Source organism: Halosimplex amylolyticum, assembly GCF_051414035.1.
GTDB lineage: Archaea > Halobacteriota > Halobacteria > Halobacteriales > Haloarculaceae > Halosimplex > Halosimplex amylolyticum.
Map to the genome: position 1 here is coordinate 169,901 of NZ_JBLKNW010000005.1, position 56,666 is coordinate 226,566.

Below are 56,666 nucleotides of genomic sequence, written 5' to 3' on the forward strand. Positions count from 1 at the left end.
TGACTGCTCTAAGTCAACTATTCTGCCAATCGGTAGACTTAGATGGGGGCGAAGCGAAGGCTGCGTCAGGATGGACCCCGAGGACTTCGCGGGCGGGCCGGGGACGATCGACGACTACGAGGGGTTGCCCTGCTATCGGCCGGGCAGCCTCCCGCCGGAGATCGAGTACACCGACGACCTGCTGGCCGTGTACGGCGACGCCCAGTACGCGCTCGGCCGGCTCGCGACCCTCCACCGCTCGGTGGACAACGAGAACCTCCTCATCGCCCCGTTCGTGGTCCGCGAGGCGGCGATGAGCTCGCAGATCGAGGGGACGAACGTCACCGTCTCGGACATCATCCGCCACGAGGTCGACAGCCCGCCCGAGCGCGCCGCCGCCGACTCGCGCGACGTCCGCGAGGCGTACAACTACGTCGACGCTGTCAGGCAGGGCTTCGCCCGGCTGTCCGGGAGCGGGGGAGACGGCGACAGCGAGGGCATCTCCGTCGAGCTGATCTGCGACCTCCACGAGGTGCTGCTCAGCGACGTCCGCGGCGTCGACCTGAACCCAGGCGAGTTCCGCGAGGTGCCGGTCTACATCGGCTCGCCCGACGGCTCGGCGGAGGGCGCGCGGTTCGTCCCGGCGAGCCCCGACACGGTCGACCTCCTGATGGACCAGCTCGTCGCCTACGTCAACCGCGGCTCGTACCCGCCGCTGATCGACGTGGCGATCACCCACTACCAGTTCGAGACGATCCACCCGTTCCAGGACGGGAACGGCCGGCTCGGCCGCCTGCTGATGATGCTCCAGCTCTACGACGCGGGGCTGTTGCCGGAGCCGTACCTCTACCTCAGCGCGTACTTCAACCGCTATCGCCGCCAGTACCTGGACTACCTGCTGGAGGTGAGCCGCGACGGCGCCTGGGAACAGTGGATCACGTTCGTCCTCAACGCCATCGCCGAGCAGGCCATCGACGCCTACGACTGCGGCGTCGAACTCCAGTCGCTCCGTGACGACTACTACTCGCGGTTCCCCAATCGCCCGGCCGTCAGGGACGTGATCGAGTACGTCTTCGAGGAGCCGTACCTGACCGCACCGCGGGCGATCGACGCCACCGGCCGTTCCCGACAGGCCGTCTACGACGCCATCGACGCGCTCCAGGGCGAGGGGATCGTCGAGGAGATCTCCGGGTCGGAACGCTACCGCGTGTACGAAGCGCCGGCCGTGCTGGACATCGTCGGCTCTCCGTGACGGGGTCGCGACGGACGGACGATGCGGTTGGGTTCCACACCCCCACCAGTCCGGTCGACAGGCGGCCCGTTTCGGCGGGACCGCGCTTCGGAGGGGACCTCAGGCGGTCGAGAGCCCCAGCGCCACGACGCCGGCGGCGGCGATCCAGGCGAGGAACACCGCCCCGATAGCGGCGAGTGCCCGCTCTCGCGGGAGGTCGTGCGTTTCGCGGACGCCGGCGTAGGTCACCCACCCGATCAGGAGCAGTACCGGGACCGACGCGACGAGTGACGAGACGACCGGACTGGCGACGAAGAAGATGTCGTACCCGAGCAACACGATGGGGATCGCGAAGAGCGGGGCCGGAGCCATCCCGTAACAGACGCTGGCGAGGGTGTCCTCGTAGTCGCCGGGGCTGTCGAAGACCTGCGTCGTCACCTCGACGGCGGCGGCCGCGAGGAGCGTCAACACCATCAGGAAGACGTACACCTGCGCGACCGTCTCGGGCCAGCCGCCGAGGAGGAACAGTTTGAACTGCCCGACGTCGAGGCCGATCGCCGAAGCGACTGCGGGGTTCCCCAGCACGCCGGCGACGAAGTTGGTCGCGACGGCGGCGACGCCGATGGTCAACATCAGGAAGCCGAACGTGTCGTCGGTCGTCTTCTGCTCGGCCCGGGTCCGGAAGAACTCGCGCGGCGACGCGAGCAGGTTCCGTAGCGGTTCGGCGTACCACGACACCAGCAGGTCGTAGCTGAATCCCTTCAGGATGGCGTCGAGGCCGATGGCGGCGATGATGAACCCGCCGGTGATCACGCCCTGCCAGCCGCTGACGTTCAGGCCGGCGAGCGCGAGCACGTTGTTCGCCGTCGCGAGGACGAGCGACCCGAAGAGGACGCCGACCATCGACCCTTCGCCGCCGGTGAGTTTCGTCCCACCGAGGACGACGGCGGCGATGACGACGAGCGCGAGGCCGTTGCCGCTGCCCGACGAGACCGAGCCGAACCGGCCGAGGAAGGCGAGGCCGGCGAAGGCGGCCGTCAGCGAACAGAGGGCGAAACAGCCGAGTTTGACGATCTCCGGGTCGATGCCGGTCGTCTCGACGGAGTCGATGTTGTCGCCGGTCGCGCGTGCGTGGAGGCCGAAGCGGGTGTAGTGGAGGACGTAGTGGAACACGCCGAGGAGGACGAAGATCCAGACGATCAGGATCGAGAACTGTCCGAAGGTCTTCGTCTCGGCGTGGAGGAAGGGGATCTGATACAGGATGGGGCCGCTCATGAACGGCAGGTCCGCGATGATGATCGGGCCGCCGAGCCACTTCAGCAGGCCGACGTTGCCCGCCGACGCGGTGGTGCCGCCGAGCAGGATCCGGTGGACGCCCCGCAGGAGCGTCAGCGTGCCGATGGTGACGATGAGCGACGGGAGTTCGAGCTTCGTCACCACGAGCCCCTGCGTGATCCCGAAGACGACGGAGAACGCGAGGACGACGAGGACCGCGAACAGGGGGTCGAAGCCGAACGCGTTCCCGCCGATGAGGATCGCGCCCATCCCAGCCGAAACGCCGTACATCGACCCGACCGAGAGGTCGAACTCGGCGGTGACCATCAGCAGGGCGACGCCGTAGCCGATGATGGCGGTCGTCGCGGCCGACCGGAGGATTCGCGCCATGTTGTCGAGCAGGAGGAACCGGGAGGCGTCGATGTAGACGCCGACGAGGAAGATGGCGATGAGGCCGACGAGGACGCTCCCCTCCCGTCGGTCGAACACCGACGCGGCCGTCGAACTGACGCGCGTCCGGACGCTCGGTGATTCGGTCGCCACGGCGATCAGCGCTCCCGCTCCCGGTGCATCCGCTCGACGATGTCCATCCGCTCGACGTCGTCGCGCCCGGTGTGGAGCACGTCGACGATCTCACCGTCGCGCATGACGGCGATCCGGTCGGCCACGTCGACGACCACGTCGATCTTGTGCGAGATGAGGATCACCGACTTCTCGCCGTCCGGGATCCGCCGTACGAGGTCGATGATCTTGTCCGTCCCGGTGGTCGAGACCTCCGAGGTCGGTTCGTCGAGGATGATGATCGGCGGGTCCCTGATGAGGGCGCGCGCGACGGCGACGGCCTGTTTCTGGCCGCCCGAGAGTTCGTTGACCGGCGAGCGCGGGTCGAAGTCGAACCCGATGTCGTTCAGCAGCGACCGGCTCTCGCTGACCATGGTCTCGCGGTCGACGCGGCGGAGCAGCCACCCCGCGGGGCCGGGCTCCAGGGGTTCCATCCCGAGGAAGATGTTGCTCGCGGCGCTGGCGTTCGGGCTGAGGTGCTGTTCCTGGTAGACGGTGGCGATGCCGGCGTCCATCGCGTCCTTCGACGAGGAGAAGTACTGCTCGACGAGGCGGCCGTCCTTGCGGAGGTAGATCTCCCCGCGCGTCGGCCGGAGGACGCCCGAGAGCATCTTGATGAGTGTCGTCTTGCCCGCGCCGTTGTCGCCGGCGATGGCGAGGACCTCGTCGGCGTTGACGTCGATACTCACGTTCCTGACGGCCTCGATAGCGCCGAAGAACTTCGTCAGGTCCCGCGTCCGGAGGACGACGTCCTCGTCGGCGTCGTCGTCGGTCGCGACAGGCCGCTCTCCGTTTCCGGGTGTTCCCGTCTCCGATTCCGAGTCTGGTTCTGTCTGTGACATGGCTTGCTCCGTGGACGGCGCGAATGCGGATGCGTTCGGTCGGGCGACACCGGCCGCAGCGGGCGACCCCGTCACTGCAGGAAGTCGTAGTTCTCCTCCTGCCACTGCAGGAGCCCGCCGTCGCCGGCCCACGACCGACGTTCCAGCGCGAAGTCGACGTTGTCCTCGTCCCAGACCGACACGCCCCACTCGAGGTCTTTCATCTCGATACCGCGTTCGAGGTACATCCACGCCAGCGGGACGTTCTGGAATCCCTGGCTGTAGGGGTCCTGTCCGACGGTGAAGTCGACGTTCCCCGCCTCGATCTGGTCGAGCAGCGGTCGCAGGAGGTCGAACCCACAGACGACCATCGGCCCGTCCAGTTCGCCGGATTCGAGCGCCTGGCCAGCGCCGACCGCGCCCCAGAACGCCGAGCAGACGACGCCGTCCACGTCGGCGCCCGAGATCGTGTCGATGATCTCCGTCTGCGCGTCGGCGATGTTCGGCGGCGGGTTGATGATCTGGTCGTTGTAGAGACTCACCGACGGGTTACTCTGCGCCTCGAAGTACCGCTGGGCGGTCCCGAGGTCGGCAGCGTCCGCATTGACCCGACGGGTGACCGACGGGTTGTCGGGCAGTTCGTTGGTGACCAGGACCGTGTACTCGTCCTTGTCGGGGATCTCCTGCTGGAGGCGGTCGTAGGCTTCGGCGGCCATCGCCGCGCCGCCGCGGGCGTCCCGGATGCCAACGTGGGGAACGATCATCGGTTCCCCCCGGTACTCGAACCCGACGTCGTCCATCATGTAGTCGTAGTTCCAGTCCCGCGTGGCCGGCGTCGAGTGGCCGTTGACGACCGCGATGTCGTTGTCGAACGCGTTCTGGATGGCCTCGTTGTACGCCTCGTTGTTGAGGACCGTCGTCACCAGCACGTCGCCGGCCTCCATGTTCGAGACGTTCTGCTCGATGAGGCTCACCTGGTCCGGGATGCCGCCGTCGGCGGGCGGTCCGGTCACCTGACCGTCCCACCCGAAGATGTTGAGCGCGTCGTGGAACCCGCAGGTCATCGGGATGAAGAAGGGGTTGTCGATGTTCTGCAGGACGAACACGGCCGTCCGCTCGTTCTGTCCCGATCCCTCGCGCGTCTTCGAGGCGTCCCAGCCCGGCGGCGCGACCGCCGGATGCCGCGAGAACTCGAAGTCGCCACTCTGTGCCGCGCCGTCGCCGCCGTCACCATCGCCGTCACCGTCGCCGTCGCCGTCACCGTCGCCGTCACCGTCGCCATCGCTCGTCTGACACCCGGCCAGTCCCAGAGCGGCGCTCGCCGCGCCGATCTGTTTCATCACGCCGCGCCGACTGATGCTCGTCCCCACGTCGATCGAGATCGAACCGTCCGCTTCCACACCATCTTGCGATCCCATACCGTGGCAAAATTCCACACGGAATATAGTAAGGAGGCGCCTACGGCGGTCGTAATCCTGACACGAATCGGCCGAGTGCGTCGTGGCCGACCGTCCCGCCGGCCGCTCGGCGGGGCGGCGCTGACGACCGGCCGGCGTCGGACTCCCGTCCGAGTCCGCTCAATCGTCCGCCTCTGCGCCCATCGCGTCCATCTCGACGAACCGCTCGCGCACCTCGGGCGTCGGGATCATACACTGGGCCTTCTTCCCGAAGACGGCGTAGCGGTGGCTCGCCACGGTGTCGTAGACGGCGTCCCTGAGCGGGCGCGGGATCACCCGTAGCGCCCCGGCGAGCGACCACGGCAACGGCAGTTCGCTCGCGACCCGGAGCGCGGCCTCGGACTTCGTGTAGTAGTCGTCGCCCTCGACGAGGACGAACGTGTCGAAGTCGTAGTCCTCGAAGCCCACCTCCGAGAGCATCGCCTCGGCGGCGTCGGACTGCAGCGGCGCGAAGCGGAACACGCCGTCGGGGTCGTGGTCGATGACGAACTGGATCGACCCGTTACAGAGGTTGCAGACGCCGTCGAACAGGAGGACCGGCCCGTCCCGCGCGTTCGCTGTCGTCATCGACCCGAACTACGCGGCCCGGACACTTGAAGGGCCGCTCGGCGGCCGCGCCGATACCCGGATACTCCGCGGGACACTGGTCTCCGAACGGGCCCTCGTCGTCCTCCCGCAGTCGCGCGCTCGCGGACGGCGGGTCGGTCTCGGCGCGAGCGTCGTCGAACCGCGGATCCGGGCGAGCGTTTATGTCGCGGGGCGGAGACGGACCGGTCGATGCGAGAAGTCACGGTCGAGGACTTCGTGGCGGCCACGCCGGCCGAAGTCGAGCGAGCGCTCGCTCCGGACGTCGTCGTCGAGTACGAGGGGAGCTTCGAGGTGCTCGAGGTCGACGAACGCGACGGGGCGACCTTCGTGACCGCGGGCGCCCGCGGCGTCGGCGTCTCGCTCCGGTTCGAACGCCGCGACGGCGGGCTGCGCTACGAGCAGGTCGGCGACGCCGGCCCCTTCGAGGAGATGTGGACCGACCTCTCCTGGGAACCGGAGAACGAGGGCACCCGCGTCGTCGCTCGCTCCGGCGTGGCCCTCGGCCTCCCGCTTTCGGCGCTCACCGACCGCGTCGCCGCCTGGAAGCGCCGTGGCGAACTCGACCGGGCGCTCGACCGACTCGCGACCGACCTCGAATAGCGACGGCCCGCGCTCGACGGGCGAACCGCCGCTGCTGGCGACGGGGATGCCCGCCCGACGGGCGAACCGCCGCTGCCGACGGCCGGAGCGCTCGCGGGACGACCGAGCTGTCGCTATAGACTGTCGAGGTGCTGTAAACGCCGGCCGAGACGCCGGAAGCGCCGGTCTCCGGCGGCCGTGCGAACGCTTCGCACGACCGGGCAGGTATTTATAGTCCCGCCGGCCGCAGACCGACACGCCCATGGGTGTGCTCACCACAGTCAAGGAGATGTTCGCGGCCTCGACCCAGAACCCGAACCGAGGCGAGGATCCCACCCGCGAATCCGAGGGCGCCTACTGGTGCCACGACTGCGGCGAGCGCGTACTCGACCTCGACGTCGACGGCGACGACGCCCCCGAGTGTTCGTCCTGCGGGGAGGAGATGACGTTCGAACGCTCGGTCGGCTCGACCGGCTGTGCCTGTTGAACGGGCGCGCCAGCGGCGTTTCGGGGCCGGCGAGACCGATCTCTACGTCCGCCGTCGTCGGCTCCGGGAGCCCGCTGACACCTTTAAGTTCGGTCGTGCGTAACGAACTATCATGACAGACGACGACCGGCAGCTCCACCGACGCATCGAGTCGTTCCGCGAGTGGGTCCACGAGTGGCTGCACGGGCTCTATCACGGGATGATCGAACACCCGTCGTTCGAGAAGATCGAGAAGGAGGCCGAGGACGTCGAAGACGAGTTCTTCTTCGCCTGTTTCGCCGACGCCTTCGGCATCCCGAGTCCGGTGTCGTACTACACGGTCGAACTCCTGCCGTACCTGACCGAGGAGTTCGAGCAGTGGGAGCGCCGGATGTGGGACCGCGAGTCGCTGCTCGAACGCAAAGGCCAGCAGTACCACTTCCACTGATGACTCGTTTCGTCTTCTTCGGTGGGAAGGGCGGCGTCGGGAAGACGACCGTCTCCAGCGCCTACGGGCTGAAGTGCGCGAACGCGGGGTTGAAGACGCTGGTCGTCTCGACGGACCCGGCCCACAGCACCTCCGACGTCTTCGACCAGCAGTTCGACGACGACCCCGCACAGGTCGAGGGTCACGAGAACCTGTGGGCGATGGAGATCGACCCCGAGGAGGAGGTCGAGGCGCACATGATGGAGATAAAGCGGCGGATGGGCGACCAGGTGAGTCCGGCGATCGTCAACGAGATCGACCGGCAGATCGAACTCGCCCACCAGACGCCCGGCGCGTACGAGGCCGCGCTGTTCGACCGGTTCATCGAGGTGATGCGGCAGGCGTCGCCGGGCAGCGCGGAGCGCGCGAGCGGGGAGAGCGAGGCGTCAAGCGCCTCGACGGCGAGCGGGGATGACCGACCCGCGAGCGACGCCGACGATTTCGACCGCGTCGTGTTCGACACCTCCCCGACCGGGGGGACGCTCCGCCTGCTGTCGTTGCCCGACTACCTCGATCGGTGGATCGACCGGCTGATCGACAAGCGCTCGAAGAGCCTCGACCTCTTCGAGAAGGCCGCTGTCGGGAAACAGGAGGCCCGGAAGAAACTGGAGTCCGACCCCATCATCGCGCACCTCCAGCACCGCAAGGAGAAGTTCGAGTTCGCCGCGGAGACGCTCCGGGAGGACGCCGCGTTCTATCTCGTCCTGAACCCCGACGAGCTCTCGATCCGCGAGACGGAGCGGGCCATCGAACAGCTCTCGGAGTACGGGCTGAGCGTCGACGGCCTGGTCCTGAACAAGGTGACGCCCTCCCCCGACGACGACGAGACGGGGCGCGGCGCGACCTACCTGCGCGACCGGGTCGCGACGGAGCGCGAGCGCATCGAAGCCGTCCGAGCGTTCGACTGCCCCCTCGTCGCACTCATCGAGAGCCGCGTCGAAGAGGTGAAAGGCGACCTCCTCTCGGAGGTCGCCGACGAACTCGCGATCGACGTGCGGTCGGAAGCGGCCGCCTGAGCGGCCGGACCGAGCGCACTGCCGGTACGGGTTCGAAGTAGCCCCGGCTCCCGCTGGCCGGGCGCCCGCAGGTGGGTCTGTCCGCCGACCGCGTCGACTCAGATCAGGAAGCCGAGCGCGAGGACCAGCAGGGTCACCAGGACGAGCATCGCCGCGAACGCGAGCAGCCGCTGTCGGACCGTGAACCGCTCCTCGTCGGCGTCTGCGGTGCTCATATTCCCGTGAACATATCGCTCGCGATCGTGGTAAGTATTGGCAGACTTCCGGGGGAGACGCGCTTCGGAAACCAGGGATTTCCGAATAGCACGGCCGGACTGCCGGTCGACGGGCCGGGCGGGTGTGAGGTCCGGTCGCACAACCGGCGGAGACGTTTTCGAGTCGCCCGGAGAACGCTCGGCTATGCGACGCCTATCGCTGCTGGCGGCCGTCGCGGTGGTGGTCGTCGTCGCGGGGTGTAGCGGCGCGGGGCCCGGCGATCGGACGCCGCAGTCGATCGAGGCAGACGCGGCGCGGTCGACTGTCGACGACGCGGCGCTGTCCGAGACGGGGTTCGCGGAGGCGAGCGTCGGGCAGGTGGCGGTCAACCGCTCGGGAACCCTCCGGATCTCGGGAGACGTGCAGATGACCCTCCGCTATCGGGTGAACGGCTCAGGGTGGCGCGCGGTCTACCAGTCGTCCGGCGGGCAGGGCGTCTTCGCGCTCTACACGGTGCCACGGGCGAAACCTGACAACGTCGCCGCGACCATCGACCCGCTCGGCGACCGCTCGCTTGCGGCCGTCGTCGACGGCGCGCAGGACACCTACAGCGACACGGGCGAACTCGAACACGTCCGGAATCGCACGGCGACCGTCCTCGGCAGCGAGGCCACGGTCCGACAGTACGCGGGGTCGGCGACCGCGGGCGGCGAGCCGGCGGACGTGACCGTCTACGTCGCGACCGTCGACCACGACGGGGACGTCGTTCGCGCCGTGGCCGTCGTCCCGACGGACGGAGACGACTGGAGCACCGTTCGACCGATGTTCGAGGGCATCGAGCGCTGAGTGGCGCGATCAGTACTTCGACTACCAGAACGCTACGGCCGGAGTTCGATCGGGATACGCGGTTGTGTTTACGTGGCGCACGATCGCGTCAGTCCACCGATAGCCGCCGCTCCCAGCGGCCCGTGGTGTAGCCACCGCACTCCTGTTTCCCACATGAAAATTCGTGCGCGTTAGCTGTAATCTTTAAGTATCTTTTGGTATATTAGTGTAGTGGGGTACGATACCATGGTTCAGGCGATCTGGCTGGTAGTGTTCGTTCTCGCCACGTTCTCGGCGGGCTACATCGGGTACTCGAAGTACCTGTCACGGTTCGTCGAACTGGACGAGGACAGGGAGACGCCAGCTCACAAGTACGAAGATGGACAGGAGTACGTGCCGTCGAAAAAGCCGGTACTGCTGGGGCATCACTATTCGAGTATTGCCGGCGGGGCGCCCGTGGTCGGTCCCATCACGGCGGCGATGTGGTGGGGCTGGGTGCCCGCGTTCCTCTGGATCGCGATCGGCAACCCGCTGTTCGGCAGCGTCCACGACTTCATGTCGCTGTCGTCGTCGATCCGCCACGACGGCAAGTCGATCGGGTACATAATCGGCGAGTACGTCGGGGAGCGCGGCAAGAACATGATCCTGTGGTTCGCGTTCCTGACGATCATCCTCGTGATCGCGGTGTTCGCGCTGGTCGTGGCGCTCGTGTTCAACGCCTATCCCGAGTCGGCGACGGCGAGCGGGATCTTCATCGGCCTGGCGCTTTTGTTCGGCTGGTATCTCTACCAGCTGGACGGTCCGTTCGTGCCCGGGGCGGTGGCGTTCATCGCCATGATCTTCGCGGGGGTCTGGGTCGGTATCCAGTACCCCGTCGCGATGGTGCCCGGCGAGTACGCCCGCGGCGCGACGGTCATCTTCGGGGGCGGGCTCCCGTTCCCGCCGGTGCTCGGGAGTGCGAACATCGCGGCGTGGATCCCGGTCGTGATCCTGTACGCGTTCGTCGCGAGCGTACTGCCGGTGTGGGTGCTCCTGCAGCCGCGTGACTTCCTCACGTCGAGCATCCTCTACACCGGCGTCGGCGGGACGCTGCTGGCCGTGATCGTCGGCACGATCCTCGGCACGGCGTCCCAGCCGCTGGTGATCAACCTCGAAGCCTTCCACGGCTTCTTCGGGAACCCGCAGTTCTCGTTCGCGCCGCTGTTCCCGTTGCTGTTCGTGACGATCGCCTGTGGGACGATCAGCGGGTTCCACTCGCTGGTGTCCTCGGGGACGACGGCCAAGCAACTCGACAAGGAGACCGACGCCCGCCTCATCGGGTACGGCGGTATGCTCGGCGAGGGCCTGCTCGCGTCGGTCGCGCTGATCACCGTCGCCGTCTACGCGCAAGCCCCCGCGGGCAGCGGTATCGGGCTCGCGCTCCCGAACTTCGCGACCGGCGGCGGCATCATCCTGACGAGCTTCGGGCTCGCCCAGATCACCGGCGCGACGTTCATGGGCCTCGTGCTCGTGAGCTTCCTGCTGACGAGCACCGACACGGCGATGCGCCTCGGTCGCTACATGTTAGAGGAGCTCGTCGGCACGCCCGAGTCCTCGATCCAGGAGTTCGCGGCCAACCGCTACGTCAACGCGGGACTGCAGGCGTTCCCCGCGTACGTGCTGGTCGCGTCCGGCCGCTGGGCCGACCTGTGGCCGCTGTTCGGCGGCGCCAACCAGACGCTCGCCGCGCTGGCCCTGCTGGTCGCGACGGTGTGGCTCGCCAGCTGGGACAATACGAAGCAGCTGCTGTCGACCGGCGTCCCGATGGCCATCATGTTCAGCGTCACCGTGAGCGCGCTGCTGTACCTCGCGCTGTACCAGAACCTCTACCAGAAGTTCGTCCAGGGTAACTGGGCCGACGGGGCGACGCTCACCGCGCAGGCGTCGGCCGCGGTACAGATCGTGATCGCGCTCGTGTTAGTGTATCTGGCGCTGTCTATCCTGCGGATGGGATACAAGAGCGTCAAGGAAGAACGCGGGCGGTTCTTCGACACCGGGTCGGAGGCGCCGCCGGCCGAACCGAGCGACGACTGACCTGCGGGGTCACACCTGCAGTCGCTGCCGCAAGCGGGCGAGGAACCCACTCTCGCCCCCTTCGATGCGCTCCCACAGTCGAAACGCCGTGTCGAGGTCCGTGATCTCGCTCGCGACGACGTCCTCCTCGTCGGGCGCGACGACGACGAAGTTGATCTCGTAGTGGCCGTAGTACCCCTTCTTGAGCATCGTCCGCTCACGGAACCCGTCGACGAACTCGCGGACGTCCTCGGGGATCGAGTCGGTGACCACGGCGAAGGTGAACTCCGTCGCGTAGTGTTCCTCGTCGGCCTCGATCCAGTCGTCGGCGATCTCGTGACCCAGCGAGACGAGCGACTCGAGGTCCGCGACGGTCACGGCGTCGATTCGCGTGGCGAAGACGTGGTCGTAGGTGTCGTGGTGGGCGAACGACAGCGCCGGGTGTAGGAAGTGCTTCTGGTGGTGCATCTGCATCTTCCCGTAGAGGGTGAACGTCCGTCCGGCGACCGGCCGGTCTTTCTCCAGGTCGTAGTTGAACATCAACCGGTCGCTCACCCGGTCGACGTACTCGTCGTCCCAGTCCGGCACGTTCGGGTCTTCCTCCGCCGGTTCCAGCGAGTCGTAGGGGTCGTCGGTGCTCATCTCACTCGTCCGCCTCCTCGGGATCGTAGGCGTGCACGTCGTCGACGGCCGGTGCCCCGATCACCAGCGCGACCGCCGCTTCGTCCGCGCTCTCGGGCACGTGGGCCCGCTGTGGACTGTCCGGTTCAACGACGAAGGCCTCGTCGGCACCCACCTCGTACGTCCCCTCGGGCGTCTCGACCGCGAGCGTCCCCGAGAGCACGTAGAAGACCTCCTCCTGGTGGTCGTGGTAGTGATAGGCGAGCGGGATCGCTTCGCCGGGGGCGACCTCGTAGCGGTTGACCGCCGCGTTCTCCAGCCCCACCGCGTCGGATATCGACCGCTGGACGCTCGGCCGGTCCGGCGTGGGGTCGACCTCGCCGACGTCCACGTGGTGGTATCCCATATCACGGGCGAACGGGCCCGGACGGTAAAAACGTCTCCCCGGTTCAGATGTTTGTCTTTAGTCTGTCTGCGTATTGACCACTGAGAGTTCTCCAGCTCGACGAGGTCATCGGACATCCGTGCGAGATTCGGGGCACATTTACAGCAGAACCACGTCGGTCCCCTCGGCGTTGCTCAGGCGATACTAGGCGGTCAGAATGCTTTTTGAACTCTTCCAGGTTCCGATCTCGACCAACAGTTCAACGGGGTGGCCGGCCTCCCGAAGTCGTGGTTGGATCTGTTCACTCGCCTGGCAGGCTCGCGATAATCGATTCGGTGAGCGCCGGCTCTAGTCCAGTGTCCCGGTACCCCGCTGCGAGGTTGACGTCGACAGCCCAATACTGGCCGTCGTCATCCTTGACCAGATCGACCCCGACACCCCGGAGGTCGAACCGTGCAACGAGTTCTCGGAGCGACGCTGCAAGCGCTGGTCTGATCTGTATCTGGTCGAGGAACTGCTTCTCCCCATAGAGCTTCGAGGTGACGCGCCTCCCCGCGACGTGTATTCGTGATCCGTCGTTGACGGCATAGTACTTGTAATCGACTGGTTCCGTCGGGATCAGTTCCTGATAAAAATCTCCCTCGCCGTTGAGCGTGGGTTCGTCATTCCAGATGTAGTAGCCTTTTGCGACGTACTCGCCTTCCGGTTTCTCGAAGGCGACTTCGGGCGTGAGAAATCCCATCTCCGAGAGTGCGCGAAGACCGACAAGCCGTGAACTGAACAGAATCGTCGCCTGAAGGTTGTTCCACAGCGCTGTCCCCGTCCGTCGAGCATGCCTGAGAGCTGGGAGTGCGCTCGGGAGTGTCTGCTTGTTAACGATCAACGAGAGATCGGCGATGTGATCCGGTGAGAGGGTGGATCGAGGATGGAAGAATCGAACCTGAAAGCCCGCGATCCGAAGACGCCTGGCTACTTCGCTAAACACTGGCTTGTTCTTCTGGCACAGGATACCGATACCGCGATCACCTCCCATCGGGGTCTACTGTAGTGTTCGAACGGGAATCTGAATAGCATTCGGGTACGTGGTTGAACGAGTTCAGTACCGGGTGTCGCAGAGGGTAGGGATGGCCCGACAGGTGTGCCGCACCCTGAACAGCCCCAATTACTCAATCCGGCGGGAGCATTTATCGGTGTAGGCTATGTAATATTTCCTGTATGCCTGAAGAAGTCCTGTTCAAATCGGAGAGCGGCCAGAGTCGAGCGGAGATCGCATCGTACCTCCGGAAAGTCGCGGACAATCTCGACAGCGGAAACGCCATCAACCTGAAAGCAGGCTCCGAGTCTCTAACACTGAATCCCCCTGCTCGACCGACCTTCGAGGTCAAAGCTGAACGCGAAGGCCCGGCTGGCAATATGACTGAATTGAGTGTCGAGTTCGAACTCGAATGGGACGAGAACGCTAGTGGGGAGAGCAGCGGAAGTGGCCAGTTAGAAATCGAGTAGCCACTCCGCGAGTTCACCGAACGAGAAAATTGCCTGTCTTGCGACGAACAAAACGCGATCGTTGTGCCGGATAGACGCTCTATACCTCGCACGTCGTTCTTGACAGATCCCGATTCTGACGACCCACTGGCTGATCTCGGACCCCCTATACTGAGCATCGTGCCGAACGCCGGAAGAGCAAGCGCTTCTGAGCCCTCGTTCGTTCCGCTCACGGGGACGCAGTGAGGCGCGACTCTTCCGCGAGCGCCGCATACGTTCGCGGCCCTCTTCACCACCGGAAGACGGTTCTACTCGTTTGCTTCACTCACCGCGTAGACTGCGACTCCCGAGTTTTGCCTCGCTCCGCTCGGCGAGACCCTGTTTTTGGCTAGCGAGGGGCCGAAGGTCCCGCGGTCCATGCGAACGGGGCTGCGAGGCAACTGCACCGCCTCGATGGAGACGGTTGCGTCCTCTCCCGTCGCCCGTGAGCAGATGCGGGGTCGCCTGCGGCGACCCCCAGGGAAAAAGATGGAGGTGTAAGCTTTAACGTCGCCGAGAGCGAACAGGGGGTTGAATCGATGGCTCCGAAAGACACAGAGACGTGCGGTCGTTGCAGCATGACCAGCGTCGTCGAGGCGACCAGCGGGGACGACGACGCGGGCGACGGCCGCGACCCGTTCGAGGGTGCGCGCATCGAGGTCCCGGAGGGGGAGATGCGCACGGTCGCGAAACCACAGATCCTGCTTGGCCGCGCCAAGCGAAAGCTAAACCAGGTTGCGACCAGGCTCACCTACGGACGATAATGGAAGAGAGCGTCTCAGGGTTCAAGACCCGCGGCGGTTGGGTCGACGCCGTCGAACACGGCGAGCGCATCGTCCGCGCGCTCAAGGACCTCCGCGAGGACGACGAGTCCGTCTCGCTCGCCGCCCTCGAGGAGTTCGACGACTGGCGGCCCAAGAGCCACGAACGACTGGACGAGGACGTCAACGAGAAGACCGCCGACCAGGCCAGCGTCGAGGAGGGGGAAGGCGAGAAGGCCGGCAAGGACCCGGACGAGGACCTCCAGACCGCCGGCGAGAAACTCACCGAGTCCTACGAGCGCCTCGAAGACGAGGACACGGACGAGGCCGTCGACAAGTGGGGCGAGTCGCTCGACTACGTCGCTCGCGCGGCCGACTCGGCGGGGCGCAAGGCCGTCCGCAAGGTCGAGGACGCGGTCTATCGCAACGTGATGACCCAGATCGCGCCGTACTACTTCGACAACGAACTCGTCAGTGCGAACCTCCAGCGGGTCAACGGCGACGACCGGCCGGAGTACATCTTCGAGATCAACGTCAACGACGACGACCTGAAGATCAAGGTCTCGAACAAGCTCGCCGACTACGAGTCGACCGTCGACCGCTGGCACGTCGACACCGAGAAGGCGACCGAGGCCGCCGAGGCCGCCGAGGGCGTCGAAGCGCCCGAGCCCGAATCCGAAGCCGACGCCGAGACGACCTGATCCGGACGCGCTTCGACTCGATTCCCCCGGTCCACCGACGGTCGCGACTCCGTCCTCCGTCGCCGCAGTCGGCAGGCTATTATACGAACCGCCGTTAGCCGTCCGCAGATGGCATCGCTGGCGATACTGTTGATAGCTGCGGGAGCGAGTCTGTTCATGGCGTGGGCGATCGGCGCGGGCTCGTCGGGGTCGACCCCGTTCGCGCCCGCCGTCGGCGCGAACGCGATCTCCGTGATGCGCGCCGGGTTCGTCGTCGGCATCCTCGGGCTCGCCGGCGCCGTCTTCCAGGGCGCCAACGTCACCGAGGCCGTCGGCCAGGAACTCATCCGCGGCGTCACGCTCTCGCCGGTCGCCGCCGTGGTCGGTCTCACCACCGCCGCGATCCTCGTCGCCTTCGGCGTCTTCGCCGGGTACCCGATCGCCACTGCGTTCACCGTCACCGGCGCCGTCGTCGGCGTCGGCCTCGCCCTCGGCGGTGACCCCGCCTGGGCGAAGTACCGGCAGATCGCCGCACTGTGGCTCGCCGTCCCGTTCGTCGGCGGCGGCATCGCCTACGCGACCGCTCGCTTCCTCCGGAGCGAGGGCGTGCCCGAGCGCCTCGCCGTCCCCGCGCTCGGCGGCGTCGTCGGGATTATCCTCGCCAACGTCGAGTTCGTCTTCCTCGGACCGGCCGGCGAGCAGTCGTCGATCGCCGCCTCGATCGCGACCGCGATCGGCGGGCCGCCGCTCGCCGTCCTCGCCCTCGTCTCACTCGCGCTCGCCGCTCTCGCCGCGGCCGCCCTCTGGTGGGACGTCCGCGAGAACGGCGACCGCGGGCAGCGACACTTCCTGCTCGTCCTCGGCGGCCTCGTCGCCTTCTCCGCCGGCGGGAGCCAGGTCGGCCTCGCGATCGGGCCGCTCGTCCCGCTGCTCGACCCGTTCGACCTCCCGATCGTCGCGGTCCTGATCGGCGGCGGCCTCGGTCTCCTGATCGGCTCGTGGACCGGCGCCCCGCGGATGATCAAGGCGATCTCGCAGGACTACTCCTCGCTCGGTCCCCGTCGTTCTATCGCCGCGCTCATCCCCTCGTTCGCCATCGCCCAGACCGCCGTCTTCTTCGGCATCCCCGTCTCGTTCAACGAGATCATCGTCTCGGCCATCGTCGGCAGCGGCTACGCCGCCGGCAACAGCGCCGTCAGCCGCGAGAAGATGCTCAAGACCGTCGCTGCCTGGGTCGGCTCGCTCGTCCTCGCGCTCGGCGTGAGCTACGGGGCGTTCGCCGCCGTCGACGCTGTGCTGTGAATGGTTACGATACTCGTTCGCACTCGTCGCTCAGGGGTCCACGGTAGCGTCCGACAAAGAGAGAAACCGGGGAGAGGCCTCGTCCGGAGACCGGTGCGGGACGTTACTCCGCGTCGCCGAGCAGGTCGGCGGGGTCCTCGCCGCCGCGTTCGGCGATCCGGGCGTTGATCTGGCGAGTCGCCTCGCCGACTTCGCGGCCGCGGACGGTCACGCGCTTGCGCTCGCCGTCGCGGGTCGGCTCGTAGCCGGTGCCGCCCTCGAGCATGATCTGCTTGAGGTCGGTGCCGCGCACGTCGTCGCGCATCGGTCGGCCGGTCTCGTCGGAGCCGCCGGTGATCTCCAGCGTGTACTCCGAGAGGCCGACGGCGCCGCCGTCGACTTCCTCGCCGATCTCTCGGCCGATGAATCGGTTCGCGTCCTGTCCGTCGATCTCTACCTGGTACGTGTGGCCGTCCTCCGGGTCGGAGACGGCGACGGTGAAATCTGCCATATAAGTCCGCAATCAGCGCGCGTTCAAAAGCCCGTCGGAACGCCGCGTCGGATCCCGCCCGCCGCCCCCAGCCGAGCGCGACCGCCCCTTCCTCCCGGCCGGTCCACGCACGCTATCACAGGTCGAGCGTGAACCCCGTTTTCGCGTCTCGGTCGAACCCGCAGTTCTCGTAGAACTCGTGTTTCCACGCCATGTCGGACCCGGTCAGCAGCATCACCTTGTAGCAGTCCCGCTCTCTCGCCCGGTCGATAGCGGCCTCGACGCACTGGGTTCCGAAGCCTTCGCCGCGATAGTCCTCGTGGGTCACGACGTTCTCGATCAGCGCGAACGGTCGAGCGCCCCGGGTCAGGTTCTTCGTCACCGAGAGGACGCAGGTCGCGACGAGCCGCTCGTCGTGTTCGACGACGACGATCTCGAGGTCGTCGTCCGTCACTATCTCCTCCCACAGGTCGTCCACGTCGCCGGGGTCGAGTACCGGGTCGTCGGGGTTGAGCGTCTGATACAGGCCGAGCAGTTCGTCGAGTTCGTTCGCCCGAACGGGTCTTGCCGTCGCCATGTCGACTCGGTTGGGCCTGCACGGCGGGCGCGGAAGAAGACGGTGGTCGGAGATTCACGACCGACCGGACCCAAGGCCCTTGACAGGTCCGTTCGAACGAGCGGCTATGTCAGGGTGGTCTCCGCCGTCGCCCCATCGAGTGGTGCTCGTCGGTCTCGTGCCTGCCTACGCGATCGTGTTGGCGTACGCAGTCCTCGTTCAGGGATCGGTGCTGCTGGGACTGCTTCCGGGGCTGGTCCTCGTGGGCGCGTACTTCCTGTGGCGGCTTCTCGTGGCGCTCGAAGCCATCGCCGATGGGATCCACCGTCTCGCGGACCAGCGGGAACGGGACTGAGGCCGCCGCGCTACGCCCGCTCGACGTCCACGACCGTCGAGACGCGAGCGTTCTCCTTCAGTCGGAGCCCGGCACCGCCGACCGACAGCGGGACGCGGTCGAGGTCGCTCACCCGGAGCGTCGGGTGGAACGCGCCCCGCGCTCGCACGGCGTCGCGCGTCTGGACCGTCGCGACCAGGTCCTCCGGGAGCGCCAGCGACTCGTTGTACTCGACCAGGTACTGGCCGGCGTCGAGGTGCCACCACTGGTAGTCGTCGCCTTCGTTCCGGTACTGTCGGTCGTGCGGCGCCAGATCCGCGGTCTCCAACTCGCCGCCACCGAAGTCGACGCGGCCCGGCGTCGTGACCTCGTGGACCTCGGTGACGGTCAGGTCCAGCCCTCGGCCCTCGGTCTGGGTCGATTCGTGGACGATATCGTCGACGAACGCCGTCAGGTCTGTCATACCTGGCCGTGACGGCCGCTCGCGTCAAAAGAGTGGGGACGACCGCTGTCGACGTTCACTCCGCGAAATCGTCCTCCCACGGAAAGATGCCGTCGCGCTGGACGACTTCGCCGTCGACCTCCAGTCGCGAGTCGCCGGTCATGTCGGTGATGAGATCGACGTGAACCGCCGAGTCGTTGCCGGACTCACCCTCGGGCAGGCAGGCGTCGTACGCGCGACCCAGGGCGAGGTGGACGGTCCCGGCCATCTTCTCGTCGAAGAGGATCCGTCCCGTTGGCCGGTCGATGCCGCGGTTCATCCCGATCCCCAGTTCGCCCAGCTGGCGGGATCCTCCGTCGGTCTGGATCACCTCGTCGACGACGTCCTCGCCCTGGGCGGCCTCCCAGTCGACGACGACGCCGTCCTTGAAGGTGAGCTTCACGTCGCGCACGTCGCGTCCGCGGATCGTCATGGGCACGTCGAAGGTGACGACGCCGGCGGTGTCGTACGGCGCGGTGAACACCTCGCCCGAGGGCAGGTTGTGCGAGTCGTAGGCGACGCTCGCAGCCGAATTGACGGCCGTCCGGCCGTCGATGAACAGCGTCAGGTCGGTCCCCTCGTTGACGATCCGGACCTCCTCGCCGTCGTCCAGGATCTCCTTCAGCTGCCCCATCTCCGCGGCGAGGGACTCCCAGTCGCGGAGCGTGGCGTCGTAGACGAAGTCGGCGTACTCCTCGTAGGCCATCCCCGCCTGCTGGGCGAGCGCGCGCGTCGGGTGGACGGTCGACACCCAGTCCGTCGCGAGGCGGGCTTCCCGGACCCCCTGGCGCGCTCGTCCGTAGCGCTGGGTCCGCTCGCCGGGCACGTCGGCCGTCGCCGCGGTGTTGCGCCCGCCGCCCAGCGAGAGCACGCTGTCCGCATTTTCGTATAGCGATAATTCGTGTATGGGGTCCTCGTCGAACTCACTGTCGTGTGCGCGGAGATACGCGCGCTGGACTTCCTCGGAGCTGTAGACCGTCGTCGGGTTCGCGCCGCGCTCGCCCAGCGCCGCGGCGACGGCGACCGCCAGGTCGTGGGCCCCCTCGTCGACGGACACGACCACGTCGTCGCCCTCCTCGATGCGCGCGCTCCAGTCGACCAGCGTCTCCGCGTGCTCGCGTATGCGCTCGTCCATACCCGGAAATCGACCGCCACGGCCAAAACGGTGCCGTGACCGCTCCACGGACTCGACGCCTATCGTGCCTGTTCGTTCGGGATAGAATCCGTCTCGCATCCTCTTTAGGGCTGCCTAAAGTTCGAAACGGCTTTATGGAATTAGGCGAGCCTAAACGACATGGACGACACCCACTCCGAACGGTCCAGACGACAGTTCCTGACGCTCGGCGCGGGAATCGCGGCTAGCGGCCTGCTGGCCGGCTGTACCGACGACGCCGGGTCGGGCGGCGACACCGACGCCCCGACCGCGACTCCCACCGACGAACCGACGCCGACGGCGACCCCGACCGAGACGCCGGCGGAGACGGCGACCGACGCCGCGACCGTCACGGGATCGGGCGTGGAGACGCCGTACTCCGTCTCGATCGAACCCGTGGGGAGCGTCGAGTTCGAGTCGGTGCCCGAGACGTGGGTCGCCAACAACGGCTCCTGGGCGGACATGGGGATCGCGCTCGGCCTCGAACCGCCGGAGGGCGTCTGGCTGAAAAGCCGGTACCACACCCAGTACTACGACTCGATCCCGGGCGTCGGCGTCGACAAGAGCGACATGGTCTCGCTCTACCAGGACGGGGGCGTCAGCAAGGAACTGTTCTACGAACTCGACGCCGACGTGCACGTCTTCGACCCGAACTTCCTGGTGAACCGCTTCAAGAGCATGGAGCAGGAAGACGTGACGGAGATCCGCGAGGAGATCGCGCCGATCTTCGGTAACTGCATCTACGCCCAGCACTACCCCTGGCACTCCGACTACCGCTACTACTCCCTGATGGAGGGCTTCGAGAAGCTCGCCCAGGTGTTCAAGCGGACCGACCGCTACGAGGCCTTCGAGGCGGTCCACGACGAGTTCCAGTCGAACCTCGCGCCGGTCGTCCCCAACCAGGGCGAGCGCCCCGAGGTGGCCGTCCTCTGGGGCGTCGGCAACGAACCCGAGCAGTACTACCCGTACATCATCGGCGAGGGAACCGGCTTCAAGCACCTCCGCGACCTCGGGGTCCGCGACGCCCTGGCCAGCACGGACATCAAGGACTTCCACGGCTCGCGCGCGGCTATCGACCTCGAGACGCTGCTGGAGGTCGACCCCGATGTGCTCATGCTCCGCGGGTACGAGGCGATGGAGCGCGGGAAATTCGAGGACACTGTCGTCTCGTACCTGGATGGCCACGACACCGCGAGCGCGCTGACGGCCGTTCAGAACGGCGACGTCTACCGCGCCGGCGGCCTCTACCAGGGCCCGATCACGAACATGGTCCTGACGGAACGGACCGCGAACCAGCTCTACGGCGCCGACGCGGAGCTGTTCGACCGCGAGCGGGTCGCCGAGATCGTCGCCGGGGACCTGTAGATGAGTGGCGCCGACGACGACGCGGGCAGTGCGGACGGCGGTGACGCGGGTCGTGAGCGGTCAGTGCGCTACGACGCCGTCGTCGTCGGCTGCGGACCGGCCGGCGCGGCCGCCGGCGTCTTCCTCGCCAGATACGGCCTCGAAACCGCCGTCTTCGACCGCGGCTCCGCCTCGCTGGACCGCTGTGCGTTCCTGGGGAACTACCCCGGGTTCCCCGCCGGTATCGACGTCGAGACGTTCCAGACGTTGCTTCGCGAGCACGCGAACGAGGCCGGCTGTGCGCTGGTCGACGACCTCGTCGAGTCGGTCCAGCGTGCGGACGGAGCGGACTTCGCCGACGGCGAGCTTGCCCCGCCAGCCGACGACCGCGATGCCGACGCTCGATTCGTCGTCGAAACGCAGGACGGCCGCTGCGTCACAGCCGACCGAGTCGTCGCCGCGACGCGGTACGACGGGGAGTACCTCCGGCCGCTCGGGGGCGACGAGATGTTCGAGACCCACGAACACGGCGGTGAAGAACACGAGCACTTCGACCCCGACTACGCCGACGAAGACGGTCGAACGGAGGTCGCGGGGCTCTACGTCGCATCGCCGGCCGGCCAGCGGGACGTGCAGGCCGTCGTCGCCGCCGGGCGCGGCGCCCACGTCGCCCGGACGCTCCTCGAAGACCGCCGGACGGAACGGGGCTACCCCCGCGAACTCGCTCGCCACTACGACTGGGTTCTTCCCGACAGCGAGTTCGAAGGCGAGTGGGGCGACCGCGAACGCTGGGAGACGTGGTTCGACGAGCGCGTCCCCGGCGACCACGGCGTGGGCGACGAGCGACTCGCCGAACTGCGCGATGCGTACCTCGACCGGGCGTTCGAGACCCACCGGAGCGCCGACGAGGTCGCAGACCTGACCGAACGCGCCCACCGGCGGTTGCTAGACAACCTCGACGACGACCTCGTCCTCGAACGCGCCGCCGAGATCGAGGCCGAGCGCACAGTCGAGACCGACGCAGAACCCCCCGTATCCGACGGATAGCCTGGCGATACCGGTCCACCCGCCGTTCTCGAACCGGAATTACTAAGTCGTTGTTTAGGCATACCTAAAACGATCAGATGGCCGGAGACGTCGCGTCGAACACCGGACGGGAAGCGGGCGAGAGCGCTCGCCTCGCCTGGATCGACTGGTCGCTGGTATCGCTGTGTCTCGCGAGTCTCGCCATCACCGTCGTCGCAGGGCTCGCGCAGGTGAGTTTCGGGTCCTATTCGATGTCCGTCGCGGAGGCGTGGCAGTCCGTCGTGGATCCGGCGGTGCTGCTGGACCCGCGGTGGCTGCTGAACTTCCTCCTCGGCGAGGAACTGATGCGGACCGTCCTTGGGTTTCAGGGCGAACTGCCCGACCTGCCGACGACGACGCTCATCGTCTGGAACATCCGCCTGCCGCGGGTGTTCGTCGCGATGATCGTCGGGATGAACCTCGCCGTCTCGGGCGCTATCTTCCAGGCGGTCACCAGGAACGAACTCGCGAGCCCGTTCATCCTCGGGGTCTCCTCGGGTGCGGGCTTGCTGATCCTCCTGACGCTCGTCGTCTTCCCGGTGCTGGCGGCCGCGCTCCCGCTCATCGCCGCCCTGGGAGGCATGGGGGCGTTCGTGCTGGTCTACGCGATCGCCTGGAAAGGCGGCACCTCGCCCGTGCGGCTCGTCCTCGCCGGCGTCATCGTCGGCACCGTCTTCCAGAGCATGCAGACCGGCCTCTTTTTCTTCGCCGACAGCATCGGCGTGGTCCAGTCGGCCATCGCGTGGACGACCGGCTCGCTTACTGGCACGGACTGGGAGCAGGTCCGTACCGCGCTTCCGTGGACGATCGTGGCGATGGGCCTCGCCCTCGTCGGCGCTCGTCAGTTGAACGTGCTGCTGCTGGGCGAGCGGACCGCCTCGTCGCTCGGCATGAACGTCGAACGGATGCGTTTCGCCCTCTCGGTGGTGGGCGTGCTGGCCGCCGCGGCGAGCATCGCCGTCGCCGGTATCGTCGGTTTCGTCGGCCTCATCGTCCCGCACGTCGTCCGCAACGTGGTCGGTAGCGACTACAAACGGCTCGTCGTCGGCTGCCTGTTCGCGGGTCCGGCCCTGCTGGTCGCCGCCGACGTGGGCGCACGACTCGCGATCCCCGTCTTCACGGGCGGGAGCGGGCAGATGCCCGTCGGCATCGTCACCGGCCTGATCGGCGGCCCGTACTTCCTCTACCTGATGCGCAGACAGGAGCAACTCGGAGAGATATGAGCAAGAGCGACACCACCCCGATCGAGCACCGCCGCGACGAAGACGTCCACAGCGAGTGCGACGAGGCGCCGGACGCCCAGACCTCCCTCACCAGCCCGGCGGTGGCCACGTCCGCCGGCAGTGACGGGACCCCGTTCGCCGCGGAGGACCTGGTCGTCGGCTACCCGACCTCCGAGGAGCCGGTCGTCGACGGCGAGTCGCTCGTCGCCGCGCCCGGGCAGGTCACCGCCCTCGTCGGCCCGAACGGGAGCGGGAAGAGCACGCTCCTGAAGGGGATGGCCGACCAGCTCGCCCCCGACGCGGGCTCGGTCCTCCTCGACGGGAGCGAGGTCGGATCGATGGACTCGAAGGACCTGGCGCGCCGGCTCGGCTTGCTCTCCCAGGAGAACGTCGCCCCCGAGAGCATCACCGTGGAGAAACTCGTCTCTCACGGTCGTTACCCGCATCGGGGCTTCTTCGACGGACTCACCGACGAGGACCGCGCCGCCATCGACCGCGCGATCGACCTCGCAGGCGTCGACCACCTCCGAGAGCGCGACGTGGGCAGTCTCAGCGGCGGGCAGAAACAGCTCGTCTGGATCGCCATGATCCTCGCCCAGGAGACGGACGTGCTCCTGCTCGACGAACCGACGACGTTCCTCGACATGCACCACCAGCTCGAAGTCATGGAGATCATCGAGACGCTGCGGGCGGAGAGCGAGAAGACCGTCGTCGTCGTCCTCCACGACCTCCAGCAGGCCGCCCGCCTCGCCGACCACGTGGTCGCGCTCAAGGACGGCGCCGTCCAGGGCCGGGGCCAGCCCGAGGACGTGATAAGCGAAGGGATGCTCGCCGACGTGTTCGGCATCGAAGCGACCGTCACCCAGTCGGACCTCGGCCCGCAGATCACGCCGCTACGGCCGCTCCACGACGACGCCGGCGTCGACGTGCATCTCTGAGCCCGAATTCTCACACTTCTGAGCGTCTGAGTCGCTGATTTTCGCGCTCTCCCGTGTTCGCGCCGATCGGTGTGCGTCTGACGCTGTCAACGCCATGCCGATATATCGAATCGCGGGCGTGACGCCAGATGCAGGCCGTGCGAGCGTCGACGGCTCGGCGCGAAACCGCCCACTACCGACACTGTCGCGAGAATCGACACGGTGTCGAAGCCGGTTTTCCCGCACCGGAGTGCTTACCGCCCGGTGACCGCCGCGTCCTCGTATGGCGACGATCCTGGACGGCGAGGCACTGGCCGCTCGACTCCGTGAGGACCTGCGCGAGTCAGTCGAACGACTCGCGGACGCGGGCGTTCGTCCCGGACTGGCGACCGTCCACATGGGCGATGACCCCGCCGCCGAGTCCTACGTCGCGATGAAACAGCGCGACTGCGCGGAACTCGGCATCGACGGGACGCACGTCGACCTCGACCCAGAAGCGCCCGCTTCGACGCTCCACGGGGCCCTCGCGGATCTCGACGCCGACCCGAGCGTCCACGGGATACTGGTCCAGGACGACGTACCCGACCACGTCGACTGGCGGGCGGCCGTCCGCCGCATCGACCCCGAGAAGGACGTGGACGGTCTGCACCCCGAGAACGTCGGCCGCCTGGTCGCGGGCGACCCCCGATTCGTCCCGTGTACGGCCCTGGGGATCCGGGCGCTCCTCGACGAGTACGGGATCGGTTTCGCGGGCGCGCACGTGACCGTGGTGAACCGGTCGATGATCGTCGGCAAGCCGCTGGCGGCGCTGTTGTCCCGGTCGGGTGACAGCGGGGCCCCAACGGTGACGGTCTGTCACTCCCGCACGGCGGACCTCGCCGCGAAGACTCGGGCCGCCGACGTCCTCGTCGTCGCCGTGGACAGCCCGGGATTTCTCGACGGGTCGATGGTCAGCGAGGGGACGACGGTGATCGACGTGGGCATCGGTCGGGTTCCGGCAGACACCGAGCGGGGATACGAACTCGTCGGCGACGTGGACGCCGAGAGCGTCGAACCGAAGGCCGACTACTTCGCGCCCGTTCCCCGCGGCGTCGGCCCGATGACGCGTGTGATGCTCCACCACAACACCGTCGAAGCGACCCGGCTGCAGACCGGGATGGCAGTCGACACCGACGGTGGTCCGACCGTCTGACTCCCGATATTCAGGTGTTCGGGGCCACGAAGCAGTTTTTTCGCGCCTGGTCGTCTCGCGGGCGATCCGACTCCGTCTGACGCTGTCAAGGGCATGCCGATATATCGAACTCGTCGGGCGGCGGTCTCCGACGGCTGTCCGAATCACTCGAATCTCGTTCGCTCGCTACGCTTTGGCGGGGAGGACTGCGGTAGACCACTGCCACGAACCACAACCCCTACTTGCGCCCCCAGCGATTCGCGGAGTATGCAACTGGGCGTCATCGGACTCGGACGGATGGGGCAGATCGTCGTCGACCGCGCACTCGACGATGGCCACGATATCGTGGCCTTCGACCTCGACGAGGAGGCGGTCGCGACGGCCGCCGACGCGGGCGCGACGCCGACCGAGTCGGTCGTCGACCTCGCCGAGCGCCTCGGCGACGAGAAACGGATCTGGCTGATGGTCCCCGCCGGCAAAGCCGTCGACGCCGCGCTCGACGACCTCGCGCCGCACCTCGACGCCGACGATATCGTCGTCGACGGCGGCAACTCCTACTTCGAGGACTCGGTCCGCCGCGCCGAGTCGACCGACGCCGCGTACCTCGACTGTGGCACCTCCGGCGGGCCCGCCAGCGCCGAGGAAGGGTTCTCGCTGATGGTCGGCGGGCCGGAGTGGGCCTACGAGGAACTCGTGCCGGTCTTCGACGCCGTCGCGACCGGGCCGGCGGGTCACGACCGCATGGGGCCCGCGGGATCGGGCCACTACGTCAAGATGGTCCACAACGGCGTCGAGTACGCGCTGATGCAGACCTACGGCGAGGGGTTCGAACTGCTCGCGAACGGTCGCTACGACCTCGATCTCGAATCGGTCGCGCGCACGTGGAACAACGGTGCGGTCATCCGGTCGTGGCTGCTCGAACTCTGCGAGGAGGCGTTCCGCGAGGAGGGCAACCACCTCGGGACCGTCGCCGACCGCGTCGAGGGCGGGTCTACCGGGACGTGGACCGTCCAGGAGGCGCTCGAACAGGAAGTGCCGGTACCGCTCATCTACCAGGCGCTCGCCGAGCGGTTCGACTCGCGCTCGTCGGGCGGCGAAGGCCCCGGTCGGTTCTCGCGACGGCTCGCGAACCGGCTTCGGTACGGGTTCGGGCGGCACGAGGTGCCGCGGCGAGAATAGCGAGACGCGAACGAAGTGAGCGTCTCGGAATTGCGAGCGGGGAGCGCAGGTGACCCGCGAGTAGCGAGAGGCGAACGAAGTGAGCGTCTCGGAATTGCGAGCGGGGAACGCAGGTGACCCGCGAGTAGCGAGAGGCGAACGAAGTGAGCGTCTCGGAATTGCGAGCGGGGAGCGCAGGTGACCCGCGAGTAGCGAGGTGCGACGGCGGGAATCGCGAATCCACTCGGCGTTTGAACACGTTCGGCGCCGTTCCCGGTCGCTGTCCGGGAATGAAGCGTCACCTAATTATACGGGCGCTCCAAAGCCAGATACATGGCCAACCTAATGAGTGTCGCACTCGGGGCCGGGTTGACGCTCATCGTCGTCGCCATCCACTACGCGCGCGGGACCGGCTGGGAACCGCCGGCGGACATCTCCCAGGAAGTCCTCGAGCGGCGCGCGGCGGCGGTGCCCGAGACCGACTTCCCCGAACCCATGAACCGCTCCATCGGCGGCGGCGCCGCGGGCGCCATCCCCGCCGGCGAGGGTGGCGCCGAACTCGAAGAGGGCGAGGAAGGCGAGGGAGAGGAGGAAGGCTTCGACCCCGAGTCCATCCCCGAAGACGAGGTCGAGTACTACGAGGTCGAGTTCGCCAAGGAAGGCGAGACCATCGAGATCGCCAACAACGAGAACATCCTCGACGTCGGCGAAGAGGAGGGCTGGGACCTGCCCTACGCCTGCCGCCAGGGCCAGTGCGTCTCCTGTGCCGGTCAGATCCAGGACGGTCCCGCGCTCGATTACATCCAGCACGAACACAACGAGGCGCTGTTCGACGACGACATGGACGACGGCTACTGCCTGACCTGCGTCGCGTACCCGATCGACGACTTCACGCTCGAAACCGGCGAGCAGCCCTGACCGCTGTCGGTACGGATCCGCCGTTTCTCTCCGCGTCTCACAACCGTTAAGGACGAGACCGCGGTATCCTGACACGAGGGCCCGTAGCTCAGTGGACAGAGTGCTTGGTTCCGGACCAAGTTGTCCGGGGTTCAAATCCCCGCGGGCTCGCTTCTCCGATTTCGTTCGACGCGGAGTCTCGTCTCCGCGTTTCTCCCGAAATCGGTGTGCATCGTCGGGGATTTGAACTACGGCAGACCGAACGGAGTGAGGTCTGGCATCGAGTTCAAATCCCTGCGGGCTCGTCTCCGGCGTCGCGTCGCTCCTCAGTCGATGAGCCCGCCGACCCTCGCGAACGCTTCGCGTTCGCTCAGTCCCCGCGGGCTCGTCTCCGGCGTCGCGTCGCTCCTCGCGGGTTGGTCGTGCCGCGGAACGGGACGCTACTCCTCAGTCTCGTCCGCTTCCCATCCTTCGGTGACTATCCGCTCCTCGTCGACGCCCTCGGACTCCAGCAGGTCCTGCGTCTCGACGACCATCTCGGGGACGCCGCAGAGGTAGAAGTCCGCGCCGTCGAGCCCGCCGTCCAGCGCGTCGGGGAGGTGATCCTGGACGTGTCCCGTCCGGCCCGCCCACGCCCCGTCGGCGTCGGAGAGAACGTAGTCCACGGAGAGGTCCTCGTGCTCGGCGTGCAACTGGTCGAGGCTCTCGCGGAAGATGAGGTGTTCCTGGTCGCGCTCGCCGAACACGAGCTGGGCGGCGCCGACGCCGACGCGAGCGTACTGCTTGAGCATGGGATACAGCGGCGTGATCCCGGTGCCGGTCGCGACGAAGACGGCGTCGCGGTCCAAGTTCCGGACGGCGAGGTTCCCGTCGACCGGCTCGATCTCGATCTCGTCGCCCGGCGTCCGCTCGTGCATATAGACGGAGCCGTTCCCGTCGTCGTAGCGCTTGATGGCGAGGACGATCTGGTTCGTCCCGGGGAGGTTCGCCGCAGTGTAGGGGCGCGTCTCGTCCTCGCCGTCGAGTTCGAAGTGGATCTCGGTATGCTGGCCGGGCTCGTACCTGAACTCGTGGTCGTCGGCGACGAGCCGGAACTGCTTCACGTCGGGCGTCATCTGGTGGACGTCCGCGACCGTGACGGAGATGGTCATTGAGACGTACTTAGCGGTTCGCGACGGAAAGACGTGCTGTCGACTCGGTGGCCGTCTCAGTCGTTGATCAGCGACTCGATGCGTCCCGTCACCTCCTCGGGATCCAGGCGGAAGAATTCGAACGCCACCATTCGCAACGGCTCCTCGAAGACGTCAACCAGCGGGATGTCGATCCGCTCCATCTCGGCGAGCGTCTGCGTCCCGATCCGCGCTTCGTCCGCGTCTTCGAGCCGGCCGTGAGCGACGACGCTACGCCACCGGTCGTCATCGCTTTCGCTCCCGTACACGACGAACGTCACCGGCCTGTCGACCAGCGCTTCGGGGTCGTCCCCGCGATCGACGGAGATTCGAAAGTAGAACACCCGGTCAGTCGGGTCGTAGCCGTACGACACGGGGACGGCGTCCGGCCATTCGTCTCCCACGGTCGACAACGCGAGCACGCCCGTCCCACCTCTCTCCAGGAACTCGTCCACTTTGGCCTCCCCCATCTCGACCTGATCGGCGTCACTCATGTCATCAGGTACGGCCGTCGGCGTAATAAGCGCGTCACCGGATCCACGACCCGACCCGGTGGTGAGTTCCGATCGATCTGCGTCGGTGAACGCCCGGATTCGCGACGGCGATGCAGCGTTCGCGATTTAGAGCGCCGCAGAACGACTGAAAGCCGATCTAACGGGCGCGACTGTGGCCGCGTCGGGCGTGACCGATCTACATTTGATATAGCGACATATGATTTATTGAGAGGATCGGGTCGAACGGACTCGGTCGACGATTCGTGGATACATCGCTCTTACACTGCCGAAATCGTCGAAATCTGGACGAATCGGTGGGCCTGGCGAAATTTCGGTCGTTCCGGTGGCTGATCCCGGGCCGGCGGCAGGAAGCCGGCCGACACCAACTTTCTTGTACGAGCTCGACAGTCTCGCGGTATGGCGACGACGGCGGACGACCTGATGGAGCCCCACGTCCTCGCGCACGCGAAGCGCCGGCTCTTCCCGGAGAACGACCGCGAGGACGCGTACGCCGTGGTCGACACGCAGTTCGCCCAGGAGCGGTGGATCGACCGGACGGCGATCGACGAGGCCGTTCGCGAGACGCTCGCGCCGTTCAACCACGTCCGGGTCGGTTCGGGGTATCCCGATCTCGTCGGCGTTCGCCCGGTCGACGACGACCTGCTGGCGGTCGACCGTCTCGGCGGGGAGCCGCCGCTGATCGCCGTCGAGGCGAAGGGGTACACCGACGGCGGCGGCGTCGACGTCGAACGCGGCGTCGTCCAGGCCCACGACCGACTCGACGAGGCCAACGTCGCCTTCCTCGCCGCGCCCGAACCGGCGATCAGCCAGTCGGCACGGTCGCTCGCGCGGGAGTGTAACGTGGGCGTCCTCGCGGTCGGAACCGACGGGCGGGTGGCGAGCGTCGAGACGCCGCGCGTCGTCGGCAACCGGACGACCGACGCGGCGACGTCCATCCGCTTCCAGGCCAGCGCGCAGGGCGTCGCCGGCAAGAGCTTCGGGCTCAACCACCCGAAGAACTACCTCGCGTACCCGCTCGCCGTGGCCCACGACCGGGAGACAGCGGCCGTCCTCGCCGAGCGCGTCGTCCGCGCCGTCGACAGTGCCCGGACCGGCGCGGGCGCTTTTCCGACGTCGCGCCGAAGTGGGGACTGCTCGCGCGCCGAGTCGTCTACGCTTACCCCGCGACGGAGCTGCTCGTCACGGAGCTTCAGACGCTCCACGACGACGGCGAGCCCTCGCCGACGCTCCGACAGTTCGTCACCTACCTGCATCGGCTCCACCCGACGTTCGCCGTCGAGTTGTTCCTCCGGGGTGACGAGGCCGTCCGCGGGCGAGTGTTGACCGACGACGGCGAGCTCCGTCGCGACGAACTCCGCGACGGCGACGTGTACCACTCGCCGACCGTCTTCCAGCTGAAAGCGATGCTGTACCACGCGGGGATCCTCACCGAGCGCGGGAGCGAACCCCACCGGCTCGACCCGTGTACGGACCGCTGGGCGCTCCGCAACGACGTGGGGCCGAGTCCAGAGTGAGCCCGTCCCCTCCGTGCTGAGGGACAGGTGCCGGCGTGTGCCGGTGGGCCGTTTTTGCCGCTCTGCACTGTACCTCGAACGGGAAGCGTCATGAATTTCGACAAATTCACCGGAACCGTCCAGAATCGCCTCCAGCTACCGGGAACGGGCCAGGCCGTCCGCGCGACCCGCGCGACGCTGACGACGCTCGGCGAGCGCATCCAGGAGGGGGAAGCGAACGACCTCGCGGGCCCCCTACCGATGGAGATCGACCACTACCTGACCGGGGCGGTCGCCGAACACGGCCAGCACTTCGAGTGGGGCGAGTTCCTCGACCGCGTCGCCGAGCGCGAGGGCCAGGTCGCCCCCGACGACCGCGCGGACGTTGCGCACCACGCGCGCACGGTCGTCGCCGTCGTGGCAGAGGCGACGCCGGAGGGACAGCTCGACCAGATCCGCGACCAGCTCCCGGCCGACGAGGGGTGGGACAGCCTGTTCGAACTCCTCGACCAGTCCCAGACCGCGGGCGATAACTCGGACTGACCGGCCGGGTGCGTTCTCGCTCGGCCCGCCTTTTAGTTCGGCCTCAATGATCAGCGCGAAGGGATAAGTAGTCGTCCTCCGAAGCGGGTGACATGTGGCGCTCCTCGAAACGGGGGCGGAGCCGGGTGACGTGCATCGCCTGCGGCGACGACGTGCCCCGGTCCGACGCCAGGGAGTACGACAAGTTCGGCGACCGCTGGGACCGCAAGGGCAAGGAGTTCGAGTACCTCTGCAAGCCCTGTGACCGCGACCGCTGTCACCAGCCCCGCGGGGACCTCGAAGCCCTCCTCGAAGACGTCGAGTCGAGTACCACCGGAACCAGTCAGGACGCGTTTCTCGCCACGTATATCGAACGGGCCGAGCGCCGCGACTCCATCGGGGAGCGGTAACCGACGGTTCGCCGCTCGTCCGTCGCTCGTTCGCCGCCGCTGGACAGGCGCCCGGACCACAGAAAGCCTATCTGTACCGTCGTCATAGCCCGCTACATGACTACCGAGGACGAGCAGGCCCAGGCCGGCACCGTCGAGGGCCAGGGACCCGTCGAGATCGACGAGGAGATGGCCCGCCACCTGGCGAACAAGCGTGAGGAACTGTTCGAGAAGTTCGAGATCCGCGACGAGTTCCCCGCGGAAGTGATGCGGGAAGCCGAGGAGCGCACCGAGGACGTCCAGCAGGAGATCGCCGACGAGGTCGACGAGCGCCGCGACCTGCGCGACATGACGACGTGGACGACCGACCCGATCGACGCGCAGGACTTCGACGACGCCATCTCCGTCGAGAAGCGCGACGACGAGTACGTCCTCTGGGTCCACATCGCCGACGTGTCCCACTACGTCACCCCCGGCACGGCGATGTGGGACGAGGCCCGCGAGCGGGCCAACACCGTCTACCTCCCGGCGTACACCGTCCACATGCTCCCGCCGATCCTCGCCGAGACCGTCTGCTCGCTGGTTCCCAACGAGGACCGACTGGCCCACACCGTCGAGATGCACCTCGACCCCGAGACGCTCTCGTACGAGGAGATTAACATCTACAAATCCGTCATCGAGTCCGACGCGCGGCTCACCTACACCGAGTGCGAGGCGATCCTCGACGACCCCGAGAGCGCCGACGACCTGCTGGAAGACACCGACGTGGACCTCGCCGAGAAGACCGAACTCGTCTGGGAACTCGCCGACCGGATGCACGAACAGCGCAAGGAAGACGGCTCCCTGGTGCTGAACCCCGCCCGCGACCGTGCCCACACCATCATCGAGGAGTGCATGCTCAAGGCCAACAAGGCCGTCACGCACGAACTCATGTGGGACCGCGGGGTCGAGGCGATGTACCGCGTCCACCCCCAGCCCTCGCCGGACGAGTGGGACGAGGCGCTGCGGGAGATCCAGGACCTGGGCGGCGTCTCGATCCCCGGCGACTCCTGGGACGACCCGCGGAAGGCCGTCAACGCGACGCTCGAACAGGCACCCGGCCGTCAGCTCTCGAAGATCCAGCGCGCCGTGATGTTCGTGATGCCCCGCGCCAAGTACATGAGCGACCCCTTCGGCGGCCACCACGCCCTGAACTTCGAGATCTACGGCCACTTCACCTCGCCCATCCGTCGCCTGTCGGACCTCATCAATCACTGGATCGTCGCCACGAACGACGTCCCCGAGGACCTCGCCGCGCTCTGTCAGCACGCCTCGGACAAGCAGAAAGACGGCGAGCAGTGCGAACGCGAGTACAAGCAGTTCCTCCAGGAGGTCGGTCTCGACCCCCACGCCGTCAACAACCGCGGGCTGGAAGTCGTCGACGAGGACGAAGGCGAAAACGAGGACTGACCGACGCCTCGCCCCAGGGCTCCGACCGACGCCCCGCCCCAGCGCTCCGACCGACGCCCCGCCCCCGCCCCCGCGCGCCGTCCGACCCGCCTCTCCCTCGCCACCGCTGCCTCCTGCTTTCGACCGGCGCGACGTCGCCTCCGTTCCGGCTCCCCGCCTGTTCCCCCGGCCGTCTCGATGCGACTTTTCAGCCCTCGTCCTTCGAGGACGATTTCCGCTCGCGATAGTTCACGCGCAGAACGCCGCGCTCCCCGGTACTCCACGGTCTTTCGTATTCTCAAAACTTATAGAAATAATTCAAAAATAGTCCGTGGCGGGTTACTGGGTGTTTGGAGTGTGTTCAGAAAACTGAACTGGCATAAAATTTTAGTGGGGATCGATCGTAGCATCGATCGAGAGGTGACGAATCGATGGCCACCAGAGACAGGACTCGCCCCACGCGGGAGCACAGCATCGCCGACCGCCGACTCTCCCGATACGACCTCCTGTTACTGGTGATACCCGCGGCGTTCCTGCTGGCGCTCGTGGGGTCGACCGTGTCGTCGATCCCGACGTCGGCGTTCGTGGCGGGCGCGTCCATCGTCGGCGGGCTCGCCGTCGCCGACGGCCTGTTCGTCAACCCTCCCGGGCGCAGTCGCGGTCGGTAAGTGACGATTGTTCCGAGAGATCGTCCGCACAGCCGTTCTCGCCGATACGTTCTCCCGTCCGTCGAAATCGCCGATCACCCGGTAAGGCGTGCGTTCGCCGATCCCGTCGGTAGGCCGAACCAGTTTGGTGGGCTCTTTATTAAATATCTCTCGAACGTACTGTTACGAACGGCTGCCGGCGCTACGGCCCCTGGTGGTCCCCACCGCGGACGCCGCGACCCGAACACACCGGTGAGTTCACCTCAATCATGCCAGACAGCGACCAAATCGACACGAGCAAGCAGATCCACAAGCGGACGGGTCGGACGTTCTACGTCGCGACGAAGCTCCTGCCTGAGCGGGTGCGGGAAGCGACGTACGTCCTCTACGCCTTCTTCCGGGTCGCCGACGAAGTCGTCGACCGGACCGACGACCCCGACCCCGCCGCGCAACGTCGTCGCCTCGAATCGATGCGGGCGGCTGCACTGGGCGAGCCCGCCGAGGCGGCCGACCTGCCCGACGACGAGCGGGCGGTACTCGCCGCCTTCCGGTCGCTGGCCGCCGAGAAGGGCATCGCGGACGACGAGGTCGCGGTGTTCGTCGACGCCATGATACAGGACATCGAGACGGCCCGATACGAGACCTACGCGGACCTCGAAGCGTACATGCGCGGGTCGTCGGTCGCCGTCGCGAACATGATGATGGCTGCGATGGAAGTACCCGACGCCGAGCGCGAGCGCGCTCGCCCCCACGCGGCAGCCCTCGCGGAAGCGTTCCAGCTCACCAACTTCCTGCGTGACGTCCGCGAGGACGTCCACGACTACGGCCGAGTGTACCTCCCGCGGGAGACTCTCGACCGGTACGGCGTCGCGGAATCGGATCTCGCAGTGGCCAACGTCACCGACGAGTTCGTCGCGGCGATGCGCCACGAACTCCAGCGGACGGAGCGGCGCTACCGCGAGGGAGTCGCCGGCATCCGACTGCTCCCCGAGGACTGCCAGTTCGGCGTCCTCCTCGCGGCGGTGTTCTACGCCGAGCACCATCGACTGATCCGGGCCCGTGACTACGACGTGCTCTCGGAGACCCCCGAACTCGGCCGACTGCGCCGGGGCTACCTGCTCGTCCGGACGTGGGTCCACTGGCGGCGCCACCGCGACCCCGAGGCGACCTTCTACGCGGTCAGCGCGATCTCCCGGGGTGGCGAGGGCGACGGCGTCGAGACCGACGGCGCGACGGGCTACGCGGCGTAGCGCCGCCCCGGATCGCGTTCTCGACGACGGTCGCTGTCGCTCTCGGATTTTCGACTGCGAAAAAATCGCGTGGCGAGTCTATCGGCCGCGGTTCTCGTTGCTGGAGAGGCTCGGGCGCGTTCGCTCGGAGCCCTTCCCGCGCTTGTTGAGACCGCGGTTGCGGCGACCGGCGCTGGTGAGGCCGCGCAGCGCGCGGTCGGTGTGCTGGGACTCACAGATCCAGTTGAGATCGTCGTCGTTTTCGATCGCGGGGTGTTCGGGGTCGACGAGGATCACTTCGAACCACTTCTGGCTCCCGTCCTGCCCGACCGGGTAGGAGTTGAGCACGCGAAGGTTCGGGTAGACGCGGGTCGAACGCTCCTCGGCGACGCGCTGGAGGTTCTTCCGGCGGGTGATCCGGGTCACGCCCTGTCGCTTCGAGCGACGACCGGCCGTGAAGCGCTGCTTGCGGGCGCCGCCCTTGCGGATGCTCGCGCGGACGACCACGACGCCCTGCTTGGCCTTGTAGCCGAGCGAGCGCGCGCGGTCGAGGCGCGTCGGTCGCTCGATGCGCTCGATGGCGCCTTCCTCGCGCCAGTCCTGTTTTCGCTGCCACTGCAACTCCGCCAGCTTGCCGTCGTCCGGGTCCTTCCAGGCGTCCCGGATGTAGGTGTAGAAGCTCTTTGCCATGGGTGTTCACCGCCGGGCGTTGCGTGGTTCAATCTCCGGCGACGGTCGCCGGAAATCACATCCCGACCTGCACAGGCAGGTGCCCGCTGGTGCCCGACCGCCCAGCGAGTTGATTTCGAGTTCCGCGTTCGCGCCCTTAAGGGATCCGAACTCCCGTCGGCGCGGACGTGTCTCTCGGCCAACTACTGTCACACGTACATTATTATACGATTGTATTTTACTCCCAAGGACACGATGGAACGCGAGGATCTGCTGGGGGGACTCGAAGACGCGGGGTTGACGTCGTACCAGGCGGAGGCGTACCTGACGCTGCTCGACATGGGGGTGTCGCCGGCGGTCGACGTGGCGCGGAACTGCTCGATCCCGGTGCCGCGGATCTACGACGTGCTGAACGAACTGGAGCAGATGGGGTACGCGGAGACGCTCGACAGGGAGACGCTGCACGCGCGGGCCCGCGAGCCGGCGGAGTTCGTGCAGGACCTCCACGAGCGGAGCGACCGGATCTCGGAGGTCGCAGACGAGATCGAGGAGCGCTGGGAGGCGTCGCCCCTGGGGGACAACAAGATGAACGTGACCAAGCGGGTGGAGACGGTCGTCGACCACGCCGAGGACCTGATCCGCGAGGCCGACTCCAGCGTCGACCTCGCGCTGACCGACGAGCAGCTGGTGGCCTACGAGCGCGCTCTCGCGGACGCGATGGACAACGACGTGGTCGTCCGGGCGTCGGTCGTCCCGACCGAGGGGGTCGACCTCGCGGACCACCCGGTCGCGGACCTGGTGACGGAGATCCGCGAGCGACCGCTCCCCGGCCCGTTCTGCGCGCTCGCGGACAGGACAAGGGCCTGCCTCGCACCCACGACGCGCATGCCGGAGCCGTACGGGGTCGTCATCGACGACGACATCGTCCCGTTCATCTTCCGCTGGTACTTCCAGACCTGCCTCTGGGAGGTCTGGGACACGGTCTCGCGGCGACGGCAGGACCAGCCCGTCTACGTCTGCCTGGAGGCGTTCATCAGAGACGTCTACCCCCTCTGGTGGGACGACGCGACGATCTCCGTCACCGTCAGGGGGACCGAGACCGACTCCGGACGCGACCGGGAGATCTCGGGCGTCCTCGTGGACGTGCACTACTCCGCAGAGTCCGCGAGGACTCCGCAGCCACCGACGCTGCTCGAACTCGCGGGACAGGCCACGGTCGCGCTCTGGACGCCGAACGGAACCTGCACGATCGGAAGCTGGGGTGCGCTTCTAGAAGACCTCGAAGCCCGGCGCGTCACTGTCGATGCCATCGAGTGGCCGGCTCCGTAGCGTCCGGTCTGACGCCGTCGTGACGACCGTTCGACGCCGCGTCCGTCTCTTCTTCCGTGGGGCCACCGCGAGCGTGCGAACGACAGACTACTCTATTCTCGTCCGCGATATTAGTGTCAATGAATAATATAGTGAGTAATTATAAACTAATTGTATTAACTGGAGTAAAAATGTCCGCGACCGCTGACGGCACCGGGCGTCTCCCGGTGTCCGCGGGAATTCCCGTCTCGCCGGTTCGAGACGGATCGCTTATGTGTCTGAAATTTTACCACGAAATGACGGAATTCGGATATAGTAATTACGAGCAACTTATGTCGTCAATACATGGACTATGGAGCTTCTATTGTAGGATTCGCTGATGTAGATTATTCTTACCTCTCGGCCTAGAAAAACGTTTTATACCGGTCATACGATGTAGGTGATGCACACCTTCCGGTGTGTATCGGAGGCAGAAATGACGAACAAACGGCAACCCCCGGAGGGGGGACGAGAGGAATCGCTATCCACGGAGTCGAGCGAGGACGGCGGGGGACCGTCCCGGCGCGACTTCCTCAAAGGGAGCGCGGCGGTAGGTGCCGTCGCGCTCGGCGTGGGGGCGGGGGCGATCGGGGCGGCCTCGGCGGGCATCCCGACGCCACGGCTCCACCGCGACGGCAACCTGATCAAGGACCCCGACGGCAACACGGTCACGCTGCGCGGGGTGAACATCGCGGACCCCAAGCGGATCAACGTCACCTCGCAGGCGCGGGGGAAAGACGCCGTGCAGGTGATCGACATGCTCACCGACGCGAGCAACGGCTGGTACCCGCGGATGATCCGCGTCCCGGTCCAGCCCGTCGACATCGGCGAGTACGAGCCCGGCTCCGGCCCGCCGGTCCCGGCGTTCGACCAGACACAGCTGGAGAGTTACCTGACGAACCACCTCGACGAGGTGGTCCAGCGCTGCGCCGAGCGCGGCGTCTACTGCGTCATCGACTACCACCGCCACCGCGACGTGCAGTGGGCGGAAGGCCAGGACGGCCCGGTCAACACGGCGCTCCAGGACGAGGTCGACATGTTCTGGGACACCGTCGCGCCGCGGTACGCCGAGGACACGCACGTCCTCTACGAGGTGTACAACGAACCCACCGAACCGGGGATGTGGGGGGACCCGACCACCACGCAGTGGGTGGCCGACGTCTGGCAGCTCTGGCTCGAGATGGCCCAGCCCTGGGTCGACACGATCCGGAGCCACGCCGACAACCTGATCCTGATGGGGTCGCCCAGCTGGACCCAGAGTCCGGAGGGCGCGCTCGTCGAGGAGTTCGACGGCGAGGACATCGCCTACACCTATCACATCTACCCGGGTCACAACTCCAGTCAGAACCAGAACTGGGAGGACGCGTCGAACAACGGCGAGGGGGTCGCCGGCGTCTACGAACAGGCGCCCCTGTTCGTCACCGAGTTCGGCTGGGAGGAGAACGGCGGCCAGTACATCGGGGGGACCGACGAGTTCGGCGACGCGTTCCTGGACTTCCTCGAGAAGAGCCCGGCCATCCACTGGACCGCCTGGATCGCCGACCCCGTCTGGCGCCCGGTCATGTTCGACCGCCCGTTCGCCGACAACGCGAACGACTCCGTCGGCGACCCGTACAACGGCACCGTTCCGGAGGCCTGCTCGGACCTGCCCTGCGAGTGGTCGCTGACCACCGGCAGCGGCCACATGGGCGACGACGTCAAGAACGCCCTCGAACAGTACCGCAACGACGGGATCCCCGGGGAGGGCACCGCGACCGGTACGCCTACCCCGACGGACACGGACACCGACACCCCGACCGACACCGACACGCCGACCGACACCGACACGCCGACCGACACTGACACCGACACCCCGACGGACACTGACACGCCGACGGACACCCCGGCGGCCGACGCGCTGGTCGTCGACGACTACGACGGCGACCCCGGCTGGTCGAGCCACCGCAACGACCTCGGCGAGTGGTGCGGCGCCGGCTCGTTCGAGAACGGCGGCGGCGAGACTTCGAACGGCGCGCTCGTCCTGGAGTACGACAACGGCGGCTGGTTCCAGGAGCAGATCAACCAGTCGGTCACGGACTACTCGACGCTCGTGTTCAGCGTCAGCGGCGCCAACGGCGGCGAGGAGTCAGAGATCCTCTTCGACATGGGCGGCGTCCGCACCATGCTCGCGAACGTCACCGACGATTCGATCGAGACGAGCACGTCCGACGTGACCGTCGACCTCGACTCTGCGGGCGTCGACCGCTCGTCGTCGTCCATCTCCGTTCGGCTGAACTTCTGGCAGGGTGGCAGTAGCACCCTGGAGATCGACGAGATCCGGCTCGAATAGACGCGCAACCAACCTACACCCTATCACGACGATGACAGACCACGATTCACGCGACAGCGTCCGATCGACGGGCGAGCCACGAGACAGTGCACAGTCGACGAACGATTCGACGGGCGACGGCGGCGGGTTCTCCCGGCGGAGCGTCCTGAAGGCGACGGGGGCGGCCGCGCTCACGGCCGGCTTCGCGAACAGCCTCATGGGATCGGTCGCGGCGGTCGGGATCGACACCCCGCAGCTCCACCGCGACGGCAACCTCCTCCGCGACCCCAGCGACAACCAGGTGATCCTCCGCGGCGTCAACATCGCGGACCCGGCCCGTTGCGCGCGCAGCTGGCGCGGCAAGGACGCCATGGGCGTCTTCGACAAGGCGACCAACACCGACGAGTCCAACGACGGCGGCTGGTACAACCGCATCGTCCGCATCCCGACCCAGCCCCAGGACATCGCAGACGCGGGCACCGGCAGCGTCGGGAGCATGCCGCACAACGACGACTGGGGGCCGCTGCTCCCCGGACAGATCGACGAGTCCGACCTGGAGACGTACTTCTCGACGTACGTCGACCCGCTGGTCGACGCCGCCGAGGAGCGCGGGCTGTACGTGATGATCGACTACCACCGACACTTCCCGATCTTCCACCAGCCCCAGCACGAAGACGACATCGGCGACTACCAGTGCGGCGCCGAGACGTTCCCGGACGACCTGGGCTTTTGCGGCGAACGCGGCGTCCTCTGGCATTCGGAGGACCAGGCGTCCCAGCTCGACGGCTACACGGAGGAGTACGCGGCCGAGCTCGACGACGAGCTCCACATGTACTGGAACTTCGTCGCCCCGCGCTACAGCGACCGCTCGCACGTCATCTACGACGTGTACAACGAGCCGACCGGCCCGTACGCGGGCGACTGGGGCTCCCCGACGGAGCTCCCCTCGACCGGCGAGGAGGGCGAGGGCAACCCCTCGTACGACGCCCCCGAGAACGAGCAGTACTGGGACATGTGGGTCGACCGCGCCCAGCCGTGGATCGACACGGTCCGCGAGCACGCCGACAACCTCCTCACGATCGGCTCTCCGCGGTGGAGCCAGCTGACCTACTGGGCGCCGGGCAACGAGTTCTCCGGCGACGACATCTGCTACACCGGCCACGTCTACACCCACGACGGGATGCGGCCGCTGTCGGACTCGTTCGGCACGCCCGCCGAGGAGGTCCCGGTGTTCTTCAGCGAGTTCGGCTGGGCCGAGGGCGGCGGCCGCGACGGGTTCAGCTTCCTCGAAGGGACGGCCGACGAGTACGCCGACGGCTTCGAGACGTTCATCGAGGAGTACCCGGTCCACCCGATCTGCTGGAACTTCGACCACACCTGGGAACCCTCGTTTTTCGTCCACGAGACGAGCCAGGACGGCACCTGGGAGATCCACGACTACCAGGCCCGCCCCGGCCAGTGGTGGCAGGAGTTCCTCTACGAACACCGCAACGACGACCTCCCCGGCGACGACGCGACCGACACTGCGACTGCGACCACGACGGCGCCCGGGACGGCCACGGCCACGCCCACGCCGACGGATACGCCGACCGACACGCCGGACACGCCGACTGACACCCCGGCCGCTGATGCACTGGTGGTCAACGACTACGACGGGGATCCCGGCTGGTCGTCCCACCGTAACGACCTCGGCGAGTGGTGCGGCGCCGGCTCGTTCGAAAACGGCGGCGGCGAAGAGACGGGTGGCGCGCTCGTCCTGGAGTACGACAACGGCGGCTGGTTCCAGGAGCAGATCAACCAGTCAGTCACGGACTACTCGACGCTCGTGTTCAGCGTCAGCGGTGCCAACGGCGGCGAGGAGTCAGAGGTCCTCTTCGACATGGGCGGCGTCCGCACTTTGCTGGCGAACGTCACCGACGATTCGATCGGGACGAGCACGTCCGACGTAGCGGTCGACCTCGAATCTGCGGGCGTCGATCGCTCGTCGTCGTCGCTGTCGCTGCGCCTGAACTTCTGGCAGGGAGGCAGTAGCACCCTGGAGATCGAGGGGATCCGACTGGAGTAACGGGGGACCGACACTCGAACGCCGGTCGACGGAGACTGATGGGGGAACCGGACCGTCGGGGGGCGGTCGCCGGCCGACGGATCCGCTCCGAACCGTTCGACCGCGCGAATCACACGATCCATGACACACGACGAACGAGAGCGCGATCGGGTGGAGGGGGAGCACCCACAGGTTCCCGGAGTGCGAACCGACGGCCGTCTGTCGTCCGTCCCGTCGCCGCCGCTGGCGCTGACGGTCGACGGCACGAACGCGGAGACTGTACTGGTCTCGTGGTCGGCGCCGCCCGACGCGGGGGCGTCCGGGGTCGACCGCTACGACGTCACGGTCGACGGCACGAAACGGGGGGAGGCCGCGCCGGGAACGCGCCGGGTCGCGATCACGGATCTGGCGCCCGACACGACCTACGCCATCGGCGTGGCGGCGGTCGACGAGGAGGGGGAGGCCTCGCCACCGATGCGGGCCGAGGTGGCGACGGCGACCCGCGCCGGCGAGACGGCTGCGGACCGACCGCGAGGTCGCTCGACGAGAGCCGAACCGAACAGCGACAGGACCGATTCGACTCGCCGGCGGGGGTCGTCCGACGGCCGCTCGGGGAGTCACAGGGGGCGACACGAACCATGACACGCGACGACGATTCACAGACGACAGACGAACAGACAGCCGATATGGAAGGCCGCGGCGCGGAAGGTCGCCGCGAGAGCGTCATCAGGACCCGCCGGTCGCGGCGACGGTTCCTCGCGGCCAGCGCCGCGCTCGGCGCGGGCGCGCTCGCGCTCGGAACCGGGGAATCGGCGACGGCCGCGCCCGTCGAGGAGAAGTGCAACACCGAGGAGTTCGGTCAGATACAGGTCGCCGACGGGTTCGCCCTGCTGGACAACCAGTGGGGCAACTCGGACGCCGACCAGTGCATCTGGCTGCACGAGGACGGAAGCTACGGCTACGACTTCGACGCCTCGGACACCGGCGGCGGGATCAACTACCCCGAGGTGCTCGTCGGGACCAAGCCGTGGGGATCGGACACCGGTGTCGACGAGTTCCCGGTCCGCCGGCGGAACGTCGACGAACTCGTGATCGACGTCGAAGCCGAGTACAGCCAGTCCGGCGGCGAGTGGGACTGGGCCGAGGAGTGGTGGCTGATGGAGCAGCCGCCGAGCCAGGAGACGGAGACCCACCAGTACGAGGTCATGCTGCTGCTCGACTGGAACGACCAGCACGACCACGGCGAGGTCACCGTCGAGGGGGCCTGGACCGACCAGTACGGGAACACCGTCGACCACTGGACGACCTACGGCTCCGGCGGGACCGACGCGACGTTCTACATCTTCCGGATCCAGGGGGGCCACGACGGCGGGAAGGTCGACATGACGGAGGTCGTCGACTACCTCACCGCCGAACACGACGTCGCCGAGGACCTGTGGCTCTCGGGTATCGAACTCGGCAACGAGTACTGGGGCGGCTGCGTCGGCGAGACGACCTACGAGACGTTCGACGTCACCGTCAACGGCTCGACGTACACCAGCGGGAGCGACGGCGGGGACCAGACCTCGACGCCCACGCCGACGGAGACACCCACGGACGTGCCGGACGACACGCCGACCGATACCCCGGACGACACGCCGACCGATACCCCGGACGACACGCCGACCGATACCCCGGACGACACGCCCACGCAGACGGACACGCCCGACGGCGGTGACCCCGGCAGCGCACTCGTCGTCAACGATTATGACGGCGATCCCGCGTGGGACAGCCACCGTAACGACCTCGGTGAGTGGTGCGGCGCGGGGTCCTTCGAGAACGGGAGCGGCGAGGTGCGTGACGGCGCGCTCGTCCTCGAGTACGACAACGGCGGCTGGCTCCAGGAGCAGATCAACCGGGACGTGAGCGACCGCGAGACGCTCGTCCTCCGGCTCAGCGGGGCCAGCGGCGGCGAGGAGTCCGAGGTCCAGTTCAGCATGGGCGGCGTGTCGACGCTGCTCTCGGAGGTGACGAGCGACTCGGTCGGGACGAGCGCGTCGGACGTGACCGTCGACCTCGACTCGGCGGGCGTCGACCCGTCGGCCTCGGGGCTGTCGGTGCGGCTGAACTTCTGGCAAGGGGGAGCCAGCACCCTGGAGATCCACGAGATCCGGCTGGAATAGCGCGACCAACGACGACAAATCAACGGAGACACACATGACATCCGACGAGACGACAGCGAACGACGAACGGACCCCCGACGAGGCGGTCGGCGACGGGCCGACCGGCGCGGACGGCGGGAGCGGCGGACGGTCACCGGCCGACGCCGCGATCGGGACGACGACCAGGCGAACGGCGCTCAAGACCATCGGCGCGGTCGCGGCGGCGGGCACGCTCTTCACCGGGCAGGCGAGCGCGGGCGTGCCGACGCCGCGGCTCCACACGGACGGGCGGTGGATCCGCGACCCCCAGGGCAACGAAGTCCAGCTCCGGGGGATGGCGACCGCCGATCCCGGGTTCTACCGGCAGTACCACCCGAAGTCCTTCGAGGAGGTGCTCCGGCGGGCCACCGACGAGTCAGACGGCTGGCACCCAAACGTGGTCCGCCTGCCGTTCACGCAGGACAGCGTCGACCACTTCGGTATCGACACGCTGGTCGAGGAGTTCATCCGACCCTCCGTCGACATCCTGGCCTCGCGTGACGTGTACGCGCTGGTGGACTTCCACCTCATCCGGCCGTACACCCAGGAGGCGACGGAGACGTACAACTCGAACAACGACGACACGCTCTCGCCCATCGACGACGTGATGACGACGTTCTGGGAGGCCGTCGCCCCGGAGTTCGCCGACGACGAGCACGTCATCTACGAGCTGTTCAACGAGCCCACCCAGCCGACGATGTACGGCGACGACGCGGGCGCCTGGCAGACCTGGCGCGACGCGGCCCAGCCGTGGGTCGACCTCGTACGCGAGCACGCGCCCGACACGCCGATCATTATCGGCTCGCCACGGTGGACCTCGGTGACGCACATGGCCCCGGAGTACCCCTTCGAGGGTGACAACCTGATCTACGCCGCGCACATCTACCCCGACAACGGCGCGCCCGCGGAGTTCGACCAGTACTACGGCGAACCCGCAAACGACGTGCCAGTGGTCGTCACGGAGTTCGGCTGGGACCCCGAGGGCGGCAGCGTCGACCAGGGGACCACCTCCGGGTGGGGCGAGCCGTTCCGCGAGTGGGCCGAGGGCTACGAGAACATGGGCTGGATCTCGTGGTGTTTCGACGACTCGTGGGCGCCGACGTTCTTCGACTCGCCGGGCGACGGGGCGGCCGAGCCCTGGACGCTGAAAGACGGCGACGACCAGATGGGCGGGTACGTCAAGACCTGGCTGGAGGAGACCCAGGACGACAGCATCCCCGTCAGCACTATCGACGACTCGACGGCGCCGCCGACGCCCGGGAACCTCACCGTGACCGACGCCACCGAGATCAGCGTCGAGGTGTCGTGGGACGCCGTGACCGACGAGGGCGAGGCCGGCCTCTCGCACTACACGCTCTCCGTCGACGGCACCGAGACCCACGAGGCACTCCCGGGCACCACCTCGGCGACCGTCTCCGGGCTGGAACCGGCGACGACCTACGAGATCAGTCTCACCGCCGAGGACGACGCCGACAACGTCTCGAGCCCGGCCACGGTGGTCGCCGAAACCATCGCGACCGACGCCGAGCAGTCGCCGTACAACGGCCCGCACACGGTCCCCGGCCGGGTCCAGGCCGAGGACTTCGACGAGGGCGGCCAGGGGGTCTCCTACTACGACACCACGTCGGCGAACCAGGGCGGCGCGTCCTACCGCGACGCGGCCGTCGACATCGGCACGTCGGCCAGTTCGGGCTACAACGTCGGCTACATCGAGACCGGCGAGTGGCTGGAGTACACCGTCCAGATCGAGTCGGGCGGCTCTCACGAGACCCACGTCAACGTCGCGGCCGGCAACGGCGGCGGCGGGAGCCTCCGGATCGACGTCGACGGCGAGACGGTCGCCACGCAGGACGTCTGGCAGACCGGCGGCTGGTCGAACTGGCAGGCCATCCGCGTCGGTGACCTCTCGCTCCCCGAAGGTGAGCACCTCGTCCGGGTCACCGCCGAGTCGGGCGCCTGGAACTTCGACTGGATCGAGTTCGGCGAGCCGAGCGGCAGCGGCGACCAGCAGGCGCCGACGACGCCCGCGAACCTCGCGGTGACCGGGACGACCGATTCGTCCTTGTCGGTCTCGTGGGACGCGTCGAGCGACTCGGGCGGCAGCGGGCTCGACCACTACGTCGTCTCGGTCGACGGGTCGCAGGATCAGACGGTCGCGGCGGGGACGGCCAGCGCGACCGTGGACGGCCTCGACGCCGACACGTCGTACGCGATCGGCGTCACGGCGGTCGACGGCGCCGGCAACGAGTCCGCGACGGCGTCGGTCAGCGCGACGACCGACGCGGCCGGCGGCGGCGACCAGCAGGCGCCGACGACGCCCGCGAACCTCTCGGTCGCCGACACTGCGACGACCTCGGTGTCGGTGTCGTGGGACGCCGCGAGCGATTCGGGCGGCAGCGGGCTCGACCACTACGCGGTCTCCGTGGACGGCTCGCAGGACCAGACCGTCGCGGCCGGAACCACGGAGGCGACCGTCGACGGCCTGTCGGCGGCGACGACCTACGAGATCGGCGTCACGGCGGTCGACGGCGCCGGCAACGAGTCCGACACTGTGACCGTCCAGGCCACGACCGACCAGTCCGACGGCGGCGGGTCCGGCGACGCGCTGGTGGTCAACGACTACGACGGCGACCCAGCCTGGTCGTCCCACCGCAACGACCTCGACCAGTGGTGCGGCGCCGGCTCGTTCGAGAACGGCGGCGGCGACGTCGAAGACGGCGCGCTCGTCCTGGAGTACGACAACGGCGGCTGGTTCCAGGAGCAGATCAACCAGTCGGTCGAGGGGTACTCGACGCTCGTGTTCAGCGTCAGCGGCGCCAACGGCGGCGAGGAGTCGGAAGTGCTGTTCGACATGGGCGGGGTCCGCACCATGCTGGCGAACGTCACCGACGATTCGATCGGCACGAGCGCCTCCGAGGTGACCGTCGACCTCGAATCGGCGGGCGTCGACCGCACGTCCTCGTCGCTGTCGCTCCGCCTGAACTTCTGGCAAGGAGGGTCCAGCACGCTCAAAATCGAGGAGATACGGCTCCAATAACGAACGTTACGACGACGAGATCCACAGAACGATGACAGAACACACGCGCGACACTGAACGGATTGAGACACCGCCGAACGACGCATCGGGCGACGACGACGCGGAGGCGTTGGCGTCGATGGACCGCCGGGACTACCTGAAGGCGTCGCTGGCCGCGGCAGCCATGGCCAGCCTCGGCAGCGCCGGGGCAGGCACGGCGGCCGCGGAGACGGCCGACACGTCGAAGACCGTCGACGAGCGCATCCAGGAGCACCGCACCGGCGACCTCGAGGTCGTCGTGGAGAACACCGACGGTTCGCCGGTCTCGGACGCCGACGTCTCGGTCTCCCAGCGGGAACACGAGTTCAGCTTCGGCACCGCCGTCAACGCCGACAGGCTCATCAACCAGAGCAGTCCCGGCGACAACTACCGCCAGTATATCCCGGAGCTGTTCAACACGGCGGTGCTCGGGAACCAGCACAAGTGGCGGTTCTGGGAGAACGACCAGCAGCTCGCCGACGAGGCGACGAACTGGCTGCTCGACCAGGGGCTGGACATGCGGGGTCACGTCTGCCTCTGGGGCCGAGACGACGTTTGGGCGATCCCCTCGGACGTGCAGACGGCCATCGACGAGCGCGACGCGGAGACCATCCGCGACCGCTCGATGGCCCACATCGAGGAGATCATCACCCACTACGGCGACGACATCACCGACTGGGACGTCGTCAACGAGGCGATGCACGCCTACCAGCTCCAGATCGGCGTCTACGGCGACAAGATCGACCAGGAGGAACCGTGGACGGGCGAGGTCGTCCCGTGGACCTCCCAGCTCCTCGCGGACTGGTACGACAAGGCCGCGTCGGTGATCGACGACAACGACCTCGACGTCGGCGTCGCGGTCAACGACTTCAACCAGTTCCCCTACTCGTACACGGACGGTCGCTACGAGGCGGAGATAGACCACATCAACGAGAACGGGGCACAGCTGGACACGGTCGGGCTCCAGGCCCACGTGGCCGCCCGGCAGGGCGAGTTCGACACCAACAGCGACCCGGACGGCCGGATCGACGCCGACCAGGTCGTCTCGGAGATCAACACGTGGGCCGACCACGGCGCGCGCGTGAAGATCACGGAGTTCGACACCTACAACGGCGACGACTGGAACTCCGACCAGGAGCGCGCGGACGTCACGGAGAACTACCTGCGGGGCGCGTTCTCCCACCCCGGCGTCGACGCCTTCGTCATGTGGGGCTTCTGGGACGGCGACCACTGGCAGGACGAGGCGCCGCTGTTCTACGACGACTGGTCGCAGAAACCCGCCTACGACGTCTGGACCGGCCTCGTCTACGACGAGTGGTGGACCAGCGACAGCGGGACCACCGACGGCTCGGGCGCCTACGCGACGACGGCCTTCCTCGGCGAGCACGAAATCACCGTCAGCACCGACAGCGATTCGGCGACGACCACGACCAGCGTGACGGACGCCGCGGGGACGACGACGGTGACCGTGACGGTCGAGGGCGACGGCGGCGGGAGCGGCGACACCCAGCCCCCGACGACGCCGGAGAACCTCTCGGTCACGTCGACCACCGCGTCGACGGTCACCGTCTCCTGGGACGCCTCGACGGACAACGGCACCGCGGGACTGGACCACTACGCCGTCTCCGTGGACGGCTCGCAAGACCAGACGGCCGGCGCGGGCATGACGACGGCGACGGTCGACGGGCTGTCGGCCGACACGTCCTACCAGATCGCCGTCTCGGCGGTCGACGGCGCGGACAACGAGTCCGACGCGGCGACCGTCGAGGCCACGACCGGCCAGTCCGACGACGGCGGGAGCGGCGACGCGCTCGTCGTCCACGAGTTCGACGGCGACAACTACCCCGGCTCGAACGACCTGGGGAACTGGGCCGGCGCGGGGAGCTTCGAGAACGGCGACGGCTCGGGCGCGGTCGCCGACGGTGCCCTCCGACTCGAGTACGACAACGCCGGCTGGTTCGCGAGCAACGTCGGCCAGTCGGTCGCCGATCGGCCGGTCCTGCACCTCCGCGTCCGCGGCGACGCAGGCGGTGAGGAGTCGCACTTACGGCTGAAGGTCGGCGGCGTCGACGACCTGCTCGGGAACCTCACCGACGACGCCGTCGGCACGGAGTGGTCGACGGTGTCGGTCGACCTCGGGGCGAACGGCGCGGACCTCGACCAGCCGAACTCGGTGCGGTTCAACTTCTGGGAGGGGCACGCCGGCGCGGTCGAGATCGACCGGATCGCCTTCGCAGCGGCGGGCGACGCCGGCGATGCGAGCAGCGAAGTGGCCGGCAGAACCGACGCGGACGGCGAGATCGATGCGGACGGCTCTCCCGCGGGGTGAGCGACACGCCTCCCTGAGTGCCGGTATCGACCCTCGCGAGACGGATCGACACGAACGACAGACCACACCACCACGAGACAGATGACACGCGACGACACGACTTCGAACGGACAGCGCGGCGACCAGCACGGAGAGACGGCGGACGGCGAGGCGGGGACGCTCTCCTCGTCCCGGCGGCGGACGGTCCTGCAGGCGCTCGGCGGGGGCGTCGCCCTCGGCGCCGTGGGGGCGCTCGCGACGAGCCCGTCGAGCGCGGCGGGCGCGGACTTCGGCGACGGCGTCAACCTCCAGCCCTCGTACTACTGCAGCGGCGACCAGGACCTGGGCTGGGACCTCATGGGCGAGTACCCGGACGTCGAGACGGTCCGCATCGAGATCGAACCGCCGTCGATGGGCGAGAGCCAGTCCACGATGTCCGACGCCAAGCGGTGGATCGACGAGGCCTATCAGCACGGGTACGACATTCTGGCGACGTACCACCACCACCCGCACAACGGCTCGGCCGACGCGGCCCACCTCCAGAACGCGGCCGACTGGTGGGTCGAGCAGTACGACTACCTCTCCCAGGACGCCGAGTTCACGATCAACCTGATGAACGAGTGGGGCAACCACCAGGTGACCGCCGACGAGTACGCCTCGGCGTACGACGACGCCATCTCGACCGTGCGCGACGGCACGAGCTACTCGGGCCCGATAGTCTGCGACGCGCCGGGCTGGGGCCAGGGGACCTACCGGCTGGCCGACGCCGTCGAGTCCATCGACGACGACGACCTGATCCTCTCGGCGCACGTCTACCCCGTCGGCTGGAACGCGACGACGGGGGAGTACCTGGCGCCCGAGGACCTCGACGCGCTCGACGAGACTGACTACCCCTGCGTGGTTGGCGAGTTCGGTAGCATGCCCCAGAACAGCGACGGCGAGGCCAACTGGTCGGCCATCGTCGACCACGCCAACGAGCTGGGCTGGCCGGTGATCGGCTGGAGCTGGAACGGCGACGGCACCGGCATGAACATGGCCGACCCCTACTGGGGCGACGACTGCAGCGCCGACGAGTACGCGACGAGCGACTACTTCGACGTCGTCTACGACAAGCTCGGCGACGGCGGGACCGTGACCGACACGCCCGGCACGCCGACGGACACGAACACGCCCGAGACGCCCACAGACACGGATACGCCCGAGACGCCCACGGATACCGACACCCCGACGGATACGCCCGACACGCCGGTGGCCGACGCGCTGGTCGTCGACGACTACGACGGCGACCCCGGCTGGTCGAGCCACCGCAACGACCTCGGCGAGTGGTGCGGCGCCGGCTCGTTCGAGAACGGCGGTGGCGACGTCGAAGACGGCGCGCTCGTTCTGGAGTACGACAACGGCGGCTGGTTCCAGGAGCAGATCAACCAGTCGGTCGAGGGGTACTCGACGCTCGTGTTCAGCGTCAGCGGCGCCAACGGCGGCGAAGAGTCGGAAGTGCTGTTCGACATGGGCGGGGTCCGCACCATGCTCGCGAACGTCACCGACGACAGTATCGGGACGAGCGCGTCGGACGTTCGTATCGACATGGAGTCGGCCGGCATCGACCGGTCGTCGTCGGCGCTGTCGGTACGGCTGAACTTCTGGCAGGGCGGCAGTAGCACCCTGGAGATCGAGGAGGTGCGACTGGAATAGGCGAGGACTCCCGCGGCGACTTCCGTACCTCAGCGGACGCGTCGAGTGAACGCGTCCGGTTCGCGGCGCCGGACCCCTTCGAGTCCGGGTAGTTTTACGATTCGGAAACTTATTTTTACTATTCGTTAACATTAATAGGTATCAAACGCACATGTAAACTGCAATGGTAGATAGACGAACGGTACTGAAAGGGGGAATCGCATTCGGCAGTCTGGGGCTGGCGTCGACGGTCCTGGGACAGGACTCGACGCTGGCCGTCCACGAGTTCGACGGCGGCACCTATCCGGGGTCGAACGACCTGGGGTACTGGGCCGGCGCGGGGAGCTTCGAGAACGGCGACGGCTCGGGCGCGGTCGCAGACGGCGCGCTCCGACTCGAGTACGACAACGCCGGCTGGTTCGCCAGCAACGTCACGGAGGACGTCTCGGAGTACCGGTACCTCACGCTCCGCGTTCGGGGGGACGCGGGCGGAGAGGAGTCCCAGTTCCGGCTGAAGGTCGGCGGCGTCGACGACCTGCTCGCCGACCTGACCGACGACGGCATCGGGACGAGTTACTCGACCGTCTCCGTGGACCTCGAAGCGGCCGGCGCCGACCTGTCGAACCCGCAGGCCGTCCGCATGAACTTCTGGGAGGGGTCCTCGGGCGCGGTCGACGTCGACCGGATCGCGTTCTCGACGGATCCCGACGGCGGAGGCGGCGGCGGGACGACGACGACGGCGCCTCCGACAGACGACCCGACGCCGACACCGACGGACGCGCCGGACGACGGGACAGAGACGCCGGACGACGGCACCGACACGCCGACCGACTCCGGGCCGGGCTGGGACCTGCCGTTCCCCGACCGGCCGCCGGAACCCGACGCGCTCCCGTCGGAGATCACCGCCGAGACGACGGTCGCGGAGCTCTGCGAGCACTTCGACGACCCGTACTACGTGCCGCGTGACTTCCTCGACTACATGCCAGGCGAGAACGCCTCGGACTCGGGCGACGAGTGGACGGACGCCGAGAAGGCCGAGGAGTTCGGTTACGACGTCGAAGCGGTCCGGAACACCGTCCAGGACGGGTCGCTGACCCTCGGCGACCTGGGGTCCCAGGCGCTGCCGATGGTCCAGCAACTCGCCGAAAACGACTTCCCCGCGCATGCGACGGTCAAACTCCTCCCGCGACTGGCGCTGCTGCCCGACGAGACGGAGGACCCGGGGACCCACGACGAACCCCAGAACGTCTGGGCGGAGACGGCGGGGCCGACCGCCGCAACCAACGACCCGGACCAGCTGGTCCAGGACCGCTGGCCGACGGACGCGCGGACCTACCAGCCCGACGAGGTCCGCGTGCGCGATCGGATCCACGACCAGCCCGAGTACGACGACAGCCGCGAGTGGGGGAGCTCGGCGCCCCTGCCCGACTCCGTCCTCACCAACGAGGACAACCCCGTGCTCGACGCGGCCGCCGACAAGGTCCACCCCGTCACCGGCGAGTCGGTGGGCGACGGCTTCACCGCCAACGCGCCGATGGAGGCGGAGGTCCGGATCCACGAGCAGGGCGGCGCGTACCTGAACCAGTACATCCGGCTCACGAACACCAGCGAGGTGCCGTACTTCCAGGACGGCGCCGTCGTCTGGTGGCTGGGCCCCTCGGGCGAAGCGGCGAACCTGGCCGACGGTCACTGGAACAACCCGCACCGGCCGAGTTCGTCGCTGGGTCACCCACAGCGCGACGTCATCGAGGTGCTCCACCCGGACTACGACGACCTCTCGGCGTACGCGGTCCGGCTGGCCAACCACGACGAACCGTACCACATGCGGACCATCTACCCGAACCAGAGCGTCGCGATGGAGATCGGGACGCCGGTCTCGGCGGACAACTGGTCGACCAGCGCTGAGCGGCAGGACCTCGTCGACACGATGCTCGACTCGCTGCACGTCGAACTCGAGACGGACCTGGACCGCAACGACGACCTGCTCGACGCGGTCGACCTGACCTACCGGGTCCCCAACTGACCCGGTACGGGCCGAACCGACGAACCGACCGCTCCAATTTATCTCGTGCGCGCGAAGAACAGTTCTTCCGAGCCGATCCGTCTCGACCGCGACCGGGCAATTCTCGGGGACAGAGAACGCTTCTCGAAAGCGGAGAACAGCTCTCTGGGTATATCTCCTGGGGAGCCGTCTCTATAGATAGAGGTCATCACAATGGCAACCACGACGTCACGCGCGAACGAGTTCGAGAGCAAGATCGGCGGTCTCACGGTCCGCGGGAAGGCTCACAGCCTGAGCGCGTGGTTCGTGCTGGCGCTGCGACTCATGATGGGCTACGCGTTCTTACACGCGGGCCTGACGAAGGTACTCGAAAGCGGCTGGGCCGCTGACGGCTACCTGGTCCACGCGGCCGCGACCAACGGCAACCCCCTGGGGGGGATGTTCCTCTGGATGGGGACGACCGACTGGTTCGTCGCCTTCCTGAACGTGGCCGTCCCGTGGGGCGAGTTGCTCATCGGTCTGGGCCTCATCGTCGGCGCGCTGGTCCGCCTCGCGGCGTTCTTCGGCGCGTTCATGATGCTCATGTTCTACTTCGGGAACTGGAGCATCGAACACGGCGTCATCAACGGGGACTTCGCGTACATGCTCGTGTTCCTCGCCGTCGCCGCCTTCGGCGCCGGCCGGATCGTCGGGCTGGACGCCCTCATCGAGCGATACGAGGTCGGCGGCGAAGCGCTCGTCGAACGCTACCCCCGGCTCGAATACGTCCTCGGCTGAGGCCGAGGCGCTTCTCTTCTCGCTGTCGTCGAACAACTCTGCACGGATGCCGCGGGCGCTACCGGTGAGGCGCCCGCACTGTCACTCCTCGCGGAACGCCCCGGTGACGACGTCGGCGACGCGCTGGCGATCGAACAGTTCGGTGTCCTCGGTCACCTCGCCGAAGGTGTCGGGGTAGAGCTGTTTCGCGGCGCGTTCGGTCAAAAACAGGTTGTGGATCGGTCCCTGGTGGAGGTAGCCGCCGCGGTAGACCCGACCGTTCTGTACGGCCGTCAGTTCGCTCCCCACGGGGTGGTCCTCCATGAACGCCACGACCGTGTCGCGGAACGCTGTCGCGGACTTGCGCTCGTGGCCGCGGATCAGGAGCACGTCGGGGTCGATCTCGAGCAGGTTCTCGTAGTCCAGTTCGCCCCGGTTCTCGGTGCTCAGATTCTCTACGCCCGTCCCAGCGAGCGCGTCGGCGACGCCGAGGTCGCGCCACTGCTTCTTGCTCGTTCCACGGTCGTTGAGCCGGTACGGCGAGAACGTCTCCGGTTCGTTCGTGCCCTCGAAGGTCAGGAACACGTTCGGCCGTTCGTCCGCAGGAGGGAGCTGGGTCTGGAGGTCGGCGATGAACTCGTCGTGCAGTTCCCTGAAGGCCTCGAAGCGCTCGCGCTCCTGGAACACGGTCCCCACTTTCTCGAAGGCCTCGTACAGGGAGTAGTACCGGTAGTCGTGCCACTCGTCGGACCGGCGGAAGATCAGGTTCCCGACGAACGGCCCGACGTTGTCGGCGATCTCGTCGACGTCCGACTGGTCCCAGTCGAACCAGTTGATCAGCATCCCCGGGTCGTAGACGTGGACGTCGTTCTCCAGCTCGTAGAACTGCTCTTTCGTCCGGACCTGGGGGTACCGTTCCAGCCGTTCGCGGTCGACGTCGACGCCGGGCAACTCGTCGTAGACGCCCGTGTAGTACCGATCCGCGCCGCCGATGCCCGTCATCCCGTCGGCCCGCCCGAGCGCGACGCCCATGTCGGCGTACTCGCCGCAGTAGGCGATCCACTGCTCGGGAACCGCGTCGAAGGTGACCTCGCCGACCGGTGCCATCGTCACCGAGTACGGCGTCGCCGACTCGGTCGCGGCGGCCGTCGGCGTCGCGTCGCCGGCCGGGTCGCTCTCGGTCTCCGTCCTTCCGTTCGCACCGCTGCCCGCCGTATCGGCCGCGTCGGTCGATCCATCCTCCGCCGCGCAGCCCGCGAGCGCTCCGCAGCCCACGATCGCACTACCGTAGGTCACGAACTCTCTGCGCGTCGGTCCACCCGCTGTGTCGGCGTCTCGCACCATGTTTTTAGGCTCACCTAAACATTACTTAGCAGTTCCGAATTTTAGGCGGGCCAAAACCCATCCGTTCCCGCCTCGCGGCCGGGGCGTGGACCGCCGGGGTCACGTTACGCTCTCGGCTGGATCGGGGCGCTCGCGAGGCCGTCCGGTTCGCCGTCGGTGCCGAGTTCGACGGTGACTCGCCACCCCTCGTCCGCGGCAGCGACCCGCAGCGCCGCCGGCGCCATCGCGGGTCGGTGCCGGTAGAGTTCGACCGCGACCGGGAGCACCGGCAGGCGGTCGTCCTGCGGCGAGAGCGCGTACTCCGAGAGCGTCGTGCGGACCGATCGGGCCCCGGTCGCGCGGTCGATCCCCGCCGGCGCGCACGTGAACTCGCCGACCAGCCCGCGCCGGTGGAGCGCTCGCAACGCGGCGGTCACCGGTTCGTCCGCGCGGTCTCCCGGACCGAGCTGGGCCGCCGTGGCCGACAGCACCTCCGCCTGACGGACGGGGCTGAGTCTGTCGTCGATCTCGGTCGCCATGCTCTCCAGCAGGCACAGACAGAGGTCGTCGGGGTCCTCGACGGTCTCCGCCCGCTCGAAGTACGTGTCCATGATCGCGGTCTCGACGCCCTCGCACGCCCCGTCAGAGAGCGTCTCGAAGGTCGCGGCGGCGACCCGGTGGCAGAACTCGATCCGTCGGCGCCGCGCGGGCTTGCGCTCCTCACCGTCGCCGAAGGGTTCCGGCGTCGTCGGCGCGTCCGCGTCCGTGGCGAGCACTCGCGAACCGTCCGGTCGAGCGGGCGAGTCGCCCGCTTCGCAGACGATCAGGTCGTACCGCGGGGTCCGTGGGTCGTAGCGTCTGAGCGCGCTGCGGTACTGCTCGGTCGCGTGGACGGCGGCGCGAGCGACGGTGCGGGTGTCGAACCATAGCCCGGCCGCTGGCACCGGCCGTTCGCCGGTCCGGCCACAGACCACGTAGTACGTCCCGTCCTCGCTGGCGAGCGCCTCGATCCGTTCTCGAATGTCCGTGAGCGTCGTCCCTATCATCGTGTTTCGTCCTCCCGTTGTGGACTGCCCGTACGGCCCCGACTCGGGGTTTGCCCGTCGAGGTCGACGGGACGGTATCGTCCTGTCGTCTCAGTCGTCGAAGCCGAGTCTCTGTGTACGCCAGACCTATCCGCGGACTTCCCGGTGACGACCTGCGGGAATTCACCGTTCACGCAGTCGTTGCGAGCCGGTCCACGCTCCGCGTCGGCAGCGCGCGCCATGTTTTAGGCTGGCCTAAACAATACAAAGTGTTTCCGGATTTCGGGCGACCTGTACGTTTCACCTCCGTTGACCGACGGCCCCGCGCTGGTGTGTTGTCCACTCTCATGGAGACGGCATCGACGAGTGCAAGGGCGGCCGAACAGGTACTTGGTCTGACCACGAGTTCCGGAGAGTGGGCTTAACCGGCTTCTCCGTACGACGCGAGCGTCGAGAACCAGTGCGACCGGAGCGCTCCGCAGTATGGAGGCATCGGCGGCCCGCTCTCGTGGAGTCGGAACCCGCAGTGGGACGCCCGTCGAGTGCGATCCGGGTTCCCTCGGCTCTCCCCGGTTCAAAGACGCGCTCTGATTCCGACGAGTGGTCTCCCATCTCTGTGGTTCGCACCCGATTCCTTTCAGCGGACCTGAAAACCGCTTGCGTTCAGCGAAACCCGTCAGTCCAGGCCGCTTTCGTGCGCATTCGATCCCGGTCGGTGGCACATTTGATATAGCATTATATGATTTACGGGCACGAAACGATCGATATATTCTGTTGCTTGCTGCTGGTCGGGAAAGGGTTAATCGGCCGAAATTGCCGCTCACTCGGCGAATTCGGCCACCGATTCGAAGGCGTCCGCAGCGAGCGCCTCGGCGAGGGCGGGGACGTCGATCTCGTCGACGTGGCTGGGGTATTTGCGGGCGAAGTAGCCGACGACGTTCTCGACGTCGCGTTCGAGGAGTTCGCGCGCGTTGTCGTGGTCAGTCGCGACGGCCTGGGGCCAGTCGAAGACGACG

Annotated in this window: 51 protein-coding genes, 1 tRNA gene and 1 pseudogene (1 of these 53 cut by a window edge); 36 read left to right on the forward strand and 17 right to left on the reverse strand. The window is 67.6% G+C overall.

Features of this window, described 5'->3' with window-relative positions; all coding sequences use genetic code 11:
* Positions 1–70 precede the first annotated feature (70 nt).
* Positions 71–1,231 (forward strand): Fic family protein, encoded by a 1,161-nt coding sequence (locus ACMGFE_RS19160; protein WP_436926870.1) that lies wholly within the window; start codon positions 71–73, stop codon positions 1,229–1,231.
* A 99-nt stretch (positions 1,232–1,330) separates the two neighbouring features.
* Here ACMGFE_RS19160 and ACMGFE_RS19165 read toward each other — a convergent pair whose 3' ends face one another.
* The 4 genes from ACMGFE_RS19165 to ACMGFE_RS19180 all read right to left on the reverse strand — a co-directional run bounded on the left by ACMGFE_RS19165 (position 1,331) and on the right by ACMGFE_RS19180 (position 5,891).
* Positions 1,331–3,028 (reverse strand): ABC transporter permease, encoded by a 1,698-nt coding sequence (locus ACMGFE_RS19165; RefSeq protein ID WP_436926871.1) that lies wholly within the window; start codon positions 3,026–3,028, stop codon positions 1,331–1,333.
* A 5-nt stretch (positions 3,029–3,033) separates the two neighbouring features.
* Entirely contained in the window at positions 3,034–3,888 is an 855-nt protein-coding gene (locus ACMGFE_RS19170; RefSeq protein ID WP_436926872.1) for an ATP-binding cassette domain-containing protein, read from the reverse strand.
* 71 nt (positions 3,889–3,959) lie between these two features.
* A complete protein-coding gene (locus tag ACMGFE_RS19175) occupies positions 3,960–5,267 on the reverse strand; it encodes a substrate-binding domain-containing protein (RefSeq protein ID WP_436926873.1) in 1,308 nt (435 codons plus the stop codon).
* Positions 5,268–5,444: 177 nt separating this feature from the next.
* Positions 5,445–5,891: a thiol-disulfide oxidoreductase DCC family protein gene (locus ACMGFE_RS19180; protein WP_436926874.1), complete on the reverse strand. Its 447-nt coding sequence runs from the start codon at positions 5,889–5,891 to the stop codon at positions 5,445–5,447.
* Positions 5,892–6,101: 210 nt separating this feature from the next.
* On the opposite strand from ACMGFE_RS19180, the gene ACMGFE_RS19185 reads away from it, so the two are divergent.
* The 6 genes from ACMGFE_RS19185 to ACMGFE_RS19210 all read left to right on the forward strand — a co-directional run bounded on the left by ACMGFE_RS19185 (position 6,102) and on the right by ACMGFE_RS19210 (position 11,553).
* Entirely contained in the window at positions 6,102–6,512 is a 411-nt protein-coding gene (locus ACMGFE_RS19185; protein WP_436926875.1) for an SRPBCC family protein, read from the forward strand.
* 241 nt (positions 6,513–6,753) lie between these two features.
* Positions 6,754–6,978, forward strand: coding sequence for a hypothetical protein (locus tag ACMGFE_RS19190; RefSeq protein WP_436926876.1), 225 nt, complete (start codon positions 6,754–6,756; stop codon positions 6,976–6,978).
* Between the two features lie 112 nt (positions 6,979–7,090).
* Positions 7,091–7,405 (forward strand): DUF7990 family protein, encoded by a 315-nt coding sequence (locus ACMGFE_RS19195; protein ID WP_436926877.1) that lies wholly within the window; start codon positions 7,091–7,093, stop codon positions 7,403–7,405.
* Positions 7,405–8,460 carry an ArsA family ATPase gene (locus ACMGFE_RS19200; protein WP_436926878.1) on the forward strand — a complete coding sequence of 352 codons (1,056 nt, stop codon included), beginning with the start codon at positions 7,405–7,407 and terminating at the stop codon, positions 8,458–8,460. The genes ACMGFE_RS19195 and ACMGFE_RS19200 overlap by 1 nt, the downstream gene beginning before the upstream one ends.
* A 399-nt stretch (positions 8,461–8,859) precedes the next feature.
* On the forward strand, positions 8,860–9,501 hold the full coding sequence (locus tag ACMGFE_RS19205) for a DUF6517 family protein (protein WP_436926879.1): 642 nt from the start codon (positions 8,860–8,862) through the stop codon (positions 9,499–9,501).
* Positions 9,502–9,726: 225 nt separating this feature from the next.
* Positions 9,727–11,553: a carbon starvation CstA family protein gene (locus tag ACMGFE_RS19210; RefSeq protein WP_436926880.1), complete on the forward strand. Its 1,827-nt coding sequence runs from the start codon at positions 9,727–9,729 to the stop codon at positions 11,551–11,553.
* Positions 11,554–11,562: 9 nt separating this feature from the next.
* On the opposite strand, the gene ACMGFE_RS19215 is transcribed toward ACMGFE_RS19210, so the two are convergent.
* The 3 genes from ACMGFE_RS19215 to ACMGFE_RS19225 form a co-directional block, all read right to left on the reverse strand.
* The gene (locus ACMGFE_RS19215) at positions 11,563–12,174 is read right to left on the reverse strand and encodes a DUF8052 family protein (RefSeq protein WP_436926881.1); all 612 of its coding nucleotides are present in this window, start codon (positions 12,172–12,174) and stop codon (positions 11,563–11,565) included.
* A 1-nt stretch (position 12,175) separates the two neighbouring features.
* On the reverse strand, positions 12,176–12,559 hold the full coding sequence (locus ACMGFE_RS19220) for a cupin domain-containing protein (RefSeq protein WP_436926882.1): 384 nt from the start codon (positions 12,557–12,559) through the stop codon (positions 12,176–12,178).
* Positions 12,560–12,839: 280 nt separating this feature from the next.
* The gene (locus tag ACMGFE_RS19225) at positions 12,840–13,571 is read right to left on the reverse strand and encodes a hypothetical protein (RefSeq protein WP_436926883.1); all 732 of its coding nucleotides are present in this window, start codon (positions 13,569–13,571) and stop codon (positions 12,840–12,842) included.
* Positions 13,572–13,753: 182 nt separating this feature from the next.
* On the opposite strand from ACMGFE_RS19225, the gene ACMGFE_RS19230 reads away from it, so the two are divergent.
* The 4 genes from ACMGFE_RS19230 (at position 13,754) to ACMGFE_RS19245 (ending at position 16,802) form a co-directional block, all read left to right on the forward strand.
* Positions 13,754–14,041 carry an amphi-Trp domain-containing protein gene (locus tag ACMGFE_RS19230; RefSeq protein WP_436926884.1) on the forward strand — a complete coding sequence of 96 codons (288 nt, stop codon included), beginning with the start codon at positions 13,754–13,756 and terminating at the stop codon, positions 14,039–14,041.
* A 557-nt stretch (positions 14,042–14,598) separates the two neighbouring features.
* The gene (locus tag ACMGFE_RS19235; protein ID WP_436926885.1) at positions 14,599–14,823 is read left to right on the forward strand and encodes a DUF8007 family protein; all 225 of its coding nucleotides are present in this window, start codon (positions 14,599–14,601) and stop codon (positions 14,821–14,823) included.
* Complete coding sequence (locus ACMGFE_RS19240; RefSeq protein WP_436926886.1) at positions 14,823–15,521, forward strand: DUF5828 family protein; 699 nt, start codon at positions 14,823–14,825, stop codon at positions 15,519–15,521. Before ACMGFE_RS19235 ends, ACMGFE_RS19240 begins: the two co-directional genes overlap by 1 nt.
* A 108-nt stretch (positions 15,522–15,629) precedes the next feature.
* The gene (locus ACMGFE_RS19245; RefSeq protein WP_436926887.1) at positions 15,630–16,802 is read left to right on the forward strand and encodes an inorganic phosphate transporter; all 1,173 of its coding nucleotides are present in this window, start codon (positions 15,630–15,632) and stop codon (positions 16,800–16,802) included.
* Positions 16,803–16,905: 103 nt separating this feature from the next.
* Here the strand turns inward: ACMGFE_RS19245 and ACMGFE_RS19250 are convergent, their stop codons facing one another.
* Positions 16,906–17,292 carry a 30S ribosomal protein S6e gene (locus tag ACMGFE_RS19250; RefSeq protein WP_436926888.1) on the reverse strand — a complete coding sequence of 129 codons (387 nt, stop codon included), beginning with the start codon at positions 17,290–17,292 and terminating at the stop codon, positions 16,906–16,908.
* A 115-nt stretch (positions 17,293–17,407) separates the two neighbouring features.
* Positions 17,408–17,848: a GNAT family N-acetyltransferase gene (locus tag ACMGFE_RS19255; RefSeq protein WP_436926889.1), complete on the reverse strand. Its 441-nt coding sequence runs from the start codon at positions 17,846–17,848 to the stop codon at positions 17,408–17,410.
* A 106-nt stretch (positions 17,849–17,954) separates the two neighbouring features.
* On the opposite strand from ACMGFE_RS19255, the gene ACMGFE_RS19260 reads away from it, so the two are divergent.
* The gene (locus ACMGFE_RS19260) at positions 17,955–18,182 is read left to right on the forward strand and encodes a DUF8066 domain-containing protein (protein WP_436926890.1); all 228 of its coding nucleotides are present in this window, start codon (positions 17,955–17,957) and stop codon (positions 18,180–18,182) included.
* 10 nt (positions 18,183–18,192) lie between these two features.
* On the opposite strand, the gene ACMGFE_RS19265 is transcribed toward ACMGFE_RS19260, so the two are convergent.
* Together ACMGFE_RS19265 and ACMGFE_RS19270 are read right to left on the reverse strand one after the other, a co-directional pair.
* The gene (locus tag ACMGFE_RS19265; protein WP_436926891.1) at positions 18,193–18,624 is read right to left on the reverse strand and encodes a dCTP deaminase/dUTPase family protein; all 432 of its coding nucleotides are present in this window, start codon (positions 18,622–18,624) and stop codon (positions 18,193–18,195) included.
* A gap of 55 nt (positions 18,625–18,679) precedes the next feature.
* Positions 18,680–19,777: an aminopeptidase gene (locus ACMGFE_RS19270; protein ID WP_436926892.1), complete on the reverse strand. Its 1,098-nt coding sequence runs from the start codon at positions 19,775–19,777 to the stop codon at positions 18,680–18,682.
* Between the two features lie 159 nt (positions 19,778–19,936).
* On the opposite strand from ACMGFE_RS19270, the gene ACMGFE_RS19275 reads away from it, so the two are divergent.
* The 8 genes from ACMGFE_RS19275 to ACMGFE_RS19310 all read left to right on the forward strand — a co-directional run bounded on the left by ACMGFE_RS19275 (position 19,937) and on the right by ACMGFE_RS19310 (position 27,741).
* Positions 19,937–21,160 (forward strand): ABC transporter substrate-binding protein, encoded by a 1,224-nt coding sequence (locus ACMGFE_RS19275; protein ID WP_436926893.1) that lies wholly within the window; start codon positions 19,937–19,939, stop codon positions 21,158–21,160.
* Entirely contained in the window at positions 21,161–22,186 is a 1,026-nt protein-coding gene (locus ACMGFE_RS19280; RefSeq protein ID WP_436926894.1) for an NAD(P)/FAD-dependent oxidoreductase, read from the forward strand.
* Between the two features lie 77 nt (positions 22,187–22,263).
* On the forward strand, positions 22,264–23,427 hold the full coding sequence (locus tag ACMGFE_RS19285; protein ID WP_436926895.1) for a FecCD family ABC transporter permease: 1,164 nt from the start codon (positions 22,264–22,266) through the stop codon (positions 23,425–23,427).
* Positions 23,424–24,365, forward strand: a complete 942-nt coding sequence (locus tag ACMGFE_RS19290; protein WP_436926896.1) for an ABC transporter ATP-binding protein — start codon at positions 23,424–23,426, stop codon at positions 24,363–24,365. Before ACMGFE_RS19285 ends, ACMGFE_RS19290 begins: the two co-directional genes overlap by 4 nt.
* A gap of 262 nt (positions 24,366–24,627) precedes the next feature.
* Positions 24,628–25,536, forward strand: a complete 909-nt coding sequence (locus ACMGFE_RS19295; protein ID WP_436926897.1) for a bifunctional 5,10-methylenetetrahydrofolate dehydrogenase/5,10-methenyltetrahydrofolate cyclohydrolase — start codon at positions 24,628–24,630, stop codon at positions 25,534–25,536.
* 246 nt (positions 25,537–25,782) lie between these two features.
* Positions 25,783–26,694: a phosphogluconate dehydrogenase (NAD(+)-dependent, decarboxylating) gene (gene gnd / locus ACMGFE_RS19300; RefSeq protein ID WP_436926898.1), complete on the forward strand. Its 912-nt coding sequence runs from the start codon at positions 25,783–25,785 to the stop codon at positions 26,692–26,694.
* 312 nt (positions 26,695–27,006) lie between these two features.
* Complete coding sequence (locus ACMGFE_RS19305) at positions 27,007–27,591, forward strand: 2Fe-2S iron-sulfur cluster-binding protein (RefSeq protein WP_436926899.1); 585 nt, start codon at positions 27,007–27,009, stop codon at positions 27,589–27,591.
* A 77-nt stretch (positions 27,592–27,668) separates the two neighbouring features.
* Positions 27,669–27,741, forward strand: a tRNA-Arg gene (locus ACMGFE_RS19310).
* A gap of 269 nt (positions 27,742–28,010) precedes the next feature.
* Here the strand turns inward: ACMGFE_RS19310 and ACMGFE_RS19315 are convergent.
* Positions 28,011–28,721: a ferredoxin--NADP reductase gene (locus ACMGFE_RS19315; protein WP_436926900.1), complete on the reverse strand. Its 711-nt coding sequence runs from the start codon at positions 28,719–28,721 to the stop codon at positions 28,011–28,013.
* 56 nt (positions 28,722–28,777) lie between these two features.
* A complete protein-coding gene (locus ACMGFE_RS19320; protein WP_436926901.1) occupies positions 28,778–29,233 on the reverse strand; it encodes a pyridoxamine 5'-phosphate oxidase family protein in 456 nt (151 codons plus the stop codon).
* Between the two features lie 417 nt (positions 29,234–29,650).
* Here ACMGFE_RS19320 and ACMGFE_RS19325 point away from each other — a divergent pair.
* The 6 genes and pseudogenes from ACMGFE_RS19325 to ACMGFE_RS19350 all read left to right on the forward strand — a co-directional run bounded on the left by ACMGFE_RS19325 (position 29,651) and on the right by ACMGFE_RS19350 (position 34,983).
* Positions 29,651–30,768 (forward strand): annotated as a pseudogene (locus tag ACMGFE_RS19325) (hypothetical protein).
* Positions 30,769–30,858: 90 nt separating this feature from the next.
* Positions 30,859–31,290, forward strand: a complete 432-nt coding sequence (locus ACMGFE_RS19330) for a DUF2267 domain-containing protein (protein ID WP_436926902.1) — start codon at positions 30,859–30,861, stop codon at positions 31,288–31,290.
* A 92-nt stretch (positions 31,291–31,382) separates the two neighbouring features.
* Entirely contained in the window at positions 31,383–31,679 is a 297-nt protein-coding gene (locus ACMGFE_RS19335; protein WP_436926903.1) for a DUF7562 family protein, read from the forward strand.
* A 96-nt stretch (positions 31,680–31,775) separates the two neighbouring features.
* On the forward strand, positions 31,776–33,107 hold the full coding sequence (locus ACMGFE_RS19340; RefSeq protein ID WP_436926904.1) for an RNB domain-containing ribonuclease: 1,332 nt from the start codon (positions 31,776–31,778) through the stop codon (positions 33,105–33,107).
* 410 nt (positions 33,108–33,517) lie between these two features.
* Entirely contained in the window at positions 33,518–33,754 is a 237-nt protein-coding gene (locus tag ACMGFE_RS19345) for a DUF8015 family protein (RefSeq protein ID WP_436926905.1), read from the forward strand.
* 248 nt (positions 33,755–34,002) lie between these two features.
* The gene (locus ACMGFE_RS19350) at positions 34,003–34,983 is read left to right on the forward strand and encodes a phytoene/squalene synthase family protein (protein ID WP_436926906.1); all 981 of its coding nucleotides are present in this window, start codon (positions 34,003–34,005) and stop codon (positions 34,981–34,983) included.
* A gap of 78 nt (positions 34,984–35,061) precedes the next feature.
* Here the strand turns inward: ACMGFE_RS19350 and ACMGFE_RS19355 are convergent, their stop codons facing one another.
* Positions 35,062–35,652: a 50S ribosomal protein L15e gene (locus ACMGFE_RS19355; RefSeq protein ID WP_436926907.1), complete on the reverse strand. Its 591-nt coding sequence runs from the start codon at positions 35,650–35,652 to the stop codon at positions 35,062–35,064.
* Positions 35,653–35,886: 234 nt separating this feature from the next.
* Here ACMGFE_RS19355 and ACMGFE_RS19360 point away from each other — a divergent pair, with 234 nt between their 5' ends.
* The 10 genes from ACMGFE_RS19360 (at position 35,887) to ACMGFE_RS19405 (ending at position 53,323) form a co-directional block, all read left to right on the forward strand.
* Positions 35,887–36,960: a TrmB family transcriptional regulator gene (locus ACMGFE_RS19360; RefSeq protein WP_436926908.1), complete on the forward strand. Its 1,074-nt coding sequence runs from the start codon at positions 35,887–35,889 to the stop codon at positions 36,958–36,960.
* Between the two features lie 454 nt (positions 36,961–37,414).
* Positions 37,415–39,307 (forward strand): cellulase family glycosylhydrolase, encoded by a 1,893-nt coding sequence (locus tag ACMGFE_RS19365; protein ID WP_436926909.1) that lies wholly within the window; start codon positions 37,415–37,417, stop codon positions 39,305–39,307.
* 31 nt (positions 39,308–39,338) lie between these two features.
* Positions 39,339–41,351: a glycoside hydrolase family 5 protein gene (locus ACMGFE_RS19370; RefSeq protein ID WP_436926910.1), complete on the forward strand. Its 2,013-nt coding sequence runs from the start codon at positions 39,339–39,341 to the stop codon at positions 41,349–41,351.
* A 120-nt stretch (positions 41,352–41,471) separates the two neighbouring features.
* Entirely contained in the window at positions 41,472–41,972 is a 501-nt protein-coding gene (locus ACMGFE_RS19375) for a fibronectin type III domain-containing protein (protein WP_436926911.1), read from the forward strand.
* Complete coding sequence (locus ACMGFE_RS19380; protein ID WP_436926912.1) at positions 41,969–43,492, forward strand: glycoside hydrolase family 12 protein; 1,524 nt, start codon at positions 41,969–41,971, stop codon at positions 43,490–43,492. The genes ACMGFE_RS19375 and ACMGFE_RS19380 overlap by 4 nt, the downstream gene beginning before the upstream one ends.
* 34 nt (positions 43,493–43,526) lie before the next feature.
* Positions 43,527–46,547: a fibronectin type III domain-containing protein gene (locus ACMGFE_RS19385; protein WP_436926913.1), complete on the forward strand. Its 3,021-nt coding sequence runs from the start codon at positions 43,527–43,529 to the stop codon at positions 46,545–46,547.
* 31 nt (positions 46,548–46,578) lie between these two features.
* Positions 46,579–48,894 carry an endo-1,4-beta-xylanase gene (locus ACMGFE_RS19390; RefSeq protein WP_436926914.1) on the forward strand — a complete coding sequence of 772 codons (2,316 nt, stop codon included), beginning with the start codon at positions 46,579–46,581 and terminating at the stop codon, positions 48,892–48,894.
* Between the two features lie 81 nt (positions 48,895–48,975).
* On the forward strand, positions 48,976–50,565 hold the full coding sequence (locus ACMGFE_RS19395; protein WP_436926915.1) for a cellulase family glycosylhydrolase: 1,590 nt from the start codon (positions 48,976–48,978) through the stop codon (positions 50,563–50,565).
* 163 nt (positions 50,566–50,728) lie between these two features.
* Entirely contained in the window at positions 50,729–52,567 is a 1,839-nt protein-coding gene (locus ACMGFE_RS19400; protein WP_436926916.1) for a hypothetical protein, read from the forward strand.
* Positions 52,568–52,759: 192 nt separating this feature from the next.
* Complete coding sequence (locus ACMGFE_RS19405) at positions 52,760–53,323, forward strand: DoxX family protein (protein WP_436926917.1); 564 nt, start codon at positions 52,760–52,762, stop codon at positions 53,321–53,323.
* 81 nt (positions 53,324–53,404) lie between these two features.
* Here ACMGFE_RS19405 and ACMGFE_RS19410 read toward each other — a convergent pair whose 3' ends face one another.
* The 3 genes from ACMGFE_RS19410 to ACMGFE_RS19420 all read right to left on the reverse strand — a co-directional run.
* Positions 53,405–54,646, reverse strand: coding sequence for an ABC transporter substrate-binding protein (locus ACMGFE_RS19410; RefSeq protein ID WP_436926918.1), 1,242 nt, complete (start codon positions 54,644–54,646; stop codon positions 53,405–53,407).
* 104 nt (positions 54,647–54,750) lie between these two features.
* On the reverse strand, positions 54,751–55,671 hold the full coding sequence (locus ACMGFE_RS19415; protein ID WP_436926919.1) for a DUF7551 domain-containing protein: 921 nt from the start codon (positions 55,669–55,671) through the stop codon (positions 54,751–54,753).
* Positions 55,672–56,470: 799 nt separating this feature from the next.
* Positions 56,471–56,666, reverse strand: the end of a protein-coding gene (locus ACMGFE_RS19420; protein WP_436926920.1) for a serine/threonine-protein kinase RIO2. It continues 713 nt past the right edge of the window; the window shows 196 of its 909 coding nt (coding positions 714–909); its start codon lies beyond the right edge, outside the window — the gene reads right to left on this strand; the stop codon is at positions 56,471–56,473.

Bases quoted from the DNA above. Each gene is read 5' to 3' on its own strand.
- gnd (WP_436926898.1), top strand. From the start codon at position 25,783: ATGCAACTGGGCGTCATCGGACTCGGACGGATGGGGCAGATCGTCGTC.
- ACMGFE_RS19360 (WP_436926908.1), top strand. From the start codon at position 35,887: ATGGAACGCGAGGATCTGCTGGGGGGACTCGAAGACGCGGGGTTGACG.
- ACMGFE_RS19215 (WP_436926881.1), bottom strand. From the start codon at position 12,174: ATGAGCACCGACGACCCCTACGACTCGCTGGAACCGGCGGAGGAAGAC.
- ACMGFE_RS19275 (WP_436926893.1), top strand. From the start codon at position 19,937: ATGGACGACACCCACTCCGAACGGTCCAGACGACAGTTCCTGACGCTC.
- ACMGFE_RS19220 (WP_436926882.1), bottom strand. From the start codon at position 12,559: ATGGGATACCACCACGTGGACGTCGGCGAGGTCGACCCCACGCCGGAC.
- ACMGFE_RS19205 (WP_436926879.1), top strand. From the start codon at position 8,860: ATGCGACGCCTATCGCTGCTGGCGGCCGTCGCGGTGGTGGTCGTCGTC.
- ACMGFE_RS19230 (WP_436926884.1), top strand. From the start codon at position 13,754: ATGCCTGAAGAAGTCCTGTTCAAATCGGAGAGCGGCCAGAGTCGAGCG.
- ACMGFE_RS19415 (WP_436926919.1), bottom strand. From the start codon at position 55,671: ATGATAGGGACGACGCTCACGGACATTCGAGAACGGATCGAGGCGCTC.
- ACMGFE_RS19375 (WP_436926911.1), top strand. From the start codon at position 41,472: ATGACACACGACGAACGAGAGCGCGATCGGGTGGAGGGGGAGCACCCA.
- ACMGFE_RS19240 (WP_436926886.1), top strand. From the start codon at position 14,823: ATGGAAGAGAGCGTCTCAGGGTTCAAGACCCGCGGCGGTTGGGTCGAC.
- ACMGFE_RS19185 (WP_436926875.1), top strand. From the start codon at position 6,102: ATGCGAGAAGTCACGGTCGAGGACTTCGTGGCGGCCACGCCGGCCGAA.
- ACMGFE_RS19255 (WP_436926889.1), bottom strand. From the start codon at position 17,848: ATGGCGACGGCAAGACCCGTTCGGGCGAACGAACTCGACGAACTGCTC.
- ACMGFE_RS19390 (WP_436926914.1), top strand. From the start codon at position 46,579: ATGACAGAACACACGCGCGACACTGAACGGATTGAGACACCGCCGAAC.
- ACMGFE_RS19285 (WP_436926895.1), top strand. From the start codon at position 22,264: ATGGCCGGAGACGTCGCGTCGAACACCGGACGGGAAGCGGGCGAGAGC.
- ACMGFE_RS19380 (WP_436926912.1), top strand. From the start codon at position 41,969: ATGACACGCGACGACGATTCACAGACGACAGACGAACAGACAGCCGAT.
- ACMGFE_RS19245 (WP_436926887.1), top strand. From the start codon at position 15,630: ATGGCATCGCTGGCGATACTGTTGATAGCTGCGGGAGCGAGTCTGTTC.
- ACMGFE_RS19335 (WP_436926903.1), top strand. From the start codon at position 31,383: ATGTGGCGCTCCTCGAAACGGGGGCGGAGCCGGGTGACGTGCATCGCC.
- ACMGFE_RS19410 (WP_436926918.1), bottom strand. From the start codon at position 54,646: ATGGTGCGAGACGCCGACACAGCGGGTGGACCGACGCGCAGAGAGTTC.
- ACMGFE_RS19330 (WP_436926902.1), top strand. From the start codon at position 30,859: ATGAATTTCGACAAATTCACCGGAACCGTCCAGAATCGCCTCCAGCTA.
- ACMGFE_RS19235 (WP_436926885.1), top strand. From the start codon at position 14,599: ATGGCTCCGAAAGACACAGAGACGTGCGGTCGTTGCAGCATGACCAGC.
- ACMGFE_RS19190 (WP_436926876.1), top strand. From the start codon at position 6,754: ATGGGTGTGCTCACCACAGTCAAGGAGATGTTCGCGGCCTCGACCCAG.
- ACMGFE_RS19395 (WP_436926915.1), top strand. From the start codon at position 48,976: ATGACACGCGACGACACGACTTCGAACGGACAGCGCGGCGACCAGCAC.
- ACMGFE_RS19345 (WP_436926905.1), top strand. From the start codon at position 33,518: ATGGCCACCAGAGACAGGACTCGCCCCACGCGGGAGCACAGCATCGCC.
- ACMGFE_RS19315 (WP_436926900.1), bottom strand. From the start codon at position 28,721: ATGACCATCTCCGTCACGGTCGCGGACGTCCACCAGATGACGCCCGAC.
- ACMGFE_RS19195 (WP_436926877.1), top strand. From the start codon at position 7,091: ATGACAGACGACGACCGGCAGCTCCACCGACGCATCGAGTCGTTCCGC.
- ACMGFE_RS19200 (WP_436926878.1), top strand. From the start codon at position 7,405: ATGACTCGTTTCGTCTTCTTCGGTGGGAAGGGCGGCGTCGGGAAGACG.
- ACMGFE_RS19350 (WP_436926906.1), top strand. From the start codon at position 34,003: ATGCCAGACAGCGACCAAATCGACACGAGCAAGCAGATCCACAAGCGG.
- ACMGFE_RS19340 (WP_436926904.1), top strand. From the start codon at position 31,776: ATGACTACCGAGGACGAGCAGGCCCAGGCCGGCACCGTCGAGGGCCAG.
- ACMGFE_RS19320 (WP_436926901.1), bottom strand. From the start codon at position 29,233: ATGAGTGACGCCGATCAGGTCGAGATGGGGGAGGCCAAAGTGGACGAG.
- ACMGFE_RS19290 (WP_436926896.1), top strand. From the start codon at position 23,424: ATGAGCAAGAGCGACACCACCCCGATCGAGCACCGCCGCGACGAAGAC.
- ACMGFE_RS19265 (WP_436926891.1), bottom strand. From the start codon at position 18,624: ATGACAGACCTGACGGCGTTCGTCGACGATATCGTCCACGAATCGACC.
- ACMGFE_RS19260 (WP_436926890.1), top strand. From the start codon at position 17,955: ATGTCAGGGTGGTCTCCGCCGTCGCCCCATCGAGTGGTGCTCGTCGGT.
- ACMGFE_RS19170 (WP_436926872.1), bottom strand. From the start codon at position 3,888: ATGTCACAGACAGAACCAGACTCGGAATCGGAGACGGGAACACCCGGA.
- ACMGFE_RS19270 (WP_436926892.1), bottom strand. From the start codon at position 19,777: ATGGACGAGCGCATACGCGAGCACGCGGAGACGCTGGTCGACTGGAGC.
- ACMGFE_RS19250 (WP_436926888.1), bottom strand. From the start codon at position 17,292: ATGGCAGATTTCACCGTCGCCGTCTCCGACCCGGAGGACGGCCACACG.
- ACMGFE_RS19180 (WP_436926874.1), bottom strand. From the start codon at position 5,891: ATGACGACAGCGAACGCGCGGGACGGGCCGGTCCTCCTGTTCGACGGC.
- ACMGFE_RS19280 (WP_436926894.1), top strand. From the start codon at position 21,161: ATGAGTGGCGCCGACGACGACGCGGGCAGTGCGGACGGCGGTGACGCG.
- ACMGFE_RS19400 (WP_436926916.1), top strand. From the start codon at position 50,729: ATGGTAGATAGACGAACGGTACTGAAAGGGGGAATCGCATTCGGCAGT.
- ACMGFE_RS19305 (WP_436926899.1), top strand. From the start codon at position 27,007: ATGGCCAACCTAATGAGTGTCGCACTCGGGGCCGGGTTGACGCTCATC.
- ACMGFE_RS19370 (WP_436926910.1), top strand. From the start codon at position 39,339: ATGACAGACCACGATTCACGCGACAGCGTCCGATCGACGGGCGAGCCA.
- ACMGFE_RS19405 (WP_436926917.1), top strand. From the start codon at position 52,760: ATGGCAACCACGACGTCACGCGCGAACGAGTTCGAGAGCAAGATCGGC.
- ACMGFE_RS19295 (WP_436926897.1), top strand. From the start codon at position 24,628: ATGGCGACGATCCTGGACGGCGAGGCACTGGCCGCTCGACTCCGTGAG.
- ACMGFE_RS19385 (WP_436926913.1), top strand. From the start codon at position 43,527: ATGACATCCGACGAGACGACAGCGAACGACGAACGGACCCCCGACGAG.
- ACMGFE_RS19365 (WP_436926909.1), top strand. From the start codon at position 37,415: ATGACGAACAAACGGCAACCCCCGGAGGGGGGACGAGAGGAATCGCTA.
- ACMGFE_RS19210 (WP_436926880.1), top strand. From the start codon at position 9,727: ATGGTTCAGGCGATCTGGCTGGTAGTGTTCGTTCTCGCCACGTTCTCG.
- ACMGFE_RS19225 (WP_436926883.1), bottom strand. From the start codon at position 13,571: ATGGGAGGTGATCGCGGTATCGGTATCCTGTGCCAGAAGAACAAGCCA.
- ACMGFE_RS19160 (WP_436926870.1), top strand. From the start codon at position 71: ATGGACCCCGAGGACTTCGCGGGCGGGCCGGGGACGATCGACGACTAC.
- ACMGFE_RS19355 (WP_436926907.1), bottom strand. From the start codon at position 35,652: ATGGCAAAGAGCTTCTACACCTACATCCGGGACGCCTGGAAGGACCCG.